A 57,671-nucleotide genomic window follows, 5' to 3' on the forward strand; every position below is an offset into this window, starting at 1 on the left:
GACCGGAAAAACCGGGTCCGCCGAGCCGATGGAAGAGGATATGCTCGACTTCGCTTATGACGTGAAGCCGTCGTCGCGCCTGTCCTGCCAGATCAAGGTGACCTCGGAACTGGACGGCCTCGTCGTGCACGTACCGGAGCGCCAAGCATAACGCACCGCAATTCACGGAACAAAAAAAGCCCGCCGGAAACCGGCGGGCTTTTTCTTTTCCACCTGTGCTACTCGGCGGCCTGTGCCGCCGGTTTGCGGAACCAGAAATCGACCTCCCGGCCATCCTCGGGGTTGCTCGGAATGAGCGAGGCGAGCACAAGGCTGACGGCGGCCATGGCCGCGCCCGCCAGGAAGACGGCTGCCGGCGATATCAGCCAGACGAAGCCGAACAGGACGGGAATGAAAACGGCTGCGATGTGATTGATCGTGAAGGCGACACCCGCTGTCGGCGCGATGTCCTTCGGATCGGCGATTTTCTGGAAGTAGGTCTTCATGGCAATCGCCACTGCGAAGAAAGCGTGATCGATCACATAGAGACCGGCCGCGACCCAGGGACTGGAGACGAAGGCATAGGCGACGAAAACGCCGATCAGGCCGATATATTCCAGGATCAGGGCCTTGCGCTCGCCGAACCGGACGATCAGGTGGCCGATCTTCGGCGCCAGGATCATGCTGAAGACGCCGTTGATCAGAAACAGGCCCGCAATCTCGTGAACGTCGTAGCCGAAGCGTTCGACCATGAGAAACCCGGCAAAGACCATGAAGATCTGGCGGCGGGCGCCGCCCATGAAGGTGAGCGCGTAATAAAGCCAGTAGCGTTTGCGCAGGATCAGCTTCTTGTGTTGCGGCACGCCCTCCTTGAAATGCGGGTAGGCCATCATCAGGAAAGCCAGGACGACCAGTGTGAGACCGCCTGCGATCGCGAAGACAAAGGTGAAGGAGAGATCGAAGGTCTTCCACGCGACGAAGATGAGCCCGTAGGCAATCAGCTGGGCAAATGCGCCGACGGCGATGATCTTGCCCATGCTGGCGGCGGCCGTCGCCTTCGGTAGCCACTGGAGCGACAGCGACTGGGCCATGGTCTCATAATAATGAAAGCCGATCGACATGATCAGCGTGGTGACATAGAAGCCCAACGCCGTCGGAAAGTAGCCGGTGACCGCGACGCCGACCCCCAGAAGCAGAAGCGAGACATAGGCCAGGGTCTGTTCGCGCATGAGAAGCAGCAGGTAAACGGCCAGAAAACTCAGAAAGCCCGGGATTTCGCGGATAGACTGCTGGATGCCGATCTCGCGACCCGAGAAGTCGAGCTCCTGAACCGCGAAGTTGTTCATGAGGTTCCACCAGGCAGCGAAAGACAGCTGCATGGCGCCGGCCATGATCATCAGCAGGACCGCCGGAGACCGCCAACCGGTCAGCTCGTTCGTATTCACGCTTTGGGTAAAGTAGCTCATTCGGGTTCCGTAAAATCAGGACGTTTCTGAACTGCGCCGTCAGATAGCTTCTAGTCCCGATTTGAACTTGCGTGTTAGCGCTGTTTTGTCATGATATATCTCCGAGTTGCCAGAATTTGCCTGTCCGGTCGGATTTCGACCGCCTTTTCAGAGGCCGACACATGTCCATTCATCCCGAACTGTCCGAGTTTCCGACACATGAGGTCGCAGCGCCCCTGATCGGCTATGCAAAAGCGCAGCCGCGCGGCGCCCTCAACGAGTGGCATGCCCACGATGCCGCGCAGCTTTTTCACGTGGTGAAAGGCTCGCTGGCGATCGACACCGAGCACGGGACGTTCTTTGCGCCACCCGAGAGAGCTGTCTGGCTGCCGCCGAGGGTGGCTCACCAGACGCGCTATCTGACCGACACCGACCTCAGATATGTCTATGTCCAGATGGAGCACACGCACGATCTGCCGCAGACCCCGCAGGTGATCCAGGTGACCGACCTGTTGCGCTCGCTGATCCTGGAATTCATGTCCTACCCGCGTGCGGAGACGGAAGAGGGACCTGCGGCACGGATCGCTGCCGTCATTCTCGACCAGCTCAAGATGCTGCCGGCGGCACCGCTGCAGCTGCCGATGCCGCAGGACAGCAGGCTGAGAACCCTTTGCGAGGCCATTGTCAGATGTCCCGCCCACATACCTTCGCTCGAAGAGGCGGCGCGGCACTGCACGGTCTCCGTGCGTTCGTTCGAACGGCGCATGAAGGCAGAAACGGGCCTGAGCTTCCGGACGTGGTGCCGGCAGGTGAAGCTGTTCCGGGCGCTGGAGCTTCTGGCCTCCGGGCGCACGGTTTCAGACGTCTCGCACAAGCTTGGCTACGAGGGGCCGAGCGCCTTCGTGGCCACGTTCAAGAAGGCATTCGGCGTCACGCCCGGACGATATTTCGCCAGCGTCGAGACCGATTGATCTGCCTCATGGCGCCGGACCCCGGATGGTCCGAGACTCGCTTGAAAACAGTCTTGGAGAAACGCCATGTTTGAGAAGATTCTCGTTCCCGTCGACCCCGCAGAACCGGGTTTTGCAAAAGACGCGCTCGCGAAGGCGGGCCAGATGGCACGCGACTACGGAGCCAAGATCCACCTGATGGCCGTCTGTCCGGAGGTTCAGAGTTTTGTTGCCAGCCAGTTGCCGGAGGGCTGGCAGAAGCGCGCGACAAGTGAAACAGCGGTCATCCTGGACAAGATCGGTGCGGATCTCAAACTGCCGGAGGGAACCGTCGACAGTGTCGTGCGCATGGGCAGCGTCTATCACGAGGTGATCGACGAGGCGGAACAGGCCGGTTGCGACCTGGTACTCATGAGTTCGCACAAGCCGGGTCTGAGCACCTACTTCATCGGATCGAACGCGGCCCATATCGTGCGCCACGCACCGTGTTCCGTCATGGTTCTGCGCGGCTGAGGGCCACTTGTCTCAGGCTCTCCGGGTCAGGCGCATTGCGACCGCAAGATAGCGAAACGGGTAGAGATCCGGGTCAGCCTTCAGGATCTCTTCCGCCCGTGCGTAAATGCGGTCGACAAGACCGTTTCTGCCGGGCGTGCCGGGCAGGGCGTTCGTCAAGACGGCTTCGGTGAATGCCCGGAAGAAATGGACATAGGCCGCGGCGTAAGTGTCGAGATCTCCGTCTAGCCTGTATTGCTCGACGAAGGGGACAGCGATCTCGTAGTCCCTTGCCTCGTTCAGATCATAAAGACCCGCCGTCTCGTGGCCCGGTTCCAGCACCGGACAGGTAAGTTCCCCCAGCCGGCGCATGTAGACCGGCTGGTAGTAACGGGCGTAGTTTTCCGTGTCGATCTCGCCGGTCTCGACAAAGCCGAGAACGGCATCGTTCAAGAGATCGTAAATGCCGTCGCAGGTCCGGGCCTCTGCCGTTGCGCCGAATACCTGCACAAGCAGTTGACCGCCCGGCACCAGTTCACGTGCCCTGACCTTCAGGAACGCCTCAACGTCGCGTCTGGCCTGTTCGCCGAAGGCAGCCGTTTCTTCATCCGTGACACGCCCGTTTCCGCGGACCGCGCTCGGGCCGTTCGGCTGAATGTAGCCCGGCAGGGCCGCCACCGGACGTCTGGACAGAAACCCGATGGCGTTGAAGGTCGTTGCCAGGTGCACGCTCCGGTCCGGCCGCAACTGGTCGTACATGGACCCGCCGACGGCTGAGGAAAATACCCGGTCGCTGCCGAAAACCGACTGACCGTGCGGACGCAGGTTCTGGAACAGGGTGCCGAAATCATTTGTCGGGAGGTCCGAGTGGACCGTCTGCAACGGCAGAGCCGTGCGGGGAAGGGCGGTCTCCAGTGCTCTCGCCATCACCGCGACCGAATTGCGGCCTTCCGAACAGCCATAGTCGGCGAAGGTGATCACGCCTTCGTCCTGTAGCGGAAACCGTGCCGCCGCATTATCCAGCATGGGCAGGACCGCCTCGATGGCATTCCACTGGGTTCGGGAATTGGCATCGTAGTAGCCGTGCCCGGTCATGCCGGTGGTCGTTGCATGGCTGTCCGGATCTATTTGTGCGGTGTTCCGAGGTTTACCACCGGTGTCTTCGCCGGTCATCCGGCGTGCCCTTTAAAGACCGTCATCGCGCAAGTTCCTTCATTGCCTCGGTGAGGCCCTCGACCGTCATGGGGAACATGCGGCCTTCCATCAGTTCGTTCAGCATCTTTATGGAATGGGTGTAGTGCCAGTGCTCCTCGCGCACGGGATTGAGCCAGACAGCGCTCCGGTAAAGGCCCGTCATGCGCTGCATCCAGACGGATCCGGCTTCCTCGTTCCAGTGCTCCACCGAGCCGCCCGCATAGGCGATCTCGTAAGGGCTCATGGACGCGTCGCCCACGAAGATGATCTTGTAGTCGGACGGGTACTTGTGCAGCACATCTATCGTATCGATGCGTTCGGTGTGGCGCCGGTGATTATCCTTCCAGACATATTCGTAAAGACAGTTGTGGAAGTAGAAATGCTCCATCACCTTGAATTCGGACCTGGCTGCGGAAAACAGTTCCTCGCAGACCCGGATGTGGTCGTCCATAGACCCACCGATATCGAAGAACAGCAGCACTTTCACCGCGTTGTGCCGCTCGGGCCGCATCTTGATGTCGAGCAGGCCCTTGTGCGCGGTTGACCGGATCGTGTCGTCGAGGTCCAGCTCCTCCGCCGCGCCCGTTCGGGCGAAGTTCCTGAGCCGCTTGAGCGCGACCTGGATGTTCCGCGTTCCCAGAAGCTGGGTGTCGTCAAGATCCTTGAAATCCCGCTTGTCCCAGACCTTGACGGCGCGCCGGTGGCGGCTTTCCTTCTGGCCGATGCGCACGCCTTCCGGGTTGTAGCCGTAAGCCCCGAAGGGCGACGTGCCGGCGGTTCCGATCCACTTGTTGCCGCCCTGGTGGCGTTTTTCCTGTTCCTTCAGGCGTTCGCGCAGCGTTTCCATGAGCTTTTCAAAGCCGCCAAGCGCCTCGATCCGGGCTTTTTCCTCTTCGCTCAGGTGCTTTTCGGCGAGTTTTCGCAGCCACTCCTCGGGAATGTCGGTGACGGGCACGTCGCTCATCAGGTCGAGGCCCTTGAACACGTGGCCGAACACCCGGTCGAACTTGTCCAGATTGCTCTCGTCCTTCACCAGCGTGAGCCGGGCCAGATAGTAGAAATCCTCGACACTGCGCTCGGCGAGATCCTTGTCCAGCGCGTCCATGAGCGTCAGGTATTCGCGGAGCGAGACAGGGATGCCGGCGGATTTCAGTTCGGAGAAGAAGCTGATGAACATGGCAAGAAACTAATCAGCCGTGCCGGGGCTGTCGAGACGGGATTTGCGAAGATGCGGGGTTGTGCAGTTCAAAGACGGCCCGGTCACTTCTCCTCCCTGGCTTCCTTCTCGGCCTTTTCCGAGGACGCGATCAGTTCGCCCATGAAGTCTTTCACGTTCGGCCCGCTGCTGTCGACAAACGGGGCCGGACGGCAAACGGAAATCGCGGCGATGCCGATCCGCGCCGTCAGGAGACCGTTGATCACGCCTTCGCCGAGCCGGGCCGACAGGCGGGCGGCCAGGCCGTGCCCGAGGAGTTCGGAGGCGAGACTGTCGCCGGCCGCCATCCCGCCGGTCACCGCCAGGTGCGCCAGCACGTGCTTGGCCAGGCGCAGAAAGCCGAGCGTTCCGGGCCTGCCGCCATAAAGGGCCGACAGCCGGCGGATGATCCTCAGGTTCTCGAACAGGACGACGAGAAGATCGACCAGGGCGCGCGGGCTGACGGCGGTGATCACCGAGACCCGCTTGGCGCTGTTCATGACGATCTTGCGGGCTTCCTGATCGAGTGGCGACAGGAGATCGCGTTCGGCCAGCTTGACGAGATCGCGTCCGTCGATCACCTCGCGCATGTGTCCGGCAAGCGCCTTGCGGCCCTGGGCGGTTGCCGGGCGGTCCCTGTAGAGGTCGAGCAGGTCTTTCAGTCCGGCGCTCGCACGCCTGGCATCGTCTTCTTCTGCTGCGATCTGCAGACTTTCACGCACGTCATCGATTTTGCCGAGCCTCATCAGGCCAGCCAGTTCGCGCAGCACCAATCCGAGCAATCCGAGCGCGGCGATTGCCGCAAGGCCGACACCCAGCCAGCCGAGCCAGTCCGTCCGCGCGAAAAGATCCCGGATCAGGCTGTCGACCGCGAGGCCGATGGCCAGCGAGACCAGGCCGGCGAGCCCGGCCATGAGCCACTTGCCGAAGCCGAAACCGGGCTTCGGATCGCTGGCGTCGCGCGGCAGCCGGATCTCGTCGTCCTCGATCGCCGACCGGGCGACAATGGCCTCGTCCGCGGCGGGCTCCCTGAGGTCGTCGTCCGACAGGTGCACCTTGCTGTCATCAAGGCGGAAGGCGGCGGGCTTGCGGGTTCTTGTCGGTTCAGATCCGCTCATGCGAGACGATCTCCAATCAGGAATTCAAGGGCGCGGTCCAGACGGATATGGGGCAGGGACAGGGTCAGGCCTTCCGCGGTCGTGTCCAGTTTCGGCGGCCGGAACCTCAGGAACTGAAGGTTCGACTTTCCTTTCCGGATCTTGGGGCCGGTAGCTTCAGAAACAGAATCATCTTTGCGAAAAAGTGATTCAGGGTTCTGCGGCAAGTCTCCGGGAAACATGGCGATTTCGGTGTTGCCGTCGTAGCTGTCGCCATTCAGCCGCTCGCCGGGAAGAGGGGTTCCGAGGATCGCGGGCAGCTCTTCGCCCCGGTGCTTCACGGTGGCTTCGCGGGTCGCGCGCACGGCGGCCATCGCCAGGACATCGACCTCGGCACCCTTGAACCGCGCGCGCTCCTCCGCGCGGGTGACCAGCCGTTTCAGGATCGCCTCAAGCCGGTCGTGATCGGCGCTGTGCAGATGATCCGCCTTGGTTGCCGCGAACAGGATCCTGTCGATGCGCCGTGCAAGAATGGAGGAGAGCCAGCTGCGTCTTCCGGGCCTGAAGGCGCCGAGCACCTCGCTCAGGGCGATTTCGAGATCGGCAATCGCGTGGGGGCCGGCATTCAGGGCATGCAGCACGTCGACCAGCACGATCTGCCGGTCGAGCCTTGCAAAATGTTCGCGGAAGAACGGGCGGACGACGTGGTTCTTGTAGGATTCGTACCGGCGTTCCATCATCGCGCGCAGCGTGCCGGAGCGCGCCGGACCGGCATCGGCGGCAAGATCCAGCGGCGCGAAGGTCAGGGCGGGGGAGCCGTCCAGGTCGCCCGGCATCAGGAACCGGCCGGGCGGCAGCATCGACAGGGCATGCGCATCCGCGCGGCATTCGGCAAGATAGGTCTTGAAATGCGCGGCGAGTTCCTGCGCTCTCTGTTCGTTTTCGCTGTCTTCTGGATCGGTCCCGGCCAGCGCGCCGAGGAACGGGTCGGCGATCTGTGTCCGGTTCTGGGCGCGGGCACGCTGGAGGGCTTCGGCGGAGAAGGCGGCAAAATCCTTTCCGAGCAGCGGCAGGTCGAGAAGCCATTCCCCGGGATAGTCGATCAGGTCCACGTGCAGGCGGCCCGGGCCGAGTTTCCGGTAGAGGAAGGAGGCGCTCTCATAATCGATGGTCAGGCGCAGTTCGGAGACCTGCCGGGTCGAGTCCGGCCAGATCCGTTCGTTGACGAGCGCATTGACATGGGCCTCGTAGTCGAAGCGGGGCACCGCGTCGTCCGGCTGCGGCTGCAGGCGCGCCGAGGTCATCCTGCGCCCGGCAGAGGCGCTGAAAAGCGGCAGGCGTCCGCCGTGAACGAGATTGTGCACAAGCGCGGTCAGAAAGACGGTCTTCCCCGAGCGGGCGAGACCGGTTACCCCCAGCCGAAGGCTCGGCACTGTCAGGCCGGTCGCGGCATCTGCCAGGTTTGCCAGCGTCAGCCGGGTTTCTTCCGTCAGCGAAGTCAATGTGTTCACAAGCACCTCCAGCGCGTTCATGTAGGCGAGCGGCAGGAAGAGTGCAATTGGGGAAGGGAGGAGCAGGACAAATCGGGCGATCGGCATCGCCAAAAAAACAGGCCGCCTGACAGAGCCCTTGTGTTCCGTCAGGCGGCTTGATGCCGAAACCTGAGACCCGAAACCTGCCTAGAAGATCTCGTCGGTGAAGCTGAACGTGTCGCCGAGCGGGGACAGGTCAAGCGAGACCCGCTGGGTCACTTCGAGGCTGCCGAGACGGGCATTCTTGGCGAAATCCGCGATCCCGAGCGTTGTTTCACCGCCGTAGACCACGTAGCTGGAGCCCTTGAGCGCCTCGGAGCCATAATAGCCGTAGTAGCCGGCCACCGAGAAATCGGCGAAGCCGTCTCCATTGGTGTCCCCGAGGGCCTTGATATCGCCGAAGGCATCGTCCGAAAGGCCGAATTCCTTCAGGTTCAGGGTCTGAAGGGCCGTGTCGCGGCCGCCGAAGACCAGGAGCGTTTCGCCCGGCACTCCAGCTCCGTAGAAACCGCCGCAGGCAACAGCGAAATCTCCGATGCCGTCGCCGTTGACGTCACCAAGCGAGGTCGCCCCGTGCAGGGCTTCGTTCGTGCCGATGAAAGCTGAGAGCGCCGAGACTTCGGTCTCGCCGTCGGGGTTGCCGAAGATCACGAGCACGTCTTCGGCCTGCTGGCCGTAATAATTGCCGTAGTAGTTGCCGTAATAATTGCCGTAGTAACCCGCGATACCGATGCCGATATCGGCAAAGCCGTCCCCGTTTATGTCTCCCAGCTCGTAAACGTCGATTGCCGTTTTTTCCGGTCCGGCCAGTTCGCCGAGGCTGACCGGCGGGTTGTCGTCGCCCAGGAACAGGAACACGTCCCTGATGTCGGACCCGTAATAGCCGTAATAACCGTAGTAGTTGGCAGCCACTCCGGCAAAATCGGAGACCCCGTCACCGTTGATGTCGCCGATGGCCTCCACGCTCACGAACTGGCCGTCGGTATCCGCAAGACGGTTCAGGCTCTGCCTCTCATCGAAGCCGCCCTGACCGTTGCCGAACAGGATGACCACGTCTTCCGTCACCTGGCCGTAGTAGGAAACCTCGTCCGGATCCTGACCGTAATACCCGTAGTAACCGTAGTAGAAGCCGACGGTTGCCGCCACGTCCGCGAAGCCGTCTCCATTGACATCACCAAGCGCGCTCACATCCAGGACGTTGCCTGAGAACCCGAGCGCTCCGACGCTGACCGGGTCCAGCGACTTGCCGCCGAAGATGATGTAGGTGTCGTCGATGGCTTTGCCGTAATAGGTCGCGTTGGCGCCGCGGCCATAGTAGAAGCCGACATTCGCGGCAAGGTCGTCAATCCCGTCGCCGTTGACGTCGCCGATGGATTTCAGGCCGATCACGCTGCCGTCGATCCCGTCCAGGCTGCTCAGGCTTGTTGCCTTCTTCCGGGCACCGCCGAAGGTGATGTAAACGTCGTCGACGAGGTCGCCGTAGTATCCGACAACACCGGCATCCGGGCCTCCGAGACCGTAAAAGCCACCGCCGCCGGCAAGCGTGGCGAAATCGTCGATGCCGTCCCCGTTGATGTCGCCGAGGGCCACGGTTTCAATGACCGGCCCCTTGATCCCGGTTGTCCGCCCGAGATCGCGCACCTTCGGACCGTCATCGCCGCTCAGGATGACAAGGTTCTTCTCGATTTCCCGGTTCCAGCTGTAGGTCCGTCCGAAAAACCCCTTGAAGCTGTATTCAATGTTTCTTGTCAGCGCCAGGGAGTAGTCGGTGATCCCGTCGCCGTTGATGTCACCAAGCGCGATCAGTTCGACGTCGGCATCGGTCAGCTCTTTCTCCAGTCGGCGGTAGAACCATTTCCAGAAGAAGCCGCACCCATCAAAATCCTGATAATTATGAGCTTTCCTAAATCCTCGTCCCATCAATAAATCCCCCTTGAAATCAATGCGGGAAGAAAACATGGTTAATGAATGACGTTACGTTAGCATGCTTTGTCAATTTCACCAATCATGAGGCCCGTCAGCCCTGTCCGGCTGCGTTTCAGCCGAGCGACGCGATCTGTTCGGCCGCGCGCTCGCCGGTGCGCCAGGCGTCTTGCGGGGGCCACCTTCTGGAGAAGTCGGCCGTCGCCTCCGCGACCTGCCGCGAAGCGCGGACCAGATCGATGGCATGAAGGAGCTGTTCGGGTTTGGAGTTACCGATCAGTCCCAGTCCGAGTTGATGGCCGGAGAAGGCGTGGGCCATCATGGTCTGCTCCGTGTGGTTCGGCAGGCCGATCTGGGGGACGCCGTGCAGGGCGAAGTTCGTGGCGATGTTCGCGGAGGCGTGGCTGATGCCGAGGTTGCAGTCGCCAAGCAGGGGTTCAAGATTGACCGGCCCCGTGAACAGCCGCACGGATGTGGTCTTCAGGCGCTCAGGCAGGGCCCGGGGTGCGTTCGGCGCGGCGAGGATGATATCCGTCGTCGCCGGAAGCGATGCGAGCGCCCTGATCGCGGTTTCAAATCTCGGGTTGTCTGGGCGCAGATAGGCGAAGATCCGGCAGTCGGCCTCAGGCCGCCAGGAGGTGGTCTCGCCGAACGGAATGCCGGCGATCGGGCCGAGATAGGGCGTATGGTCCGGCTCGATGGCCGAACGGTCACCATAGTGATCGAGTTCGGGCACGGTCACGAGCAGATACCTGTCCGTCTCCAGCAGGTCGCGAAACGAAGCGAGCCGGTTGTGGCCTCGTCTGCCAAGCGCAACGTTGGCCGTGTCGACGACGCGCGCCTCGCGCTTTTCTAGTTCGTTCCTGTCGCATTCCTGCCAATGCAGGAAGCCGGGCATTGGCACCGCCCTTGGAGGCAGGTCATAGCCGCCGCCGATCATGGCGCGTGGAATGCCGAGTGCCCGCGCCGCCAGGAGGGCGGTTGGCGCAGCCTGCGCAATCAGGATATCGGCGCGCAATTCCCGGATCAGAACCTCCCAGCATTCCAGGTAGGCCGCCAGGATATCGGCATCGTGCCAACCCACGAAGCGCATCACATCCGGGTAGCTCATGCCGAAGGCCTCGCTTTTGGGAACCTTGATGTCGGGGGCAAAAGGGGCGGACGTCACCTTGATGCGCGGGTCGGGGATCAGCGTCCGGAACGCGGCAGGGTCGCGCACGGCGGCGATGATATCCCAATCCGGGGGCAACCAGGGCAGAAGCTGAGATATCTTCGCGGCGTGGCCGTAATTCGCACCGGCCTCCCAGCACATCAGGATCCGCTTGCGCGCCGTCATCGGTTGAGCCCGTTATGCGCTTCGATATCGAACGGCGCCGGTCGGATGACGAAGCGCAGGTCCGGCTGCACGAAGCCGTGGATCATGGGCCTGCGCACACCGCGCAGAACCGCGATGTCGTATAGCTCGCTGACCACACCCTCGAAGACAAGCCGATGCTCGATGTTTCCCGACGTCAGGTTCACGATGGCGACATGGCAAAGCGGTTCGAGGTGCGCGTCCGCCAGCCGGTCCGACAGCGCCAGCCCGCCGAAATGGCGTTCGTCCCTCGGTTTCGACACGCCGATGATTGCGTAGTCGCCGATAAAACTGAGCCCGCGGGCAAAACCCTGCAGCGCGCAGATCGGCGTGAAGGTGCCGTCGTCGAGATCGAGCGTGCCGAATTCTCCTGTTCCGGACTGGATAAGGTAGCAGCGGCCCTCCCGAAGGCGGGGGGAGTGCGGCATGGAAAATCCACCGGCAACGGATTCTCCGCTCTCCACGTCGATGACAATGCCGCCGCTGCGTCTGTGTTCCCTCCATTCGCCGCCGGAATTGGTAGCAGCGACGCAGGTCACGAGCCGCGGCTTGTCATCCGTCACGGCCATGCCGTTCAGATGGCAGCGGTCTTCGGCGACCACCGCATCGATGAATTTGGGCATCCAGACCGGCGCAAAGCTGTTTTCCGCGTCCAGCGTGGCGATGCAGTTGAACCGGGACACGACAAAAAGGGGAGGTTGCCCGGGCCTCGGGTGAATGTCGTGAATATCGACCTCGCCAACCGTGCGGCCTTCAATCGGCACGTAGACGGCGTCGTAGGGCTGCCTGACCGGTTCGCGGGACAGAAAGTCCTCGAAACGCCACAACTGAAACTGGGACGCCAGCCATAGCTGGTCTGCGCCCGGCGTGGCGGCAAGGCCCATGGCTCGCGCGAATGTTCGCTCGAACACGGAAATGCGCCCGGTTTCGGAATTGTTGCCGATCAGAAAGATCTTGGCCGCCTGGTAGGTGGAAACGGCGAGAGACACGTCCTGGCTTTCGAGCCAGGCTGACAAGCCGGGCGAGGCTTCCAGTTTCAGCTGTCCGGTTTCGCTCTGCATGACACGCACCCTGTTGCAATACTTGGGCCGGTGCAGGCAGGTTGCCTGACTGCGGGACAATCCGTTCCGGTATCAAAAATGCCAATACGTTCCTTCAATCAGTTCCAAGGTGTCGGAAACCCCGTTGCTTGACAAGACCTCCAAGCTTGAACGGGTGGTGCGGATCGGCGCATGTTTACCTGTTGTTAAGCCTGCAGCGGTTGACTGTTAACTTGTGTTTGACCTTGGGAGAGGTGAACATCAAACGCGAAGCGGTGCCAACAAGCCGCACGCCGAACCGGCAGGGAAACGACATGGCAGTTTCAGGAATTTGCACTTTCTTAAAGGGCGTGTTTCCCGCGCATCTGGTGCCCGTGCTGTCGGCAGCGGCGATCGTTGCCTCATGCAGTTTTGCGGGCATTCCCGAAAACGTCCGGGTGACAGCGGACAGCTCTGCACGCACGGTATCTGCGCCGGACGCTTCGGCCATCCGGAAAAAATCCGCCTTCTTGCCGATCACTCTCGCAACGGCAACGACCCCGGCAGACAAGGTGAAGTCCGCCATGTCGGCCGATCATGGCGATGCGGCCTGGATTTGCACCGCAAGCGGTTTCGGACAGAAATCCAGGTGCCGCGCACGTGCCGGTAAGGGCTGAGTCCGCAGAAACAATTCATCTTTTCCAGAATTATTTGAATTTATGACCTTTTTCTTACGATTACTTCAATCTTGCTGCGGGATTAAGAATATTTAATGTCCCGCCATCCTTGTTGAACTTGATCCCCGTCAGATCCACTTCTTGCAGTGTCAGGATGTGAAGCCTGACGGATACAATCATTCGCTGCATGCGGATGTCCTGTTTCCGTCTGGCGGCACCTGAGCCCAAAAGGCAGAGGGCGGATCACACCTGCGAAAACCGGAAGCTCAAGGGCACCTCCGAAGCGGAGTGCCGCTTTGACAAACTCATCCCGGACCGTTGCCAAGAAGGCGCACCGGGAAACCCCCGTGGCTTGCCGAATGGCCGGCTGCTGCCGATTTCGGAGGAATGCAATGAAAACGGACGGTTCGACACTCGGAAAAGACCTGCGGTCCGACATTAGTGCCGCCCGGTACCGGCCGGTGAAAACCGCCCTGGTAACCGGCGGCGCCGGGTTCCTGGGGTCGCATCTGTGCAGGCGTTTGCTCGGCGAGGGCTACAGGGTCATCTGCCTGGACAACTTCTCGACCGGACGGTTCGAGAATGTCTCGGATCTGACCGACTACCAGAATTTCAGCCTGATCGTCCAGGACATCGAAACGCCACTTTCAAGGATCAATGAGAGTCTCGACGAGATCTACAATCTCGCCTGTCCGGCGTCGCCGCCGCATTACCAGCGCGACCCCATCCGGACGATGAAAACCAACGTGATCGGCGCAATCAACGTTCTGGATCTTGCAGAGCGGACGGGCGCAACGGCCTTCCAGGCATCCACGTCGGAAGTCTATGGCGATCCGCTGGTGCATCCGCAGCCGGAGAGCTATTGCGGCAATGTCAACCCGACAGGACCGCGGGCCTGCTACGACGAAGGCAAGCGCGCGGCGGAAACGCTGTTTTTCGACTATGCCAGGACCCGTTCGGTGCCGATCAAGGTCGTTCGTATCTTCAACACCTATGGCCCGAACATGCGGCCTGACGACGGCCGGGTCGTTTCCAACTTCATCATCCAGGCGCTGCGCGGCGAAGACATCACGATCTACGGCAGCGGCCGGCAGACCCGCTCGTTCTGCTATGTCGACGACCTGATCGAAGGTTTCCGCCGGTTCATGCAGACGCCGGAAAACGCACTTGGCCCGATCAATCTGGGAAATCCCGGCGAATTCACGGTCCTTGAACTGGCCGAGAAAGTCATCGACAGGACCGGTTCACGGTCGAAGCTTGTCTTCCTTGATAAGCCGGTCGACGATCCGCAGCAGAGGAAACCCGACATCACCGAGGCCAGGCAATGCCTGGGCTGGACGCCGGAAGTCACGCTGGACCGGGGACTGGATCTGACCATTTCCCATTTCGACGATCTGCTGCGAAGCCGGGCGGCAAGTGCTTTTGCAGAGGCGGCAGAGTGATGCGCAGGCGTATTCTGGTCACCGGCGGTGCCGGCTATATCGGCAGCCATACCTGCAAGCTGCTCGCATCGAGCGGCTGGGAGCCCGTCACCTATGACAACCTGAGCACGGGAAACCTGACTTCCGTGCGCTGGGGACCGTTCGTGGAAGGCGACATCCGGGACACGGCTCTGCTTGAGAAGACGCTCGGCATGTTCGATGCCGAAGCGGTGATCCATTTCGCGGCCTCGGCCTATGTCGGCGAGTCCGTTGCCGACCCGGCGAGCTATTACGACAACAATGTCCGCGGGACACTCTCCGTTCTGGATGCCTGTGCGTCGGCCGGCGTGGAAAGGCTGATCTTTTCCAGCAGCTGCGCGACATACGGGATCCCGCGCCAGTTGCCGATCTGCGAGGACAGCGAACAGCAGCCGATCAATCCCTACGGCAAGACCAAGCTGATGGCCGAGCACATGATCCGGGACTACGCACATGCCTATGGACTGAAATTCGTCATTCTGCGCTACTTCAATGCCTGCGGCGCGGATCCGGAAGGCGAGCTTGGAGAATGGCACGATCCGGAAACGCACCTGATCCCGCGGGCAATGATGGCGGCAGCCGGCCGGCTGTCGCATCTCGATGTCTACGGCGACAGCTACGAGACCGAGGATGGTACGTGTCTGCGCGATTATGTCCATGTTCAGGACCTCGCCGAAGCGCACGTGCTTGCCTATCGCCACCTGGATACGGGCGGGCAGAGCGCGGCCTACAATATCGGCTCGGGCAACTGCCTTTCGGTGCGCGACATCATCAACAGCGTCGAGCGCATCACGGCGAAGCCCGTCCCGGTCAACCTGCAGGATAAACGTCCCGGCGATCCCCCGGTCCTTTATGCCAACCCTCAAAGGGCGCAGTCGGAAATCGGTTTCAAGGCGCGTTATTCGGACATCGACACGATCGTGCGGACGGCAGCTCCCTTCTTCGGCCTGGAGACACGGTGACATGCGGAACGGCCCTGCACATACACCGGCCAAGGCATCGGCACCCTACCTAGTGCCGATGCTGTCGCGTGGCCAAAAGCTGCGCTATCTCGCCGGTGTCGGGCTCTGGATTGCAGCCATCTTCTATTTCTGGAACTGGTGGCTGGATCCGAGCCACAATGCCGGCACGCTCCGTTATCTGGCGGTTTCGGTGATACTGGCGTGGATCACGTTCCTGCCGCTTTACTTCCTGGCCATGTTCATTCCGGCAAAGGTGCCGAACCCGGCGTTGCGCCTTCCGAAGGGCGCGCGCGTGGCAATGGTCGTCACGAAAGCCCCTTCCGAACCGTTTCCGGTGGTGAAAAAGACCTTGCAGGCCATGCGGGCCCAGACCATGGACCATGACACCTGGCTCGCGGACGAAGATCCGAGCGCTGAAACGATCGCCTGGTGTGCCGAAAACGGGGTGAAGATCTCGACGCGCAAGGACAGGCCCGATTATCACCTGCAGACCTGGCCGCGCCGCACCCGCTGCAAGGAAGGCAACCTGGCGTTCTTCTACGATCACCATGGCTATGATGCTTATGATTTCGTCAGCCAACTGGACGCCGATCACGTTCCGGAGCCGGACTACCTTGAGAAGGTGATGGCGCCGTTCGCGGACCCGGAGGTCGGCTATGTGTCAGCGCCGAGCATCTGCGACAGCAACGCGGACAGGAGCTGGGCAGCGCGAGGACGCCTTTATGCGGAAGGGACGCTGCACGGCGCTCTGCAGGCCGGGTACACCAACGGCTGGGCGCCGCTTTGCATCGGATCGCACTACGCCGTGCGCACGGCGGCGCTCAAGGATATCGGCGGTCTCGGTCCAGAGCTGGCTGAAGACCACTCGACGACACTCCTGATGAATGCAGGTGGCTGGCGCGGGGTGCACGCTATCGATGCGATCGCGCATGGCGACGGCCCCAACAGCTTCGCGGATCTCGTGACGCAGGAATTCCAATGGTCGAGAAGCCTGGTCACGATCCTTCTTCAATACATGCCGCGCACCATCGGCAAGCTGCCGCCAAGGCTGAAATTCCAGTTCCTGTTTGCGCAGATCTGGTATCCGCTGTTCGCGATCTTCATGACGGCGATGTTCGCCCTGCCGGTTGTCGCCCTTGTTGCGGGCGTGCCGTTTGCCAACGTCACCTATCCCCAGTTCCTGCTGCATTTCCTGCCGATCTCCGCCGTCCTGGTGGCGATGGCCTTCTGGTGGAAGCGTGACGGCTGGTGCCGTCCGTACAATGCAAAGGTGCTCAGCTGGGAGGCCCTGTTCTTCCAGGCAGCACGCTGGCCCTGGGCGATGCTGGGATGCCTGGCGGCGTTCCGGGACTGGCTGACCGGTTCGTTCGTCGATTTCCGGGTTACACCCAAGGGCGCGGATGCCGCCGCACAGCTGCCGATCCGCGTTCTCGTGCCCTACGCGGTGCTTGCGCTCTTGTCCGTTCTGCCTGTTCTGGCGTTTTCCGAGGTCGGCGAGGCGCGGGGGTTCTATCTCTTCGCGACCCTCACTGCGGTGATCTACGTCTCCCTTCTGGCCGTCATCATTGTCCAGCATGCGCGGGAAAACGGCCGACCCGGTGCTGCGTTGAACTGGCGCCCCTGCTTGCAGGGCGCTGCCGTCGCGCTGCTGGCGGTGCTGCCGGCGACCGCGCTCGGACTGAGGGGGCCTGCCGGCCTGGAAGCGCTGGAGATCGGAGCCGAGCCGGTCAAGCTGACGCGGTCCACTTATGCGGTTGCCGGTGCGGGCATGGGCAGCGCGGGTGTCCGGACCGTCCGCATACGGCCGCATCTCGTGGCACCGCCCCAACCTTCCTTCAATCAGCAGGCCGAGGCGGCGGGTCAAACCGCACGCCCGACCTAGTGCGTTGCACGAAGCGACATAACGATCTGGAGCTTGAAATGAAACAGACAGCAAACCTGCCGAAGATATCGATCCGGACCGGCATTCTCGCGACGGTCGTGGGTGCCGCCTCGATGGTGGCCGTGGCGCAAGTTGCCAACGGCAACACGGATGCCGGTGTCATCGTTCCTCAGCCGAGCGCGGATATTGCCTTCGGCGCCTATGATCCGCCCGGCTTTTTCACCGACAGAAGCGGTGTCTCGATCGAGCATCTGTTTCTGCCCTGGGAAGACGTCGAGCTGGAGAGCCTTCTGCTTGCCGACCAATACGCGAAAGAACGGGGACGGTCTGTGCTTCTCACCATCGAACCCTGGACCTGGGGCGAGAACTGGGACGTTTCTCCAGCCGAGTTGCGCCAGGGGATCGCGGCGGGCGACTATGACCCGAACATCTCCGCCATCTGCACGGTCGCCGGGGCCATGGAAAGCCCGGTCATGATCCGCTGGGCGCAGGAGATGGAGAGCACCTCCGGACGCTTCACATGGTCGGGATGGGAGCCGGAGGCCTATATCGACGCCTACCGTCATGTCGTCGACGTTTGCCGCGGCAGCGCTCCCGATGCCCGTTTCATGTGGTCGCCCAAGGGGGAAGAAGGGCTGCAGGCCTACTACCCGGGAGATGACTATGCCGACGTCGTCGGCCTGTCGATCTTCGGCCTGCAGCAATGGGACAAGGACAAGTTCGGCGGCGACCGGTCCTTTTCCGAGACCCTGCGCCCGGCCTATGACCGTGTCGTCGGCTTCGGCAAACCGGTCTACGTGGCCGAACTCGGCTATGTCGGCGACCGCGCCTATGTCTCCGAATGGGCCGGGGACGTCACCGCCGTCGGTAATGAATTCCCGGAGCTCACCACCGTTATCTACTTCAACGACAAGGAAGTCTGGCCCTGGCCGGATGGCTACGGTCTGCCCGACTGGCGGATCACGGAACAGATCCTGCCCGCGAATTCATGAGCGCGGGCCCAACCGGCAAGCTGACAAAGAGGAGCCTTTAAATGAAACAGAAAGTCACAGCATTGGCGATCGCAGCCACGATCGCAGGAGCCGGCCTTGTGATCGGAACGTCCGACAGCGCCGAGGCGGCGACACAGCAACAGCTGAATGCAGCTGCGCAGGACGCAAGCCCCATGTCGGTCGACGAGGTGTTCGGGCTTTTTGCCAACAGGTCCTGGATCTGGAGCGATGGCGCAGGCTATTTCGCCAACAGCAAGCGCGCCTTCTCGGCCTATTCGGGACGCGGCAGGAATGCGTCCTACGGCGAGGGAAACTGGTTCATCAAGGCGGATGGAACGCTTTGTTTCAATGCGACCTGGGTCGCGGCGGACGGGTCTGCGCCCGCAGTCACCTGCTTTGCCCACCGCAAAGACGGCAACACGATCTACCAGCGCAAAGTCGGGGAGGGTGACTGGTACGCGTTCCAGTCGACGCCGGCGTTGCGCAGCAACGAGATCCGCAAGTTGAAGAAAGGCGACTATGTCAGCCGGAGAATGAACCGGATTAAGTCGCAACTGGACAAGGCTGCCTGAGGGGGTCCGTACCCTAGTCTCGGCTGTTGCCAAAGTTCAGGATTCGCCGGCCATCAGTTTCTCGGCATAGTCGTCCATCGTGATGGTTCCGCCCTCGGCGGCTGTGCGGGCTCTGGCATCTTCGGGCAGGGAATCCTGCACCATGTCGATCCGTTTCCAGGACGGATGCGGCTGCGCACCCTTGTCGTCCGGCACATATGGGCTGGCCGAAATGCGCTTGTGCTTGTGAATGTAGCGGGCGCAATTCAGGAAGCACGAGGTCACGTCCACGCGAACCAGCATGTTCGCGCCGGGATAACGGGCGAGCTCCGGGTCGTCCTCGCTCAGGCTGGCAGTGCCCTGCACCCGGATGCGGTTGGGCGTTTCCATGTCGATGAACAGAAGACCGACCTTCGCGGCGGCCTTGATGTTGCCCATCGACTTGAACATGCCATTGCCGTCATAGCTCGGGAACACCAGGGTGCGCGGGTCCAGGACCTTCACGATCCCGACGGGGCCGCCCTTGTAGCTGACCGTCGGTTCGCCATCCGCGCTGACCGTCGACAGGAAGAAGAAATCGCGGCTTTCGATGAACGGCACATGGGGGTCTTCGATCTCGTCGCGGACGATGGCGGCGACAACGGTATCCGCCAGTTTGGCGGTCCCGAACCGGGCCTGAAGGTCCCGCTGCGCGCTTGTGTAGAATTCATCGGCTGTTGGCATGTCGGCCTCCGGGTTGGCCGGGGCGCAGCGCGTCGATTGCGCCCCGGAAGATGTCTCATTCGGCGGCGTTCGCCACGACGGCTGCAGCATCCGCCTCGTCCTGCTCGACATAGCGGGCAGCCTCGTTGTCGAAGCTCATCACCGGCGGGCTGGGTTTCCTGTTGAACATCAGCCGGAAGACATCGGGCCGGGAGTAGTGACCGCACGGGTCGGCGGCGGCCTTGCCGATGGCGATCATGTTGAGATCGATATCGGCGATCACCAGGCCTTCCTCATCCGGTGCGAGATTGTTTCCGAGCGGTGCGCCGTCGGGGCCGAAAATGCGGGCATGGCCGCCGCCGGTCTTGAGCAACTGCTGCTTCACCGGCGTGTCGCACAGGAATTGGGACATCTCTTCGGACACCGTGGCACAGGCGGCCAGGACGAAGCACTGCCCCTCGACCGCGTAGATGCGGCTGGCCGCCTCGTTCACTTCCGGCCCGAGCGCGTAGGCGCCGCCTTCGTAGAGAGAAAAGCTGGGCCAGGCGGCGACGTGGATCTGTTCGTTCTGCGAGAACATGGCGTACTTGTTCAGCGGCTGGATATGCTCCCAGCAACACAGGGCACCGATCCGGCCGAGTTCGGTCTCGTGAACGGACATGTCGCTGCCGTCGCCTTCCCCGAAGACGGTGCGTTCCACGTGCGTGGGCTTCAGCTTGCGGCGCCGGGAAATGACTTCGCCGTCCGGTCCGTAGTGCCACTGGCCCATGTAGAGGGTTCCATTGACGTTCCAGGATAGCCCCATGACGACATGCATGTCGTTGTCCTTGGCTGCCTGCGCCAGACGCTTGTCCTGTTCGCTGCCTTCCCTGATGGAATTCGCGGCATAGCGGGGAACAAGCGGCATGTACATGGCCGTTGCATCCAGCCAGATGTACCAGGGGTAGCCCGGCAGATAGGTCTCGGGAAAGGCGATCAGCTTGACGCCCTGGGATGCAGCCTCCTTGATCAGTCCGATGGCCTTGTCGACGCTGGCATCCAGGTCCAGAAACACGGGTGACGCCTGAACGGCGGCCGCCTTGAAGGGAGCGGTCATGAATTGTCCTCCACGATGTGACGCTTGCAACAACAGTGTCATACCGGCGGGACACCGACTTCTCATTCCGGGCGGAAAAAACGCTCATTCCGGGCACAAGGGCGCGGAAACTTCGCAAAACGGGCGCGCTGTGCTAATTCTGTCGGGATAGGAGGTGGCGGTGAATGGCGATTTTGCTGAGCACGGAAAGCGTCCGGCAGACCGAGGGCTTTGCCTATTGGCGTGAAGCCGTCTGCGATGCCTATGTTCACCTCGATTGCCAATGCGAACGTCCGGACGATTTTCACGGCGAGATCCTGCTCAACCGGTTGTCCCGGCTTTCCGCCTCTTTTGTCTCGGGTAGCCAGCAATCGGTGCGGCGCCGGCGCCGGGATATCGCGCGGGCCGGTGAAGACAGCTTCCTGATCAGCCTGCAGATGCAGAAGGAAGGCGGCGTCCTGCAGGACGGACGCCAGGCGCGGCTGAAACCGGGTGATTTCGCGCTCTACAGCAGCGTTGACCGTTACAATCTCGAACTGCCGGACGGGTTCCGACAGCTTGTCGTGCAGATCCCGCGAGACATGCTCCTGAGCCGCCTGCCGGATGCCGATCTCCTGACCGGCATATCCGTCTCCGGCAGCAGCGTGATGGGGCGCATCATTCACGACAGTGCCGTGCGCCTTGTCAGCGCGATCGACCAGTCACCGGCGCAGGTTCAGCACTCCCTTCAGGATACCGTTGTCGATCTTTTCGTGACCGGCCTCGCGTCGCTCAGGGAAACGCGGTTCGAACTCAGCAGGCCGGAGCAGCAGATCCTGCTGCGTGCCGATGCAGAGATACGCGCCAACCTGGCGGATCCCGATTTCGATCGCCATGCGCTTGCGGCCGCCATGGGCCTGTCGTTGCGGCGTCTTTCCGAGCTTTATCGAAGCGACGGCCGGGCGATCTCGTCGGAGATCAGAACATTGCGTCTCGACCGGATTGCGGCGGATCTGAAGGACAGCCGCTATGCCCGCCATTCGATCGCGGACATAGCCTATCGTTGGGGCATTGCGAGCCAGCAGAGCCTGGCACGCATGTTCAAGGACCGTTTCGGCAGGTCACCGCGGGACTACCGCGCCAACGGCTGATGCCGGACGCGGCAGCCTTGCCGGACAAGCGTCTCAGCCCGGCCAGAGTTCGGTTCCCGGGTGGAACTGGGACCAGGCAAACCAGAAGGCCTGGTGGCTGCCGAGGTCGGAGCCGTCCGCATCGACGGCGCGGATCCCGCCGGCATCCAGCTCAAGCCTGACGTTTTCGAACGTGATCTCGTCGCCTTTCTGCAGGGCGGCCATTGCCTTGCTCCGCTGGAAGGCCACGGGCTTTCCGGATGCCGTGACAATGCCGATGACGTCCTCGTGTACGGGCAGGCGCGGATCAACGTCGCCGACGGGGAAGATCGGACCATTGGCGTCACGGCCGTTGCGGAAGTCGAAGTCCCGGCCGAGCGCCAGTCTTTCCACCAGCACGGTCGTTTCCGGATGGGCCTTCTTCCAGGTTCCCCAATCCGTTGTCACGACGCCTGCCTGTTCGAGCTGGACGCCCTTGTCGCGGAGAGGGCCGGTAACGGCTTTGCCGAGAAAGGTGTCGAAGACCGAATAGGTGTTGACGTCATACATGACCTTGTTGGAGCGGATCAGCAGTCCGGAGGTTCGCAGGATCGGGCGCTCAACACCACCCGGCAACTGGTCGGTGAAATAGGCCTGCGCCGCGCCGCACAGGGTACAATATGGAATTCCGAGGTCGCGTCCGCCGAGGGTATCGTTGACCATTTCGCGAACTTCCATGATGCGCCGCGGATAGGCGCGGTACTCGCCGTTCACGCCAACGCCGAAGACGATGTCATCGTCTTTCAGCCAGGTCGCATCCTCGGCACTGCTGACCTCGGGATTGTCGGCGGCAGGAATGCAGTTGCAGACCTCGTCGGTCGTGTCGTAGGCGCGATTGTCGATCAGGACACCGCCCCAGGACACGTGGCGCCAGTCGATGTCGCCTTCGACGAAAATCCGGTCCCAGCCGGGAACGATCGTGGTGAAGATGCCGCGCTTGACCGCAAGGTAGTCGGGCGGTGCGGGAATGTCCCAGGCGATGAGGTGATCGGTGATGACACCCCAGTTGTTGTCGACCGGGATCTGTTTCTGCAGAAGTTTCGAGGCCGCATCGGTGAGCGCGGTGCTCAGTTGCGAACCGGCGGTGAAGCGCATCAGGTCGCTGATGATCCAGACGAGCCGGGGGTCTTTTGATTCCGCGACCTCGGTGAGCGCCAGCGTCTGGTCTCGTCCCCATGCCGACTGCTTGATGCTGTCGACAAAGGCTGCGTCGACGGCGGCCTTCAGGCTGTCGGACAACGGCCCGTCCGGGATTTCGGGCGGCGCGCCGTATTGTTCGATCACGTAGCCGGGAAGGGCAGACGCCTGTTCCGCCTGCGACACGCCTGACCAGGAGACGCACAGCGCCATGATCGACGCCACGAAAGCGATGCGGGACTGAGTTGCAATTGCCAGAGCCATGAAAGCACCTTTCACCTGACGAACATTGGGTGCGCAGCCCTTGCGCGTTCATAGTTTCAACCGGGCGGCACACTGGTCGCCCAATAAAGAGCGTCCGGCGCGTTTGAAGGCCAATCACGATGCATCAGCATTCGGTGAGAAGTTGCGAGAAGCCGTGTGCAGCCGTCCTGCAAAAGCTCGATGCATGCCGATTGGGGGATTGACCCCATAACGATCGAACAGGGCCGAACCTAGCTTTCTGACAACACAAACGCTGTCAGGAGCTGCAAGATGACCGGCATTCAGATCGACAAACAGACCACCTTCGCAATGCTCGGAGAGGCCCATGTGCTCATGGCAGAAAGCCCGCTGCACAGGGACCGGAGCATCTCCGAAATCGGAGCGCTGATCCTGCCGCCGTTGATGCTCGGTCAGCTGCGCATCTGGCGGCGCGGCGGACTGCCGGTCGCCCTTGCGACATGGGCCTGGCTCGACGCGGCAACGGAAGACGCCGTTCTTCATCAGGATCATCTTCCGGAACCGGACCAGTGGAACAACGGGTCCAATCCGGTCGTCATCGATTTCATCGCCCCTTTCGGAGACGGTTTCCAGACCGCCCGGGATCTCAAGCGGACCGTCTTCCCAGACCGCGCCCTGCGGTCGGTCCGCCGCGATGGAAATGGACATGTCCTGCGCATCGTCCAGCACCCGGGCCGTGACCAGAACGGTCGTCCCGTAAAAGCACGCGCCTACGCGGCGTAATTCCCCTTTTCCGATTTAACAAAGGACCTTTCATTATGGGCTCTTCATCCAAAAGCATTCACCAGACCTACAAACTCTATGGCCTTTATGGCAACAAGGACGGCGGGTCGGGCAACGACAAGCTCTACGGCTACTCCGCAATCAAGAACGATCTGCGCGGCGGATCGGGTAATGATTTCGTCGGCGGCTGGGCGCCGCTCAACTACCTGCGCGGCGGTTCCGGAAACGATACCGTCAAGGCCTATGGTGCCAAGAACTACCTCTGGGGCGACAGCGGCTCCGACAAGCTGTACGGATACGGCGCCTACAACGAGATGCGCGGCGGTACCGGCAACGACACGATCTACGGTTATGGCGCGAAAAACGTCATGCGGGGCGACAGCGGCTACGACACGCTCAAGGGATACGGCGCCTACAACGACATGGATGGCGGCAGCTACAGCGACAAGCTTTACGGCTACGGCGTCACCAACAAGATGAAGGGCGGCTCCGGCAACGACAGCCTCTACGGATATGGCGCCTCCAACACCATGTATGGCGGCACCGGCAGCGACACGCTGAAGGGTTATGGCGCTTCCAACGTCATGCGCGGCGAGGACGGCAATGACACGCTGGAAGGCCGCGGCGCTTCGAATGTCATGTATGGCGGCGATGATCACGACACGCTCAAAGGCTACGGTGCGTCGAACGTCATGAACGGCGACAGCGGCAATGACAAATTGTACGGCTATGGAGCCTCCAATGTCATGCGGGGCGGAACCGGCAACGACCACATGGAAGGCCGCGGCCTTTCCAACGTGATGTACGGCGACAGCGGCGACGACACGATGGAGGGCCACGGAGCCTCCAATGTCATGCATGGCGGAACCGGCAACGATGATATGACCGGTTATGGTGCCTCGAACGTCATGAACGGCAATGACGGTGCGGACCGCATGGAAGGTCACGGCGCGTCCAACGTCATGCGCGGCGGTGACGGCAACGACGCGATGTACGGCTACGGCGTGAACAACGTCATTCACGGCGACAACGGCGACGATTTCATCGAGGCGAAAGCCGGAGCCACGACGGCGTTTGGCGGCAACGGCAACGACACGATCAAGGCCGCCGGTGGCGTCAACGTCCTGAATGGCGGAGCCGGTGACGACACAATCGAGGCGATCGGCGGTGTCAACGTTGTCCATGGCGATGCCGGCAATGACGAAATGCTGGCGCTTGGCGGCGTGAACACCATGTTCGGCGGAACGGGCGACGACAAGATGAAGGCGCTCGGCGTTGCCAATATCCAGTTCGGCGGCGACGGCGAAGACCTGCTGGCGGCGGCCGGCAACGGCAACCTTCAATTCGGCGACGCCGGCAACGATCAGCTTTATGGTCTCGGCGTGAATGTCGGCCAGTTCGGCGGCGACGGTGAGGATGTGCTGGTTGGTGTCGCGGGGCTCAACCTGCAGCATGGCGGCAGCGGCAAGGACAAGCTCTTCGCGGTCGGCGGAGCGAACATCCAGATCGGCGGGTCCGACGATGACTTCCTGATGGCCGGCGGCGCGAACAATATCCAGTTTGGCGATCACCTGTGGAGTGCCATTCCGTCGGACCTCGGCTTCGATGACGGCAAGTTCGCCGAGGTGATCGAGAACTTCGATGAACACTTCGAAACCGAGGGTGGCGGCACAAACGTGCTCGTCGGTGGTGGCACCAACAACCTCCAGTTTGGCGGGTCCGGCAAGGATTATGCGTTCGGTGCCGGCGGCATGACCACCCAGGTCATGGGCCAGGGCAACGATGTCATGGTAGGCGGCGGTATCGGCGTCGTGCAATATGCCGATGCAGGAAACGACATCCTGATCGGCGGCGGCCAGGGCGTCGCGCAGTTCGGCGGCGAGGGTTCCGACGTGATGGTCGCCGCGGCGAAAGTGGTCGCGCCCCAGTACAAGGCCGCAGCCTCGTTCCAGTATGGCGGCGCGGGCACGGACGTGATGCTTGGCCTCTCCCTCGGTGAGGATGCGGCTGCGTCCGTTTCGCTCAACACCGACACGGACAGCGACGGCAACCGCAAGGGTGGCATCGTGACCGGCGCCTTGCCGTCCGAGATCGTCGTCACGGCGCAGCTCGGCGGCGACGGGGCCGACCTGATGGTCGCCGAAGGCCCCGGCGCCATTGCGCATGGCGGCGCGGACAACGACGTTCTGCTGAGCCTTGCAGATGCCAACTCGCTCGTCATGGGCGGAGCCGGTGACGATCTCGTGCTGACCGCAAACGGTCTTGGTGAAATGGCGGATGTTCTTGCCATGGACCGTGAAGACGCAAGCATCGAAGACCTTGCCGAGATTTCCTTCAGCTTCGGCAATTTCTTCGCCGGCGGCTCCGGCTCGGACATCATCATGGATGTTATGGATTTCACCAAGATCGTCATCCATGACGCCCTGACAGATGTACCCTGGGTTCAGGATTTCCGCTCGGCGCTGACGGCGACGGTCAACGCCATCGAAGGCATCACAGAGCCGATCGGCAAGCTGATCGACGCAGTGACCGACTTCAGCCCCGACTTCGATCTGGCGACCAGTCTGGGAGCCTACGAAGTCAAGGCGAACGTGGTCATGGGTGGTGTCGGTGCCGATGTGCTCGCAGGTGAGGGCTTCCTCTCCGGCGAGGCGGGCGACGATACCTACACCATCTGGGCGGACGGCGAGGCGACCATTGCCGAGCGTGCGACCGACGGTGTGAAGTCGTTCCTGGAGAGCTTCGGTGTAGACCTGCCGGTTCTCGACGATATCTCGCAAACACCGGACGGTAATGATGTCATCGAGCTACGCAGCTTTTCGCTTCAGGCAATGGACGAGGACGCCTTCCACTTCGTCAAGGCGGATGATGCGCTTCAGATCCAGTTCGACGACAAGACCGTGGCGACCGTTCACGGCATGGACGAGGACGCGACCGCGGTCGAATGGCTCAAGGTTGTTCAGGGTGCGGACAGCTTCCAGTTCGATCTGAAAGCGATCTACAACGAGACAGATCCCATGGACGACTTCAGCTTTGCCGTGGAAGATGTCACGGTCGGAACGGACTCTCTTGCTTCCGGCGACATCCTCGATCTCCTGGCTGGTGCGGCCGAAACGCTTGGTGCGTTCGGGTCTGCCGAAGGCGATGCGGCTGCAGCCGATCTCGCCGCAGCCCAGGGCCATGGCACCAGCGCCGTCGGCATGGCGATCCCGGAGACGGATTTCATCTAAGGCAAGTGAAAGCTGCTTTGAACTGCGCTCCGTGCACAGGTCAGAACGGGTGGAAAGGGGCGGCCAAGTGGCTGCCCCCGAACTCTTTGGAGAATGGGCCGTGCGAACGGTCTACCTCACTAGAGATCGCGCGGCTTGACGAACCGTTCCAGGTGTCCGGTGCCCGACCCCAGCTCAGACCAGTCCGTGATGTCGAAATCGATGACGGCGAGTGCGGCGGTCGGATACTTTTCCTGGAGATCGGCAAGGGTATCGGGTGCGCTTGTGCCGACCAGATCCAGCGCGGTGTCCTCCGTTGCCGGATTGTGGCCGATCACCATAAGGGTCTGCGCCCTGTGACCGTGTTTGCGAATGATCGCACCATATCCGTCCTCGCTCTTCCAGTAGAGATCGGAGATGAGTTCGATATGGGCTTCCTGCGGCATATAGGGAAGCAGGCGGGCGAGCGTCTCGCGGGTTCTTTGAGCCGTGGAACACAGGATCACGCTCGGCTGCAGTTTCTGGTCGCGCAGGTAGCGCGCCATCGTGACGGCCGCGGCCTTGCCCCGCGCGTTCAGCGGCCGATCAATATCGGGGAGCTCTGTGTCTCCCCAGTCGGACTTGGCGTGTCGAAGCAAAAGCAGGCGCATAACAGAGTTCCAGTTGGTTCTCTGTCTCAATAAATGACTTGAGGGCGGTTGTGCAAATGCCGCGTTCAGTTTTGCTGTGCAAGCACCTCGGTAAAGGCCGTCACCGCGGGTCCGACCTCATCCTGCTGTGTGGGAAGCGTGTAGGACAGCCAGAGCGTGAAATCGGCTTCCGCGCCGGCAAAGTGCCACAACGTTTCGCACAGGCTGGTGGGTGTCCAGCTTCTCGTCCTGAAGGAAATCCCGGTGGATGCGGCACCGCTCAGCTGCACTTCCTCGAACCCGGCGGCCTTGTAGTTTCTCGAAAAACTGATCGCTTCCCGGCGTCCCGTGTCCTGGACATGCTGGCGCAGGACTGCAGTCATGCCATCTTTGCCGGTGTAAATGCATCCGGCCAGACTGGTCGCGCCGCCTTCCAGAACCTTGATCCGGAAAAACGGGCCGATCTGGTCGGGACAGCGCAATCCCATGAAGTGGCGCAAGCCGCCGACGTCGCTCTGCCAGCCCGCTTCCTTCTCGGGTGGCACCTGGCCGTGTGCCGGGGCAACCACGGCACTTGCCGCGGATTGCAGTGCGATGCAGCTCCACAGGAGCAGTCTGGCAATGCGCTGTCTCAACGAGCCCTCCGGGCTTCAGGTGCGCTCCCGGCGGGACATGAAGGCAAGCCGCTCAAACAGATGGACATCCTGCTCGTTCTTCAAAAGGGCACCATGCAAAGGAGGTATCAGTTTGCTGCCATCTTGTTGACGAAGGGTTTCCGGATCGACGTCTTCGTTCAGGAGAAGCTTGATCCAGTCGATCAGTTCCGAGGTCGACGGCTTTTTCTTCAGGCCGGGAACGTCCCTGACATCGAAAAACAGCCGCAAGGCCTCCGACAGGAGCCGTTTCTTGATACCGGGGAAGTGAACCTCGACGATTTCCGCCATCGTTTCGGCGTCCGGAAACTTGATGAAGTGGAAGAAGCAGCGGCGCAGGAAGGCGTCCGGCAGATCCTTTTCGTTGTTCGATGTGATGATCACGACCGGCCGCTGTCTTGCCTGCACGGACTGACCCGTTTCGTAGACGTGAAACTCCATGCGGTCGAGTTCGAGCAGAAGGTCGTTCGGAAATTCGATGTCCGCCTTGTCGATCTCGTCGATCAGGAGCACCGGCCTTTCAGCAGCTTCGAAGGCCTCCCAGAGCTTGCCCTTGCGGATGTAATTGTTGATGTCCTTGACCCGTTCATCGCCGAGTTGGCTGTCGCGCAGACGCGACACGGCATCATATTCGTAGAGCCCCTGCTGTGCCTTGGTGGTGGATTTCACGTGCCACTCGATCAGCCGCGCTCCGAGGGCCGCTGCCACCTGTTCGGCAAGCACGGTCTTGCCCGTGCCGGGCTCTCCCTTCACCAGGAGGGGCCGCTCAAGAGCCACGGCCGCGTTGACCGCGACACGAAGGTCCTCCGTTGCAATGTAGTCGTCTGTTCCTTCAAAGCGCATTTTGCCGTCCGTTGTTCAACTCCTGGCCGGAAACTGGCAGGCCCGGCGGCAGGAAGCAAGCCCGCAAAAAGGGCACAGTCGGCAGCGTCCGGGCGGGACAGTCTTGCCCAGCTGGCCGGAAGTTTTTGCCCGGCAAGAGTGGTCCAGGCAAAAGGTTCGAGTGAGAAAATGATTCCGAAAATCTACGTAAGTATCTGAATTTGATAAATTAATAAGAATTTCAACTGAACTGGCACGAGCTTTGCGGACATAGTCTGATCATGGGCGTGAGCCCATTCGCGCAATGCCCGATCTATAAAGAGGACGCATCATGGGTATTTATGGGGCTATCAACTCAGCTGTCTCCGGTTTGACGGCGCAGGCGATCGCGCTGGAGAATATCTCCGGTAACGTCGCCAATTCGCAGACCACCGGCTACAAACGACTCGATACAACTTTCTCCGATCTGGTCTCTGGAGGCGGGGCGACCCAGGGCTCTCAGGTCGCAGGCACGACGTATGCAACGTCGCGTGCGACGAACACGATCCAGGGCGATATCACCCAGGTGGATGTCGACACCTATATGGCGATCAACGGCGAAGGCTATTTCGTCGTGACGCAGGCAGCCGATGTCGTAGACGGATCAACGACGTTTGCCGACGAGACCTTCTACACCCGCGCAGGTGACTTCGAGCGCGATCAGGACGGTTACCTGGTCAACAGTGCCGGTTACTACCTGCAGGGCTTCCCGCTTGATGCGGTGACCGGCAACCCGGTGGGTGACGATCCCACCGTGATCCAGATCGACAATCAGCCGCTCGCCGCATCCGCGACGACGCAGGTCGACTACCAGGCAAACCTGCCGCGCATTCCGAACACGAACGACTATGACGGTTCCACGGCGTCCACGGCACTGCTCGCTTCGTCCGTGGGTGCCGGTAACGTGGCAGTGGCCAACGAGACCGATTTCCTGAACAGCTCCATTTCCGGCGGCTCGATCACGATCTACAACCAGAATGGCACTGCGATGAATGTCGAGGTCCGCTACGCCAAGACGGCAAATGCCGCGGCCGGACCTCCTGCGGTGAATGACACCTGGACGATGTATATCGGCTCCGGTGGAGATGCGACCAATGCCTATTACGATGTCGGCGACGTCGAATTCGACAGCACCGGCACGCTGACCAACATGACCGCGGGTACGATCGGCACGGTCAACGGGACGAGCGACGGTTTTGACATCGCGACGCTGACCATCGCCGGGACGGATGCGACGGGTGTCGGCATTTCCTTTGCCAATGCCGGGCTGACCCAGTTCTCGCTGACGCAGTATTCCGACCCGGATGGGGCCGCAAGCTCCGTTTCGCTTGATCAGGATGGCTATCCGGCCGGCGAATTGACGGGTGTTGCCGTCGATGAATCGGGCCGGGTGATTGCAAGTTACTCGAACAGCCAGCAACGTGCCGTCTTCGAAATCCCGCTTGCGACATTCGAGGCCGAACAGAACCTGAAGCGGGTCGACGGGGCCGCCTTTGCCGCGACTACCTCTTCCGGTGAAGCGGATCTGACAGGCGGCGGGCAGATCCTTGCCAACAACCTGGAACTTTCCAATGCGGATATTGCAGACGAGTTTTCGAAGCTGATCATCACCCAGCAGGCCTACTCGGCAAATTCGCGGATCGTGACTTCCGCGGACGAGATGCTGGACGATGCCCTGAACATGGTCCGGTAATGAGTTCACCGCCAGCAGGTTCTAGCCTGCTGGCGGTTCCGGCGCAGTAGCGTCCGTCAAAGGAGAACCCGCCATGGGTCTTTCAAGCGCCCTGAACACCGCGGTCTTCGGCATCACCTACAATCAGCGCCAGCTGGATGTGACCGCAAACAACATCGCAAATGCGGACACCGTCGGTTATTCGAAGAAGACCATCTCGGCGAAAGCGTATTTCGACGGGCAGGGTAATGTTGCCGGGCTTACCGCGACCGAGATCACCAGGATCATCGATGAGAAGATCCAGGCGGACTATTTCGGTTCGCTTGCCGATACCAACTACGCAAAGCAGATTTCCAGCTTTACCGGCCGCCTTGACGAAATTTTCGGAACGATCGGTGACAATGCCGGGCTTTCAACGCTGGTCGGGAACCTTTCCTCCGCGTTGTCGTCGCTGATGAACGACCCGAGCAACTACACTGCACAGCAAGAGGTGATCGCCGCTTCGGAGGCTTTTGCGCGCGAGTTGAACAGCGCCTACGAGCGGATAGCCGATCTGCGGCAGGAAGCCGATGATTCCCTGTCGCTCCAGACCCAGACCGTCAACAACCTGCTGACAAGCATCGAAGACATCGACTCTGCGATCCGCGACGCGACCCAGTCCAACGTGTCGACGGCGGACATGGAAGACGAACGGGACCGGCTGATCGAGCAATTGTCCGGGTATCTCGACGTCGAGGTTGCGGACGGTGCCAACAATACACTGTTTATCCAGACCGCGGACGGTCAGCAACTCTATTCCGACGGCCAGGCGTCCACACTGAGCTTCGTTACGACACATTCACTGCAGCCCGGAGTCGCCGGTCAGACTGTTCTGGCAACCACGCCGGGCGGTTCAACCTACGACGTGATCGCCGCGTCGAACTCGGGCGCAATGATCGCGACCGCCGAACTGCGGGACGAAATCCTGGTCGAAGCCCAGAGACAGCTCGATACGATCGCAGCCGAGATTTCGCTGGCGTTTTCGAATGTGCCAGTTGAAAGCACTGCCGTCACGGTCGGGCCCGACGACGGGTTCGATCTCGATGTTTCGGGTCTGCAGCCGGGAAACACGATCACCCTGGAATACACCGACACCGGCGGTGTCGCGCAGACCATTACCCTTCTGGCTGTTTCGGATCCGAGCCTTTTGCCGCTCGACGACACGGCGACGGCAAATCCGAACGACACCGTGTTCGGGATCGATATCTCGAGCGGGACGCCGGCGACCTACATCACGAACATCACCGCGGCGCTCGCGGCAACAGGCCTCCAGGTCAGCAACGACGGGTCGGACAATCTGCGCGTTCTCGGCAACACGGGTGCGCCCACAAGCGTGCAGAGCCTTTCAGCAAGTGTCACGGTGTCCGCGGACAGCGACCAGGGGCTCGGCCTTGCAATCTTTGTCGATCAGCGCGCCGGCACCGAATTGTTCACCGACGCGCTGGAATCCGGCGGGCAGCGGGTCGGATATGCGGCGGGCATTAGCGTCAATCCCGCTCTCATCGCCGACGGTTCGCTGCTGATCGACTACCAGACGACACCGACGGCCAACACTTCCAACGATCCGGCGCGGCCCGAGTTCCTGCTCAACGCCCTGAACTCCGGTGTCGTGTATTTCGATCCCGAGGCAGGTATCGGCAGCCCGGACTCCCCGTTTCAGGGAACCGTGATCAGCTACGTCAACAACACCATCGCTTTCCAGGGGAACCAGGCGGAAGACGCCAAGACCTTTGCCACGGCCAAGGAGACGCTGACGATCAATCTCGCTGTCCGCTACGAAGAAAGCTATGCCGTTGATCTGGATACCGAACTTGCCTTCATGGTGCAGCTCGAAAATGCCTATGCGGCCAATGCCAGGGTCATGCAGACCGTCAAGGATCTCTTCGATGAGCTCCTGAATATCGTTTAAGGTGCGAAATGACTTTCTCGACGATCACAACGTCACGATCCTATCTCACACAGCAACTCGGTGATCTGAGCAGCCTGCTGTCGGAAAAGACCACGCAGCTGGCCACCGGAAAGGTCGGGACCACCTACGGCGAGATCGGCGACAACCGGCTTCTGGACATTCAGCTGACACAGAAGGTCAGTCTGATCGAGAGCTACCAGGAGACGATAACCGTATCCAATCTGCACCTGGAGACCCTGTCCATGTCTCTGGAAAGGCTGGAATCGCTGCGGCAGGATTCCAAGTCGGCTCTGGATTCCAATGACTTCATCCTTCAGGACGACGGCCAGACACAGACACAGACACGCGCCGAACTGCTGTTGACGGAAGCGCTCAACATCCTGAATACCGAGATTGCCGGCTATTACATTTTCGGTGGAACCGACGCGATCAGCGATCCCGTCGCTGCCCTGGATGCGATCATGAAGGGAGAGGGCGGGCTTGATGGTCTGGAGACCTATCTCAGCGAATACCAGCAGGCCAATCTCGGCGCGTCCGACAACGGCCGGCTGACAATTTCCCCACTGACGACGAACTACGCAGGCATCGTGCCGACGGATTCGACGTTCACGATTGCGGAAGACGGTGCGCATGATTTCGGGTTCGATATCTCCAGCGTGACGTCGACGCTGACAAACGCAACGCTCACGGGGCCGCTCGGAGCGGATCCGGACAGTTTCGACGTCCAGTTCACGGGTCAGCCGAACCTCGGAGACAGCATCACGGTCCAACTCAGCCTTCCGCCGACACACAGCGAAACGATCACGATTGAACTCACCGCCGCCTCGACAAGCGAAGTGGAAGGAACGTTCGCGATCGGTGTTGATCTGGAAGAAACTGCACAGAACCTTCTGACGGCGCTCACGGATGAAATCGAGAACCACGCCCAGACGACGCTGCGCGCCGTATCCGACGAATGGGCATCGGACGAGTTCTTTGCCACGTTCTCCGGTGAGGATCCTTTGCGGGTCAATGGCCCTCCGTTCGACACCGCGACAGCGCAGATATCGGGCGCATCGACGACCGTCGAATGGTACACCGGACGCAATACCGCGACGACGGATGCGCGCGGCGACAAGAATGCGGTCATCGATTCCAATCTCACGGTGAGCTACGGCGTCAGGGCGAACGAAACGCCCCTGAAGGAACTCGTGCAGTCTCTCGCGACCTTCGTAGCGGCCGACTTTTCCGGCGGTACGCAGACCGATGAAGAATACTACAACGAGCTGTCGGCCAATCTGCGCGGCATCCTGCAGCCGGTCGGTGTCGATCAGTCGGGCATTGTCGACATTGCAACCGACATTGCGATCACGCACAGGACAGTCTCGCTGACGAGCGATAGACATGTGCAGATGAAGAGCACCTACGAGGGGACGATCGCCGAGATCGAGGGCATCGACCAGAACCAGGTCGCCGCCGAGATCCTTCAGCTCCAGAACAACATCGAAGTCTCCTACAGAGCCTCTTCCATCGTCTTCAACCTAAGTCTGTCCGATTATCTCTAGGGTACGCACCCGTAAATGAAGCCGATTTGGCGGCAGAAATGGCGAAATCTCGCGAGGAAGCGTGCGCAGAGCGGGCTTTTTGCCCGGTCAAGCGCGGTGACGCTGCTAGGTGAAGCCATTTTGCCGTCCTTCGGATTTGCCCGTTTTGGCCATCTTCATCGTCGCGAAAGGCTTGAAAATGCACCGCATTTCCTGCGCTTTCGCTCCTCGCAGCTGGTCAAAACGATTCAAACCAAATTGACTTCATTTACGGGTCCGTACCCTGGAGCCTTTTTGAGTGAGACGGCGGTGCCGCGCGTTCAGCCACGCAACGAGACACAAAAAAAGCCGGGCAAATCGCTCCGGCTTTTTTGCGTTCGGATCTCGTTTCAGACCGTCATTCGGCGTTCTCGGCGCGCGCGCGCAAACCCTCCGCGATCGCCCGATTGATGCTGATGAGCGTGTTGATTTTCTGGGGGTCGTCCGTCGTGATGACCGTGATGGTCTGCTTGAAGACGAAGACGGCAAGGGACGCGATATTGTTCTTGATATCCTGCGGCAACTGGCTTTCGTCGCTGGTTGCCGAGGTTACAAGTATGCTCCAGAGCTTGCGATTATAGACCAGTGCATCGTCTTTCTCGGCAAGCGAGGACTCTTCCCATTCATCCTTGATCAGCTGCAGCCGGGCTGCGGCTTTCATCAGCAGATTCGCTTCCAGCTCCCTCGGTGACACCGCCACCTGGCTCGTTTTCTGGTAAGCTTGCGCTGCCTGTTTGTACATGACCGATCAGCGTCCCTTCATACTCGATAAGCTTGCGTGCTTCTTTAAGTGCTTTATAGAAGGCGCCGGTTAGGATGGCGTTACTAATTCTAGTAACGTAGGGAATCGTACTCGGCGCCGCCTTCACAATGTCGTTTACGAGAGTGAAGTAATTCTCCTGAATTCGCTCCAGATCCGTGGACAAATACATGAGCTGAACGGCCAGGTAGACGCGTTTCGCGGGCGTGTCCGCCGTGGCGGGCGTGAGAATGTCCTTTTCTCGCAGAATGGGGGCCTGGCCTTCGATAAACAGACGGGTCCGCTGATTGTCATTTGTGATGACACTGTCACCAATGATAATCCTTTCGCCCGGTTTTAGCTCGACCTTGAGCGCCATTCCGTGACCTCCACGCTTGAGTATCGCCGTCAAACACTAACAAATTGGTTAACGTGCCTTGCCGATACCTTAATGCTTTTCATCCCGGCTGTTAACCGAACAGGCTCAAGACGCTCTGGTCCGCCTGGTTTGCAAGCGACAAAGCGGTCGACGACAGCTGCTGGCGCGTCTGCAGCGCAAGCATGTTCGCCCCTTCCTCGTTCATGTCCGCGATTGTCAGCTCGCCCGCGCCCACTTCAAGCGTGTTGATGAGCTGCTGTGTGAAATCGGTTCTGATTTCCACCGTGGAGAGCGAGGTACCCATCGACCTTGCCGCCGTCCTGAGTTCGTCGAGGGCCGCGTTGATCGCCTGAAGCGTTCGGTCGATATCCGTATCGGACTTGAACTCGGATGCGGCTGCCGACAAGCCGACAGTGCCTGATGTGCTGCCGAGGGTCGTCCGGTTAAAATCCGAGTTACTGCTTGTTATATCGAAGGAAACTTCGCCGATCAGGCTGATGCTGCCGCCCGAGAACGAAGCATCGAGACCCTTCACGTTGTCGATGAAACTGACCAGGTCGCTCACGGTCGTCTCGTCGTCGATTTCGATCGAAGCCGGTTCGAACCCGTTGCCATCGGTGATGGTGATGGTGTCGCCGGCCTGGAAGCCGCCCGACGTGATCAGTGTCGCGGTCGAACTCAGGGAGGAGACCGTCAATGACGTTGTCGTTCCGCCGGTTGCACCACCGTCGGTCGCCGTGCCGCCACCCGCAGCGTTCTTTGAAATGTAGATCGGACCGGACGTACCGCTCGTGATGTCGATCGAGTCGGTCGATTCGTCGAAGCTGGTGTGGACACCGTCCAGGCCGTTCAGGGCGTCCACATAGTCCTGAACGGTCGTGATGTCCGTTCCAACCGTCAGGGTCGTTGTTCCGGAGCTGTCGGTTATCGTCACCTGGTCACCGGCCGCCCAGTCGCCGAGGTCGGTCAGGTTCGAGGATGCCTGCAGCCCGGTGAGCGTCAGTGATCCCGTGCCGCCGAAGAGGTTGAACGAGGCCGTTCCCGTACCGCCGGTGTCCAGATCGTCGAGGTTCAGGCCGTCGTCAAGCGTGGTGTCCGTGAAGTCGACCGGTTCAACGGTAAGATTGGACGTGCTGTCCTCGTTGAAGATGACTTCCAGTTCGTTGCCGGCCCCGGCGAGAAGGTTCTTGCCCTTGTAGCTGGAGTCCCGCGCCATGTCCTCGATCTGCTCGAGAATGTCGTTGTACTGGCTGGCAAACTGCTTCCGCTCAAACTCGCTTGAGGTCTGAAGGGCCTGGTTGGCAATGGCTTTTGCCGATTCGACGAGTTTCGTGATCGACGTGATGCCCTTGTCCGCGGCCTTGATGGTCTGAACCGCCTGTCCCATGTTGTCGAGCAGGTTCGCAAGATCGCTCGCCCTGTCGTTGAGAGACTGCGCCGTAAAGAAAGAGTTCGGGTTGTCGAGCGCCGTGTTGACCTTGAGGCCCGTTGCAAGACGTGTCTGGGTGATCGATTGCAGATCTGCCGTTTGCTTGAGCGACAGAAGGTTGTCCCGGACCGCGCTTGATAGAACAATATCAGACATCAGACTTCACCGCTTTCCTAATTCGCTACCCGTCGCAAGTGCTTCTCAGAGACTGCTGAAGTTGAGCGAGCACGCGCGACGTAAATCTGAATGGAAAGTTAATCGGTCATGCACTGATTAACGCGCTGTAAATAATAGTTACCAAAAGCTTTCTTTTAAGTGGCTGAAAGATATAAGAAAAATCCGCAGAATTTAGACTGTGTCAGGAGCGCAAAACGATAACGGCGAGCTTTGAGCCCGCCGTTTCTGTTTGTCAGCTTGTGAGTCGTGCGTCTGACTGATTCTTCTAGACTTAGAAGAGGGATAGCACTGTCTGGTCTGCCTGTGAGGCGAAGGACAATGACGTGGACGCCAGCTGCTGTCTTGTCTGAAGAGCCAGCAGGTTTGCACCTTCCTCGTTGGTATCGGCCAGGGTCAGAAGACCTGCACCTTCCTGCAATGTATTGATCATCGTCTTTGTGTAGTCTTGACGAATTTCAACAACAGAGAGGTTGGTACCGAATTCGGACGCTTGCGATCGGAGGTTCGAGAGAGCCGTGTTTAATCGATCGACAATCCTGTTGATGTCACTGTCTGTCGCAAATCCCGAGTCTGAGATCGCATCCAGCACAATCCCGTCCGTGTCCTGGGTAAAGCCGGTGGCATTGAAATCAGCGTTGTCACTTGTCAGCGTCAGGTCGGTTTCCGACGTGATCGTGATACGTCCGGAGGATGTGCTGAAGCTTGCATCGACGCCATTGAAATCGCTGATGAAGTTTTCAAGATCATCGACCGTCGTATCAGCCTCGATTTCCAGGGAGCCAAGCTCGAAGTCGTTGCCGTCCGTCAGTGTCAGCGTGTCGCCGACGGCGTAGGAGCCGGAGTCGACGAGGAGGGCGGATGTGGTGGCGAACGCCGTCGCGGCCACGGTCAAACCGGACAGACCGGCACCGATGGTGCCGTCGGCAACGTAGAAGTCTTCGTTGCTGTAGATGGTCAGCTCGCCGGTGCCGTTGTCAAACTCGGCACGCACACCTGACAGGGCGTTCAAACCATCCACCAGATCCTGAACGCTGGAAGCGCCGGTTACAGCACCCAAAGAGGCCGGGGCAGTTCCTTCGTTGTTCACGAATGTGAGTGTCGTGGTTGTCGACGCGACAGCCGTCGAATCTCCAAGGACCGAGCTGCTGTTCAGAGCAGCGCCGCTGCCATCTGTAAGTGCCAGCGTCACCTTGCCACCCTGAAGCTGCAACGTGCTGGTGGAGCCCTGGCCTTCGGCAAGATCGGACAGGTTCAGGCCGGTCGACAGAGCCGTGTCGGTGTAGTCGACGGACTCGATGGTCTGTTTCGATGTAGCGTCTTCGTTGAAGATCGTCGTCAGATCGTTGCCGACGCCGCCGAGCAGGTTCTTGCCCTTGTAGGAGCTGTCTTTCGCAACGTCTTCAATCTGTTCAAGAAGGTCGTTGTACTGAGCTGCAAAGGTCTTGCGCTCGTACTGGCTCTGGGTCTGCAGCGCCTGGTTGGCTTTCGCCTTGGCGGATTCGACCAGGTCAGTGATGGTCTGAATACCCTTGTCGGCTGCCTTGATCGTCTGCAGGGACTGTCCCATGTCGTCGAGCAGGTTGCTCAGATCACTTGCGCGGGAGTTGAGGCCCGATGCGGTGAAGAACGAGTTCGGATTGTCGAGAGCCGAATTGACCTTGAGGCCAGTCGCCAGTTTGTTCTGGACGCCGGACATCAGGTCTGCGGTGGATTGAAGTGTGAGAAGGTTCTGCCGCACGGCAGCTGACAGGGTGATGTCCTGCATCTTAGATATCCCTTTCCTGGGTCAACTAACTACTTCCGCTCTTCCTGAGCCGGTTGATTAGGATCATCTCCTGTTAACCCTAATCATTGGTTAATTGGATGGCATTATAGGGTTAACGAGAGCTTAACGCCCTGATTTGGAAAGAGAAATCGGCAGGAATCCGCTGTTGCGGAGCGTGTTGCGAAAGGGCAGAGAGGCTTGCGCGGAAGAGACTTCGGCGCTGGTCGGGGCAGGAATCAAAAAAGGCGGGCCGCGGCCCGCCTTCCTGAGTCTTTGAAAACGCTTGCTGGTTTAGAAGAGACGCAGCACGTTCTGGTCGGCCTGCGCTGCCAGGGACAGCGACGTGGATGCCAGGGACTGCTGGGTCTGCAACGCCAGCAGGTTTGCGCCTTCCTCGTTGGTGTCCGCCAGGGTCAACTGGCCGGCGCCTTCCTCAAGCGTGTTGATCAGGGCGTTGGTGAAGTCCTGACGGTTTTCCACGATGGAAAGGTTGGTACCGAACGTGGACGCCTGGGCACGCAGCGTGTCCTGAGCGCTTTTCAGGTTGCTGAGTGTGGATTCAATCGCCGTGTCCGTGGCAAAGCCCGAATCCGTGCCGTTGGTTGTCTCGTCCGGCAGAGTGCCGCTCGAGCTGGTTGTCAGCACAAATTCGGACGTGATCGTCAGCGCGTTTGAAGCGAACGAGGCGCTTACGCCGTCGATTCCGTCATAAAACGATTCCAGGTCGGCAACGGTCGTCGTGTCGTCAATCGTGAGCGAACCGACCTCCGTACCGTTGGCATCCGTCAGCGTGAGCGTGTCGCCCGAAGCGAACTGCGTGGACGTCGTCAGGGTGGTCGTCGTGCTTGCGGCGGTGAACGACAGCGTTCCGGTTCCGTCCACGGCTGTTGCCAGGTCGGACAGGTTCAGGCCGGTCGACAAGGATGTGTCGGTGTAATCAACAGCAGAGATCGACAGCGAAGACGTGCCGTCTTCGTTGAAGGTCACGCTGAGATCGTTACCCGTGCCGCCAAGCAGGTTCTTGCCCTTATAGCCGGCGTCTTTCGCCAGATCCTCGATCTGGGTCAGCAGCTCATTATATTCAAGCGCGAACTGAGCGCGCTCAGTCTGGCTTGAGGTCTGCTGCGCCTGGTTGGCTTTCGCTTTTGCCGCGTCGACCAGATCGGAAATCGCCGAGATACCTTCGTCAGCGGCTTTCAGGGTCTGGACCGACTGCCCCATGTCGTCGAGCAGGGTGCTGAGATCGTTCGCACGATTCTCGAGGCCCTTTGCAGTGAAGAACGAGTTCGGATTGTCGAGCGCCGAATTCACCTTCTTGCCCGTTGCAAGCTTTTCTTGAACGGAAGACATGAGCGCGGAGGTTGCCTGAAGTGCATTCAGGTTCGAGCGCACGGCGCTCGAAAGAGTAATGTCAGCCATTTTGTTTCCCTTCTAGGAATACGAGATACAGAACCCTTCCTGGGTTCGGAGCTCATCAAACGGCCGAATTTGAAAACAAGCTCTAAAGAAAACTGGTTAGCGCGGTTTAACCTTAACGCTTTGTAACTAAAGGTAAGTTGTCTTTCGTGCCTCAGAAACGGGATGCGGCGGGACTTTGCCCGCCGCATCTATGGTTGAAGCCGGACCCGAGGTCCGAGATTTCGCCCTTCTTAGAAGAGACGCAGCACGTTCTGGTCGGCCTGGGCTGCCAGGGACAGCGAGGTCGATGCGAGAGTCTGCTGGGTCTGCAGAGCCAGCAGGTTTGCGCCTTCCTCGTTGGTGTCCGCCAGTGTCAGTTTGCCAGCGCCTTCCTCAAGCGTGTTGATCAGGGCCTTGGTGAAGTCCTGACGGTTTTCCACGATGGAAAGGTTGGTACCGAAGGTGGACGCCTGGGCACGAAGCGTATCCTGCGCACTCTTCAGCGAGCTGAGTGTGGACTCGATTGCCGTGTCCGTGGCAAAGCCCGAATCCGTGCCGTTGGTCGTCTCGTCCGGCAGTGTACCGCTCGAGCTGGTTGTCAGCACATATTCGGACGTGATCGTCAGCGCGTTTGAAGCGAACGAGGCGCTCACGCCGTCAAGACCGTCATAAACGGCTTCCAGATCAGCGACAGTGGTGGTGTCGTCGATGGTGATCGACGCAACTTCCGAGCCGTTGGCATCCGTCAGCGTGAGCGTGTCGCCCGAAGCGAACTGCGTGGACGTCGTCAGGGTGGTCGTCGTGCTCGCTGCGGTGAACGACAGCGTTCCGGTCCCGTCAACGGCTGTTGCCAGATCGGACAGGTTCAGGCCGGTCGACAAGGATGTGTCGGTGTAATCGACCGCGGAGATCGACAGCGAAGACGTGCCGTCTTCGTTGAAGACAACGCTGAGATCGTTACCCGTTCCGCCGAGCAGGTTCTTGCCACCGTAGCCCGCATCCTTGGCAAGATCTTCAATCTGGCCGAGGAGTTCGTTGTATTCCGTCGCGAACTGAGCGCGCTCGGTCTGGCTTGAGGTCTGGAGCGCCTGATTGGCTTTCGCCTTTGCGGCATCGACAAGATCGGAGATCGAGGAGATGCCCTTGTCAGCGGCTTTCAGGCCCTGGATCGACTGACCCATGTCGTCGAGCAGGGTGCTGAGATCGCTTGCACGGTTTTCAAGACCCTGAGCCGTAAAGAAAGAATTCGGGTTGTCCAACGCCGAGTTCACTTTCTTGCCCGTGGAGAGTCTTTCCTGAACTGCGCTCATGAGGCTTGAAGTTGCCTGAAGAGAGTTCAGGTTCGTGCGCACTGCACTGGAGAGTGTAATTCCAGCCATTACAGAGTTCCTTCTGCTGTTGAATACCATTCTTCCTGAATGGCAGCTGAACTCTGACGTTCGATATTGTATTAAATGATAATTTATTTGGTTAGCGAGATTTAACCTAAATTATTCGTGAATGATTATCGTAAATTTATTTGGTTAAATGGTTAATAAGGCGATTTGTAATATTTTAACTTTGAATTTTAACCTTGAAATCAACGTGCGCGATCCGTCGCATCGCTTTGAAAACGATAACGGAATCAGGCCGTCGCGCTGAAGAGGAGAGGGCGGAGTGCTGCCGCCGCATGCCAAGCGGGCAAGTTGACGGTCAGGCTTTCGAATGAAGGTCGCGTAGGGTGCGCCGGATCAAACGGTCCGCTGCAGACTGGATGCTGCTGCCGAGGCGGTCTGGGTCTCGATCGTTTCGGCGTATGCGCGCAGCCGGCGGAGCGTTTCACTCGGCACCTGGCGAACCACTTCACCAGTATCGGTGTTGGTGGCCTGATAGATGACGCTGTTGCTTTCCGGATCGACGACGTTGCGGCGGTCCAGTTGCGGGGTCACGCTTTCAAACAGAGATTTGCCGTCGCGGCTGTTCTGAGCAGAGCGCTGGCTTTCGCTTGAATCGGTGGCAGGTCCGACGGTTTCCCGCGCGGGCAACTCCGTCCTGGCGGCCGGCTCGTTCTTTTCCGGAGCCCGTGTTACCGGCGTGATCGCCGTATAGGTCGGCGATGGCGGCCGGGCAATTCCCGTGTCCAACATCTTTCCCTCCGGGGTACTCAAAACAAACACCCGTACAAATTCCAACTTAACGTAAGGAAATGAATCTTCTGTTAACGAAATGATTAGGAATTGCCGGATTGCCGGTTTTCGAATCGCGGTTTTGATTCGTGTGACCGGTCTCCGCTTGCGGTGCGGAAACAAAAAAGCCTCCCGGGCTGGGAGGCCTTTCGATGCAAGGCTTGCTGGATCTCTTGATCAAAGTGCCTGATTGACCGCGATCCCGCGGGCCGATTGCGGCCCGGACGGGGCCGCGCCGTCGCGCCCATAAGTGGTTGGCGCAGAAGCATTTTTTGCACCAGCCGCCTTCGCAACGGTGGAAACCAGGTTGTTGGCGACATCGCGAGCGGTTGACAGGACAGCAAGGTTTATCCGCAGGACAGGCTGGAACTCGCTGTGCTGGCGACGCAGGGCCTGTGTTGCAGCCGACGACAGATTGCCGAGCGCGACCGCATGTTCCTTCGCAGCCATCATGCCGCGGGTATATTCGTGAATGAGCCGTGCCTTGTCAGGCTGAAGTTCACCGGCTTCCTTGAGCTTGCCGGCCCGGACGAGGTCCGTTTCCATTTCGATCACGGACAGCAGAGCCTCCATGGTCCCGGAAAGGGCCGAGCAGAAATTGTCCGCCTCCTGCTTGCTCGCGGGTCTGTCCAGGGAAAACGGAAACGTGTTGGCATTCGGCTGTGCAGTCATAGTGCCCCCTCCTGCAGATTCAGCAATTCGCGTTCGACGCTGTCGGCCAGACCGATCCCGCCGGACTTGGAAATCGAGCGCGCATATTCGTCTATCAGGAGATCCTGCCAGGCGTCGGAACCGGTTCCGCCGCCCCAGGTGCCCCCTTCGTTGAGTCCCGTGAACATGTTCTGCAGCATCGTGTTCAGGAAAACCGCTTCGAACTCCTCGGCTGCTTCGCGAACGGCGGTCTTGTTCTTCGTATCGACGCCCTGGATTGCCGCCAGCGGATCGGGCCGATTGGTGTAGGCTGCCGTTGTTTCCAGCATCACAGTACCTCGATTTCGGCCTGGAGCGCACCCGCGGCCTTGATCGCCTGAAGGATGGAAATCATGTCGCGCGGACCGATGCCGAGAGCATTCAGGCCATCGACGAGCTGCTTCAGCGTGATGGTTTCCGGAACGATCGCCAGTTTGGTACCTTCCTCGTCCACGCCAACTTCGGAGCGGGGGACGACCACCGTCTGGCCGTTTTCGGCGAAGGGCAGGGGCTGTGAGACCTGCGGCGATTCCGCGATCGTTACCGTGAGATTGCCCTGCGCGACGGCAACCATCGATACCTTCACATCCTGACCCATGACGATGATGCCGGAGTTTTCGTCAATGACGATCCTGGCGGCAAGATCCGGCTCGACGATGAGCTGCTCGATATCCGTGAGCAGGTCGACGATGTTGCCGTCATAGTTCATGGGCAGATCAAGGCGGACCGTTCCCGGATCGAGCGGTTCAGCTGTCGGCATGCCGATCAGTTCGTTGATGGACAGCGCGACACGGCGTGCCGTCGTCAGATCAGGGTTGCGCAGCGCGAGGCGCAGGGACGTGAGGGAGGCAAGCTTGAACTCCAGTTCCCGCTCGACGAGACCGCCATTGGCAATCCTTCCGGCGGTCGGTACGCCGCGCACGACGGAAGCCGCGTCCGCCTGCGCCGAGAACCCGCCGATCGCCACGGAGCCCTGCGCGATGGAGTAGACCTCGCCATCGGCGCCGACGAGGGGCGTGACGAGCAGCGTACCGCCCTGAAGCGAGTCCGCATCGCCGAGTGCGCTGACATTGACGTCGATCCGCGTGCCTTGTGTTGCAAACGGGGGCAGGTTCGCCGTGACCATCACCGCGGCGACGGTGTTCGTGTTCAGTGCGATGTTGCGCGTGTTGACGCCCAGACGCTCCAACATGGCCTGCAGACTTTGCTGGGTGAATGGCGTGTTGTTGAGGGAATCGCCGGTTCCGTTCAATCCGACAACGAGGCCGTAGCCGATCAGCTGGTTCTCGCGAATGCCTTCGAAGTCCGCGATGTCCTTGATCCGTGACGCTGCCTGCGCGGAGGTCAGGCCTACGGCGGCCATGACCGTCAAAAGACCCGCAAGCTGCAGCATCTTCGCCATCCGTGCTGAAATTTCCCTGCGCAAGTGTCGCATTACTGTTCCCGGTCCAGTTTTTCCGGTCTCATTGCCGGCCTGCCTATGTTGCGCTCTCTCATGCGAAAGGTGTGCCATCTTTGCCCGGACACGGGCAGTCTGGCGCAAGTCCCGGTTTTCTGTAGGAAAATCGCATGCGAGCCCGCTGTTTCGCGCAACTCGTGATGAAACTGGTTAATGAAACCTTTTTCCGGGTCGGCAAATATTGCCTCCTGTGCAAGGACTCATTTACCCTTCAGCAAAGTTTCGACAGGCGACACGAGAGATCCGGAGCATTTTCGGCCGAGACGAGATCCAACCAGGCTGAACGATCGTCATGCGCATCACAGGCAACAAACCCGTCACAGGCGTCCAGGGCAAGGGGGCACGAAAGAAGTCTCCGTCCGGGGCTCACGAATTCAAGCCCGACGCGGGCAGTGAAGTCACCCAGTCAACGCAGATTGCGGGCGGCAACGCGATCCAGGGCATGGACGCTTTGCTGGCGCTCCAGGAAGTCGATGAACGCGCGGAACGCCGCTCAAAAGCGGCCAGACACGGGCATTCCATGCTCGATTCGCTCGAGGCCGTGCGTGCCGACCTGCTCGCCGGGGTTGTCTCAGAGGCGCGTCTGGAGGTCCTTGCGGCGCAGGTTGCAGATCGCAAATCCAGCGGGGACGAGCGGATCGATTCCGTGCTTGAAGAGATCGAATTGCGCGTGAAAGTCGAGCTCGCAAAGCTTGGCCGTTTCACGGACAGGTGATGGAAAAACTTGGCATTAATTTACTGTCAAACTCGCGGTTTTGCGCACAACAAATTGAAAGTTATGACATTTTTTTAATGATATTTTTCAGAAATGAACCGTTGTCGCCTGATGGAACCGGCTATATATTGCGCGCGGCCTAACGGTAATCCGGAGCTATCGATGACGGTTGAAATTGAGTCTGACTATCGTCCCTCTGAACACGAGCCGTTTATGAACGACAGGCAGCGCGAGTATTTTCGAGACAAGCTGCTTGCATGGAAAGATGAGATTCTGAAGGAAAGCAAGGAAACGCTTACGAACCTTCAGGAAGAAAGCCAGAACCATCCCGACTTTGCCGACAGGGCATCCTCTGAAACAGATCGCTCGATCGAGCTGCGTGCTCGGGACCGGCAGCGCAAACTGATTTCAAAGATCGATGACGCCCTGGAACGCATCGCGGACGGGAGTTACGGTTACTGCGAGGAAACCGGCGAGCCGATTTCCCTGCGGCGCCTCGAAGCCAGACCGATCGCAACCTTGTCGATCGAAGCGCAAGAGGCGCACGAGCGACGCGAGAAAGTCTATCGCGACGACTGATTTCCAGAAACGGCGGGTCAGCCCGACGCGGTTGGCTTGAACACCTTCGAGGCCTTCCCGGAAACGGGGAGGCCTTTTTCCTGTGCTGCGATCAGTTGGCGATCTTGTCCGCCATGACCGAAATGGTCTGGACGTAGACGCTTGCCTTGTTCCATTCCCTGATGACGCGGTAGTTCGCCGTGCCGGGCCCCCAGGGCTGGCCGCGCCGCCATCCCTTTTTCTGCAGATAGTTTGCTGTCGAGGCGAGGACATCGGGCACCGAACGGATCAGGTCCCTGCGGCCGTCGCGGTCATAGTCGACGGCGTATTTCATGTAGGAAGAGGCGAGAAACTGTGTTTGTCCGATCTCGCCCGCCCATGCACCGCGCATTTCTCCGGGTGTCATGTCGCGCCTCTGGACGATCTTGAGGGCGTTGACCAGTTCGTTGGTGAAGAACTTCGAGCGCCGGCAATCATAGGCAAGCGTTGCCAGGGACTGCAGGACAGGCATGTTGCCGAGATAGCCGCCATAGTTGGTTTCCAGGCCCCAGATGGCCAGGATCACCGGGGCAGGGACGCCGTATTTCTTTTCGATCCGGTTGAACAGGCGGGCGTAGGTCTTGCCGAGTTTCTGTCCGCGGCGGATCATCGCGTTGTTGACACGCTTTGCGTAAAACTGCTGGAAGCTGAGCTTGAATGACTTCTGGTTCCGGTCCAGACGGATGACCTTGGAATTGTATTTCACGTTCTGCAAGGCGGAATTGACGGTTCTTTGCTTCAATCCGTAGCGCTTGGAATTGGCAATGAAGTCCTGTTTCCAGGCCTCGAACCCGTTCGGCCCGTTGCCGCATGTCGCGGCGAGGGCAGGTGCGGTCGACAAAAACAAAAAGCAAACGACAGTCAAGAAAAGCGGGCGCATGGTGCCTCCGGTTACCTGAATCGATCTGGGGTACGGGCTCATAAATGAGGCCGAAATGGTTTGAGGCGGATTGCGTCTCCTCAAGGAGCGGAAGCGCAGGAAATGTGGTTCATTTTCAAGCCTTCCGCGACACCGGGGAGGCGCAATCCGGTCAAATCCGAAGGACATGGAAATGGCTTTACCCCGTGGCGTCAGAGTGCTTGACCGGGCATGAAGCCCGCTCCGCACACCCTTCCTGACGGGATCTTGCCATTTCGCATGCCATTTCAGTCTCATTTATGGGTCCGTACCCGAATTTATTCTATTGAAAAATGACGCTGCGTCATATCAGAAATGCGGATTTGAACGAAAAACGAGAACGGGCACGGCACTCGGGGAGCGAGATGCCGTGCCCGTCGTCAGCCGCCCTGGTCGAAGTTTCTAGAACACTTTGTCCAGGGCTGGCCGGGGGACTGATACCGGTCGGGGATTGCCTAGAACGGCAACAGGATATCCAGGACCTGGTTGCCGACGCGCGGCTGCTGGACGGTCGTGATCTGGCCTCGGCCACCGTAGCCGATCCGCGCTTCGGCGATCTGTTCGCTGGCGATGCGGTTGTTGGCGGTGATGTCTTCCGGTCTCACGATGCCGGCGACGATGAGTTCGCGAACCTCGAAATTCACGCGGACCTCCTGTCTGCCCTCGATCACGAGATTGCCGTTGGGCAGCACCTGGGTGACGACCGCGGCGATCTGCGTCTGCAGCGTTTCCTCGCGATCGACGCTGCCGGCGCCCTGGAAGCTGGAATTGCTGCCGACATTGGCAAGATCGCTCGCGGCAGTGCCGGCAGGCAGGAAGATCGTGTCGATTGCCGTACCGAGCGCACCGCCCACACCGGCGCCGCTCGATTCGGTGCGGTTGCGTTCCGTGGTGTTTTCGATCTCGGCTTCATCGTCGATGGTGACCACGACGGTCAGAATGTCGCCGACCTGGCTTGCGCGCTGGTCCTTGAAGAAGGCGCGGCTGCCTGACTGCCAGAGCGAATTGGGATTGTAGTGCACCTGCTGGGGTTCCGGCATCGGCATCTGAACCGGGCGATAGCCGGGGGTGGTGGTCGGGTCCTGGATCGCGTTGAGGGTTGGTTGCTGGCCGACCTGCGCAAGCTGGTCCGCCGTGCCGCAACCTGCAAGAAGCGCAGCCAGAGCGATGCTTGCCATCAGGTGTCTGTGTCGTGAAGTCAGCATCAGTTGGTCTCGCTGTTCAGGCTTGCAACAACAGGATTGGCGGTTTGAACGCGCACCTGGCCGCGTGAGGTTACGATCGCCGGCACGATGCGGCGGGACTGGAGGTTCATCACGTCGATGACGTCACCCTTGGCACCGTCGTCGAGCGCCTTTGCCCGAGACGTCAGCTTCAGGCCCGGCATGTTGAAGGTGACGGTTACCTTGTCGCCGCGGCCGACAAGGACCGGGTGTTGAAAGGTTCTGCGGGAAAGAGGGGTGTTCGCCCTGATGTTCGTTCTGGCTTCCTTGCCGACAATTTCTTCCGGCGACAGGACGGCACCGGCGGGAACGCTGGAGCGCACCATCCTGATGTTGGTCAGGTCTTCTTCCTTGAGAAGATCCCCCCGGCGCAAGGGCTGGGCAAGAACCATCACATCGACCATTTCCTGCGCGATCCCGGAAAGGGTAAGCTGCTCCGTGCCGTGCTCGACGGACACGCTTGCCTGGATGATGAACCTGCCGCTGGTTTCCGCCCATTCAATGCTTTCGAAGCGGACGGGATCGGCGACTTTCGGGTCGGCGAGGATCCGGGACGGCGCATGCAACAGTTTCACCTCGAGGCTGGCTTGATCAATTGCAGCATTGCGCTGAGCCAGGGCGTTCTTCACGAGACCGGCCAGTTGCTCCTTGTTGATCTTGGTTGCTCCCCGGTGGACCGTGACCGTGCGCAATCCGTCCGTTCCGGCGGTAGCCAGACCTGCCGCACGCGCGCGTTCGGCAACCAGGTTCGCCGCGACGTCACCGGACGTGCCCATATCGGGGGATCTGAAGAGCGGTTTACCGGCATGCGCACCCGCGTTGGAGTAGAAGTCGCCGACCGTGACGATTTCCGAAAGCGTCATGACCTGTGACCGCAGGACCGGCGGGTCGCCGGCGAACGCCGAACTGCAGGCGAAACCCGTCAGCAGGAAGGCCCATGCGGCTTTGCGAAGCTGTTTCATCATCTTAGCCATCCCGGGTTAGCGAAGGTTCGTGGTGGTCGAGTACATTTCGTCCGCAGCCTGGATGATCTGGGAGTTCATCTCGTAGGCGCGCTGGGCAGCGATCAGGTCGGAGATTTCCGTCACCGCGTCCACGTTGGACATCTCCAGGAAGTACTGCTGCAGGCTGCCGAAGCCGTTGTCGCTCGGGTTGCCGGTTTCGGCGGCACCACTGGCGTCCGTTTCCAGGAATAGGTTGTCTCCGATTGCCTCAAGTCCGGCCTTGTTGACAAAGCGTGCAAGCTGGATCTGGCCGAGTTGCTGCGTCGTGCCCGTGTTGTCGACACCCTGGACGGAGCCGTCATTCGATATGGTCAGGTCCTGAATGTTCTCGGGAATGGAAATGCCGGGATTGACTGTATAACCATCGACGGTCACCAGCTGTCCGTCCGCATCCCGTTCGAAGGAACCGTCCCGTGTGTAACCGGTCGTCCCGTCGGGCAGGTCGATCTGGAAAAAACCTTCTCCCCTGATCGCGATGTCGAGCGAGTCATCCGTCTGCTCGAGTGACCCCTGCGACATGATACGGGCCGTGGATGCAAGCTTGACGCCCGAACCGATCTGGACGCCGGTCGGTACGATCGTGCCGGCGTCCGAGGTCTCCGTGCCCATCCTGCGTAGGTTCTGATAGAGCAGATCCTGAAAATCCGCTCTTTGCTTCTTGAAGCCCGTGGTGCGCATGTTGGCCACGTTGTTCGAGATGACCTCGACGTTCTGTTCCTGTGCCTTCATGCCGGTTGCGGCTATCTGGAGTGCTTTCATCTTCTGTGCTCCCTAGTGCCGTCAGGCCTGAATTTTGCCGAGTGTCGAGATTGCCTGCTGACGCAGTTCGTCGGCGTCCTTCAGCATTTTCGACACGGATTCGTAGGATCTGGTGATCTCGATGAGGCGCGTGACCTCAAAGACGCCATCGACATTCGACTGTTCCAGCGCCCCTTGCACAATCCGGGTCTCTTCGGGGATCAGCGGGTCTTCACCCAAGAATGTCGTCTCGCCCCGCTTCTCCAGATCCTGTGGTCTTTCGAAGTAGACGACACGGATCTGGCCGCGTGTACCGAGTTCGGTTGCGATCGTGCCGTCCTGGGAAATCTCGACAATGCCGTCCTCTGCGGTGAAGTTGATCGGACCTGCGGATGTCAGCACCGGCCAACCCTCGGAGGACATGAGCTGGCCGTCCGTGTTCAGATGAAAGGCGCCGTTGCGCGTATAGGCCTCTGTGCCGTCGGCAAGCTGTACGACAAAGAACCCGTCACCCTCGAGTGCCAGGTCATATTCGTTGCCGGTTGCCCGGAAGCTGCCGTTGGTAAAGTCCGTGTGTGTCTCGTAGTCGAGAACGTAGGACAGTGTTTCGTCCGGTGTCTGAAACTCGGTCGCCTCGGCAACCGGCATCATGTATTCCTCAAACAGCAGGTTTTGCGCCTTGAAGCCCGACGTATTGATGTTCGCCATGTTGTTGGCGACCACATCAAGCTGATTCCGCAGCGCGGTCTGGCGCGACAGGCCAATGAGTAGTGCGTTCTCCATGTGAACGGCTCCTTTTGCTCCCCGAAGAGCCAGCTTGTCTCCCCAGACCGGCGGGCTCGTTAACGTTAATGCATGCCGCGTGCCAGTTTTTAAATCCTTGGGAAATCTGGGTAAAAGCGAAACGGCGAGGGTGCGCACGGCAAGAGATTCCGGCAGAAGTTAACCACCTGGCAATATTTGCCCGGTGACTCGCGTTAATGGCTGGTAACCATTCGTTAACCATTAACTCTTTAGTAATAAATACCGCGCGCGAGCGCTGAATTATGCGGAGTGCGAAATGGCTGACGAAACCGCGGCCGCCGACGACGTCGAAGAAGAAGGCGGTGCCGGCGCAGCAGGTGGGAAGAAGAAAAAGCTGCTCTTGTTCGGCGGTGCCGGGCTTGTGGTCCTGCTCGCCGCAGGCGGCGGTGCCTACTACTTCCTGATGGGGTCCGAGGCTCCCATGGTGGTGCCGGGCGAAATGGACGAACCGGTCGAGGTTCAAAAGCCGGTGGTATTCTTCGATCTGCCGGAAATGACCGTGAACCTGGCGACGGAAGGCCGGACAACCTACCTGAAGGTGCGTATCGCCCTGGAAGTCGAAAACCGCGCCATGATCGATCAGATCCAGCCGTTCCTTCCGCGTATTCTGGATGCATTTCAAATTTATCTGCGTGAGTTGCGCCCCGCGGACCTGGAAGGGTCTGCCGGTCTGTTCCGTTTGAAGGAAGAATTGCTCAGACGGATCAATCTGTCGGTCTATCCGGCAAGAGTAGAAGGGGTTCTGTTCAAGGAAATCCTTGTTCAGTGACACATTGAATGGCTGACAGCGACGATGACGATCTGTCCGAAGAGGACATGGCCGATGCGTGGGGTGCGGCTCTGGCAGAGCAGGGCGCCGGCGGCGATGATGATGATGACCTGGCCGCAGCCTGGGGGGCGGCGCTAGAAGAACAGGGTGCAGGCAGCTCGGACGACATGGCCGCCCAGTGGGCGGCGATGATCGATGACAGCGAGCCGGATCTGGAAAATGCCACGCGCGGGGCAGACCGTGTTCTCAACCAGGAAGAAATCGACAACCTCCTCGGCTTCAACATCGAGGACACGATTGCCGGTGACCAGAGCGGGATCCGGGCACTCATCAACTCGGCAATGGTCTCCTACGAGCGATTGCCGATGCTTGAGATCGTGTTCGACCGGCTTGTCCGGCTTACCACGACGTCCTTACGCAATTTTACCTCCGACAACGTTGAAGTCTCGCTGGACTCCATCAGTTCGGTGCGTTTCGGCGACTACCTGAATTCGATTCCATTGCCGGCCATTCTCGGCGTCTTCAAGGCGGAAGAATGGGATGGGTTCGGCCTGATCACTGTCGAGTCCAGCCTGATCTACTCGATCATCGACGTGCTGCTCGGCGGCGGCCGCGGCACATCCGCGGTGCGCGTGGAAGGCCGTCCCTACACCACGATCGAAACCGGACTTGTGCAGCAGATGGTCGCGCTGATCCTGCAAGACGCCGAACAGGCCTTTGCGCCGCTGTCACCGGTTCACTTCAACCTGGAACGCCTGGAAACCAATCCGCGGTTTGCCGCGATTTCACGGCCGGCGAACGCGGCGATCCTCGTTGAACTGCGCATCGACATGGAAGACCGCGGCGGTTCGGTCGAGATCATGATGCCCTACGCGACGCTGGAGCCGATCCGCGATCTGCTGCTTCAGATGTTCATGGGGGAAAAGTTCGGCCGTGATCCGATCTGGGAAGGGCACCTGGCCAGCGAGATTCACGCCGCCGAGGTCGAAGTCGATGCGGTTCTCTACGAGACCCACCTGCCGCTCAGCCGCGTACTCAGCCTGGACATCGGTCAGACGCTGGTTTTCGACGTGGACCCGGCCGATCCGGTCACGATCAAGTGCGGCAATGTCCCGCTGACGGAGGGCACGCTCGGCAAGGTGGAGGATTCCATCGCCATCCGGGTCGCAAAGAACTTGCGCAAGCCGAAGATGACCCTGGCCGCTTTCGAGCGCGCCATGCAAAACGAAATGGAGCAGCCATGAGCACTTTGCCAATCGGAATGATCATTGAAGGCTTGGTCGCGGTGCTGCTGCTGATCACGATCGGCTACTGCTGGATGCTGAACCGGCGCCTGCAGCGCCTCAGAGCCGATGAAGAAGTCCTCAGGGCTACCATTTCCGAACTCATGACCGCGACCGAAATAGCCGAACGCGCGATCCTCGGCCTGAAAACCACCGCGGCAGAAGCGGACAAGGTTCTCGGAACCCGTCTTAAGCAAGCGGAAACCATGTCCGGCAGCCTGGCGGAACAGATCGGCGAGGGTGAGAAAATCTTTACCAGAATTTCGCAGATTGCGGAGGCTGCGCGCGCTGCCTCTTCCCATGTGGAGCCGGCACCGCGCGCCGAAGCATATGCTGTCAGGTCGCCTGTGGAGCCTGTCGAGCATGTGCCGCAGCCGGCTTATGCCGCGCCGCCTGCGCAGACCGCGCCGCCGCCCCAGGTCGCACAGCCTGCACAGGCCGCCGCAACGGCGGCGCCCGTCTTCGAGCCAGAGCGCCCGCGCACGAGCCGAGCGGCGGACATTCGCAGCGCGGCGGCGGAAGCGACTGCAAGACTTGAACAATTCCGCAGACGGAATGGTGCTGCTGCATGAATTTGAGACTGTTGCCATTGTTGGGTGTATCGGCAAGTGCCTTGCTTGCCTTGAAGCTGCTCGGGTTCACGTTTGGCCCGGAGAGCGGCAATCTGCCCATCAACGGCGCAGTTGCGCAGGAAACGCCGACGGAAGATGCCTCCGGCGGGGAGGCGATGACCGCCGACGTGGAAACCATGGCGGCGCCACCAGCCCCTCCTGCGGAGCCCGGCCTGCCCGATCAGCCCGTGTTGCCCGACAATCTCGAGATCGGCGGTTCGGCCGCCGAACGGGCGGTTCTGGAAAGTCTCGGCAGGCGCCGCGAGTCGCTGCAGGAACAGGAAGGTCAACTCGATCTGCGCGAGAAACTGCTGCAGGCCACCGAGGAACGGATCCAGAAACGCGTCGACGAGTTGAAGGTCCTTGAGCAACGCATTGAAGCAGCTGTTGAAAAGAAGCGGCAACAGGAAATGAACGAGGTCGCGGGCCTGGTTACCATGTACGAGACGATGAAACCGAAGGACGCCGCGAGGATCTTCGATCGTCTGAGCCTTCCCATTCTGTTGAAAGTGGTTCGTCAGATGAAGCCACGCAAGATGGCGGATGTGTTGGCGAAAATGTCGCCGGATGCTGCGGAACGTCTCACGGTCGCAATCGCAAGCAGCGGTTCGGCCACCACCCCGGTGGCCACTGCTGCTCCGCAGGCGCAGGCGCAGGCACCTGCGCAAGAGACACTTCCGAAGATACCGTCAAACTAGGTTTCTGCCGGAGTTTGCAAGGTGGCCAGGGGGATCCTCAAAACAAGGTGGTGCGAACCGGGAATTGAGACATCACCGCCCGCAGATACCTCTGACGGGATGCGGATGGTCTTTCACGAAAAATCTGCCGGGAATGCGGGATTTGAGGAGTAGGCGTAAGGGCGCGTTAAGAACACTTAACTAATACTAGGGACCTGACCTAGAGCGTTGGCGTTTTCCGAGGAATGAAAAGTTTGCAGGGATCCATCCTGACATACCGACAGTGGCGCGAGACCGGGGGCAAAATTTGTCCACGTGCGGTCATGGCGTCTGTCGTGCTGTTGCTTGGATGTTTCGCCCTGCTGCTCTTGTCGTCCCAGCAGCCTGCCAGGGCGCAGCAGCCGCTCGAACCGGTCGATCTTCAGGTCATCCCGGAAGAGGGCTACGGGCGCATGGTGCTGACCTTCAAGGACCGCACGCTTCTGCCCATTTATGACGCGTTGATCACGGGCGGTGTCCTGCGGATTTCGTTCGAGGAGCCTGTCGACATCAAGGTCGATGACGTTCCGCTGGATCTCGGCGAGTATGTCACGATCGCGCGGCGCGATCCGGACGGGAGCGCGATCCGGTTCGCGCTGAAGGACCAGTACCAGATCAACACGCTGGAGGCCGGCGAGAAACTCTTCGTCGACATTCTTCCGATGAGCTGGCAGGGGCTGCCGCCGGGATTGCCCGATGATGTCGTGCGCGATCTTGCAAAACGTGCCGAAGCGGCGATGCGCAAGGTGAGGGCGCTCGAGCAGGCGCGCCTCAAGGCGCAGGAGGGGCCCGAGGTCGAGCTGCATGTCGGTGAACATCCGACCTTCACGCGCCTCGTTTTCGATTGGTCGATCAAGTTCGACACCGCATTCGTGCGGGAAAACGACATCATCAAGCTCACGTTCAATCACCCGGCACAGCTGGATATCTCACACTTGCGCGCCCACCTGCCGCAAGGTGTCATCGACGCCACGTCGTTTCTCGACAAGGGAAAGCTGAAATTCCTGATGCGCGTGGAGCCGTCGGTTGACATCAGGGCCTTCCGCGAGGAACAGACCTACGTAATCGACGTGACGCCGGAGAACATGGAAGTCAACGACCCGGCGAACGCGTTGATCAACAAGGAGCTGTCGGTCGCGGACAACGAGAACCGCAAGAACATGATCACGGCGCCGGGGCTTCGCGATACCCGTGAAGTCGACAATCCGCGCGGATTGCCGCCTGTTGCCGTCGGACGGAGTTCCGGCGGCACATTGAAGGAATCGCGTGCGGACGAATCTCCCGCTTATCTTGCGGTGCCGTTTGCGAACATGCCGAAGGGGGACGAGGAAGCGCGTGCACCCGGTCTCGCACCCTTACCCGGCAACGAGCCCGCGACCGGCGTGCAGGTTGCGGGTGCCGATCCCGGCGCGGGCGGCCTGTCCGTTCCCAGACTGAAGCCGCAAACCCAGGCTGCCGGTCCACCTGCCGGACCCGGGGCACAGAGCGCCTCCGTTCCGCGGCCGGATGATCCGGCAGTTGCAGCCTCGTTGCAGACGAACGTGGCATCGACCGCTTCGGCGGTCGAAACGCTTCCTGCGCCGGAGCCTACGGTCGCGCTCGCAGACGGTGCCAGTGTTTCGGCAAATGCGGACGACGACTTGGTGACCTCGGCGATCCTCCCCGGTGTTTCCGCCAGCGCGCGTCTTCTGAACAACAGGCAGCCCGATATCGTGCGCGTGCAGGCATCGCCCGGAGCCTTGCCCCTGGCGGATGTCGAGCTGGAAGAAGCCGATGTGATCCGGCCGGCCCCGATGCTTGATCTCTCCAAGCAGGTCCCCACGCCGCAATCCGCCGATGCGCGGGCGCCGGCGAATAATGGCATCCCGACTCTCAAGCCCGCCGGCGAGGTGGATGCAGCCATGGAGGTGGTGCCCGGGACGGACCAGACAGACACGGTCGAGATACAGAACGGGCAGACATTCGGCCGCAGCGGCGTGCCGGCGGCGATCCAGTTGCCGAACCGTCCGGGTTCGGCACCTGAAGTCTGGCGCGCGAACGGCGGCAGCGACTATGTGCCCGAGCGGCCTTCCCCGGAACGGCCGCCGGAAAGCGCGGCACAGGAGATCCGCGAATTTGTCTCCGCCGAGGCGCGCCGCATCGGCAACACCGTCCGGGTTGTCTTCCCGTTTTCAGAGCCTGTTTCAAGCTCGGTCTTCCGCCGGAACGACAGCATCTGGCTGGTCTTCGATACCAACGCGACGATCGACACGCGCGGTATGGCGTCCGCATTGGCGGAAATCGCCGATACGATCGAAGTCAAACAGTTCGATGACTACCAGATCATCCGGCTGGACATGAACGATCCCGTTCTGGCAACCGTCGGTGTCGACGGCAATGCCTGGTCCCTGGTCATCGGTGACATGATCCTGGAGCCGTCGATACCCTTGCAGCTTGAGCGCAATGTCCGCGGGGATGGGGGCTCGGTGCTTCGGGTCCTTTACCGCAATCCGCAACATATCAGGAAGATCGTCGATCCCTTCGTCGGCGACACGATTTCACTTGTTACCGGGTTCGGTCCTCCGCGCGGTCTGTTGAAGCCCCAGAGATTCGTGGATCTGGAAGCGCTGAGTTCCGCCCAGGGTATCGCGATCGTCACCAGGTCCGATGGCATCAACATGCAGGTGCTCGGGGACGATGTGATCATCGAGCGCGAGGGCGGACTTGCCCTTTCAAACCGGCACTTGCGCGGAGGTACGGGCGCGCTGAACTCGATTGTCGACCCGGACAACACGAATGTCGAATTCGTGTCGCTGAGTACGGAGGGACCGGGCGCCTACCGTTCGAGACTGATTGAGTTGCAGAGGAAACTTTCCCGTGCGCCTGCAGGCAAGCGACGCAAGGAACTGATCGAGCTCTCCAGGTTTTATCTGGCGCACCAGTTTGCCCAGGAAGCCCTCGGCCTGATGAAGCTCGCGCTCGAGGAAGAGCCGGCGTTGGCCGAGGACACGTCCTTCAATCTCATGATGGGAGCCGCCGAGACGATGGCGAACCGGCCGTTGGAGGCCTACACCCATCTCAACAGGCCGGACCTGAAGAACAGTCCCGACGCTGCCGTCTGGCAGACAATCGTGGATGTCAGGCTCGGCAACTGGACGTCTGCGCGCATCGCCATGCCGCGCGGACGCGCCGTGATCGGCAATTACCCGAGCGCGATCCAGACGGAATTCAAACTCGCCGCCGCGCAGGCGCTCGTCGAGGTCAATGATTTCGGGCTCGCGAACGGGGTCCTGGCGGAAATCGAGCCGAGCGAAGTCACGTCGGGACAGGCTGCCAGATACGACATTCTCCGCGGCCGCGTCGCCGATGCGTCCGGACGGTCCCAGGAAGCGCTTACCGTGTTCGATCTGGTGACCCGTTCCAGCGACCGGCCGCGTGCGGCGGAGGCCGAATACAGGGCACTGCGTATCCGCTACCGGGACGGTGAAGCGGACATGAACGAGACCATCGACCGGCTTGCAGGCCTTGCGACGTCCTGGCGCGGCGACGAGGTCGAGCTGAAGACGTTGCGGTTCCTGGCCCAGCTCTTTGCCGAGCGCGGCCAGTACCGCGAAGCTTTCGAGGCCATGAAATCGGCGGTTCAGGCAGATCCGGATTCGGATACGACGCGTCTGCTGCAGGAAGAGATGAACGGTCTCTTCAATGCCCTGTTCCTGGATGGCAAGGCCGATGAGATGTCGCCGGTCAAGGCCTTGGCGCTCTATTACGACTTTCGCGAGCTGACACCCATTGGGCGCCAGGGTGACGAAATGGTTCGCCAACTTGCCA

At 60.4% G+C, this 57,671-nt stretch carries 51 protein-coding genes (2 of these 51 cut by a window edge); 22 read left to right on the top strand and 29 right to left on the bottom strand.

Annotated features, from left to right (window positions below; genetic code table 11):
- Positions 1-151: the 3' portion of a 2Fe-2S iron-sulfur cluster-binding protein gene (locus ACO08A_RS21195; RefSeq protein ID WP_422037901.1), read on the top strand. Its footprint begins 170 nt before the window's first position; the window shows 151 of its 321 coding nt (coding positions 171-321); its start codon lies off the left edge, out of view; it ends in the stop codon at positions 149-151.
- A 67-nt stretch (positions 152-218) separates the two neighbouring features.
- On the opposite strand, the gene ACO08A_RS21200 is transcribed toward ACO08A_RS21195, so the two are convergent.
- Positions 219-1,445, bottom strand: a complete 1,227-nt coding sequence (locus tag ACO08A_RS21200) for an MFS transporter (protein ID WP_422037902.1) — start codon at positions 1,443-1,445, stop codon at positions 219-221.
- Positions 1,446-1,606: 161 nt separating this feature from the next.
- On the opposite strand from ACO08A_RS21200, the gene ACO08A_RS21205 reads away from it, so the two are divergent.
- Both ACO08A_RS21205 and ACO08A_RS21210 read left to right on the top strand, forming a co-directional pair.
- A complete protein-coding gene (locus tag ACO08A_RS21205; protein WP_422037903.1) occupies positions 1,607-2,395 on the top strand; it encodes an AraC family transcriptional regulator in 789 nt (262 codons plus the stop codon).
- A 66-nt stretch (positions 2,396-2,461) separates the two neighbouring features.
- On the top strand, positions 2,462-2,887 hold the full coding sequence (locus tag ACO08A_RS21210; RefSeq protein ID WP_422037904.1) for a universal stress protein: 426 nt from the start codon (positions 2,462-2,464) through the stop codon (positions 2,885-2,887).
- Between the two features lie 12 nt (positions 2,888-2,899).
- Here the strand turns inward: ACO08A_RS21210 and ACO08A_RS21215 are convergent, their stop codons facing one another.
- The 7 genes from ACO08A_RS21215 to ACO08A_RS21245 form a co-directional block, all read right to left on the bottom strand.
- Entirely contained in the window at positions 2,900-4,039 is a 1,140-nt protein-coding gene (locus ACO08A_RS21215; RefSeq protein ID WP_422037905.1) for a hypothetical protein, read from the bottom strand.
- Positions 4,040-4,061: 22 nt separating this feature from the next.
- Positions 4,062-5,237, bottom strand: a complete 1,176-nt coding sequence (locus ACO08A_RS21220) for a vWA domain-containing protein (protein WP_422037906.1) — start codon at positions 5,235-5,237, stop codon at positions 4,062-4,064.
- A gap of 83 nt (positions 5,238-5,320) precedes the next feature.
- Positions 5,321-6,373, bottom strand: a complete 1,053-nt coding sequence (locus ACO08A_RS21225; protein WP_422037907.1) for a YcjF family protein — start codon at positions 6,371-6,373, stop codon at positions 5,321-5,323.
- Positions 6,370-7,863 (bottom strand): YcjX family protein, encoded by a 1,494-nt coding sequence (locus ACO08A_RS21230; protein ID WP_422037908.1) that lies wholly within the window; start codon positions 7,861-7,863, stop codon positions 6,370-6,372. The genes ACO08A_RS21225 and ACO08A_RS21230 overlap by 4 nt, the downstream gene beginning before the upstream one ends.
- Before the next feature lie 168 nt (positions 7,864-8,031).
- A complete protein-coding gene (locus tag ACO08A_RS21235) occupies positions 8,032-9,804 on the bottom strand; it encodes a hypothetical protein (RefSeq protein WP_422037909.1) in 1,773 nt (590 codons plus the stop codon).
- Between the two features lie 118 nt (positions 9,805-9,922).
- Entirely contained in the window at positions 9,923-11,143 is a 1,221-nt protein-coding gene (locus ACO08A_RS21240) for a glycosyltransferase (protein WP_422037910.1), read from the bottom strand.
- The gene (locus tag ACO08A_RS21245; protein WP_422037911.1) at positions 11,140-12,222 is read right to left on the bottom strand and encodes a TIGR03032 family protein; all 1,083 of its coding nucleotides are present in this window, start codon (positions 12,220-12,222) and stop codon (positions 11,140-11,142) included. Before ACO08A_RS21245 ends, ACO08A_RS21240 begins: the two co-directional genes overlap by 4 nt.
- 293 nt (positions 12,223-12,515) lie before the next feature.
- Between ACO08A_RS21245 and ACO08A_RS21250 the strand changes: the two genes are divergently transcribed.
- The 6 genes from ACO08A_RS21250 (at position 12,516) to ACO08A_RS21275 (ending at position 18,725) form a co-directional block, all read left to right on the top strand.
- Complete coding sequence (locus tag ACO08A_RS21250) at positions 12,516-12,857, top strand: hypothetical protein (protein ID WP_422037912.1); 342 nt, start codon at positions 12,516-12,518, stop codon at positions 12,855-12,857.
- 392 nt (positions 12,858-13,249) lie between these two features.
- The gene (locus tag ACO08A_RS21255) at positions 13,250-14,299 is read left to right on the top strand and encodes a UDP-glucuronic acid decarboxylase family protein (RefSeq protein ID WP_422037913.1); all 1,050 of its coding nucleotides are present in this window, start codon (positions 13,250-13,252) and stop codon (positions 14,297-14,299) included.
- Complete coding sequence (gene galE / locus ACO08A_RS21260; RefSeq protein ID WP_422037914.1) at positions 14,299-15,279, top strand: UDP-glucose 4-epimerase GalE; 981 nt, start codon at positions 14,299-14,301, stop codon at positions 15,277-15,279. The genes ACO08A_RS21255 and galE overlap by 1 nt, the downstream gene beginning before the upstream one ends.
- Position 15,280: 1 nt before the next feature.
- Positions 15,281-17,161, top strand: a complete 1,881-nt coding sequence (locus ACO08A_RS21265; RefSeq protein WP_422037915.1) for a glycosyltransferase family 2 protein — start codon at positions 15,281-15,283, stop codon at positions 17,159-17,161.
- A 38-nt stretch (positions 17,162-17,199) separates the two neighbouring features.
- Positions 17,200-18,153, top strand: a complete 954-nt coding sequence (locus ACO08A_RS21270) for a glycoside hydrolase family 26 protein (RefSeq protein WP_422037916.1) — start codon at positions 17,200-17,202, stop codon at positions 18,151-18,153.
- A 41-nt stretch (positions 18,154-18,194) separates the two neighbouring features.
- Positions 18,195-18,725, top strand: a complete 531-nt coding sequence (locus ACO08A_RS21275; RefSeq protein WP_422037917.1) for a DUF995 domain-containing protein — start codon at positions 18,195-18,197, stop codon at positions 18,723-18,725.
- Positions 18,726-18,761: 36 nt separating this feature from the next.
- On the opposite strand, the gene ACO08A_RS21280 is transcribed toward ACO08A_RS21275, so the two are convergent.
- Both ACO08A_RS21280 and ACO08A_RS21285 read right to left on the bottom strand, forming a co-directional pair.
- Positions 18,762-19,427: a pyridoxamine 5'-phosphate oxidase family protein gene (locus ACO08A_RS21280; RefSeq protein ID WP_422037918.1), complete on the bottom strand. Its 666-nt coding sequence runs from the start codon at positions 19,425-19,427 to the stop codon at positions 18,762-18,764.
- 55 nt (positions 19,428-19,482) lie between these two features.
- Positions 19,483-20,502: a carbon-nitrogen hydrolase family protein gene (locus ACO08A_RS21285; protein ID WP_422037919.1), complete on the bottom strand. Its 1,020-nt coding sequence runs from the start codon at positions 20,500-20,502 to the stop codon at positions 19,483-19,485.
- Positions 20,503-20,666: 164 nt separating this feature from the next.
- Here ACO08A_RS21285 and ACO08A_RS21290 point away from each other — a divergent pair, with 164 nt between their 5' ends.
- Positions 20,667-21,611, top strand: coding sequence for a helix-turn-helix domain-containing protein (locus tag ACO08A_RS21290; RefSeq protein ID WP_422037920.1), 945 nt, complete (start codon positions 20,667-20,669; stop codon positions 21,609-21,611).
- A 33-nt stretch (positions 21,612-21,644) separates the two neighbouring features.
- On the opposite strand, the gene ACO08A_RS21295 is transcribed toward ACO08A_RS21290, so the two are convergent.
- On the bottom strand, positions 21,645-23,030 hold the full coding sequence (locus ACO08A_RS21295; RefSeq protein ID WP_422037921.1) for a DUF3179 domain-containing (seleno)protein: 1,386 nt from the start codon (positions 23,028-23,030) through the stop codon (positions 21,645-21,647).
- Positions 23,031-23,300: 270 nt separating this feature from the next.
- On the opposite strand from ACO08A_RS21295, the gene ACO08A_RS21300 reads away from it, so the two are divergent.
- A complete protein-coding gene (locus ACO08A_RS21300) occupies positions 23,301-23,771 on the top strand; it encodes a toxin-activating lysine-acyltransferase (protein WP_422037922.1) in 471 nt (156 codons plus the stop codon).
- Positions 23,772-23,806: 35 nt separating this feature from the next.
- Entirely contained in the window at positions 23,807-27,001 is a 3,195-nt protein-coding gene (locus tag ACO08A_RS21305) for a calcium-binding protein (protein WP_422037923.1), read from the top strand.
- A 119-nt stretch (positions 27,002-27,120) separates the two neighbouring features.
- Here the strand turns inward: ACO08A_RS21305 and ACO08A_RS21310 are convergent, their stop codons facing one another.
- The 3 genes from ACO08A_RS21310 to ACO08A_RS21320 form a co-directional block, all read right to left on the bottom strand.
- The gene (locus ACO08A_RS21310) at positions 27,121-27,630 is read right to left on the bottom strand and encodes a SixA phosphatase family protein (RefSeq protein ID WP_422037924.1); all 510 of its coding nucleotides are present in this window, start codon (positions 27,628-27,630) and stop codon (positions 27,121-27,123) included.
- Between the two features lie 65 nt (positions 27,631-27,695).
- Positions 27,696-28,244 (bottom strand): hypothetical protein, encoded by a 549-nt coding sequence (locus tag ACO08A_RS21315; RefSeq protein WP_422037925.1) that lies wholly within the window; start codon positions 28,242-28,244, stop codon positions 27,696-27,698.
- Positions 28,245-28,259: 15 nt separating this feature from the next.
- A complete protein-coding gene (locus tag ACO08A_RS21320; protein ID WP_422037926.1) occupies positions 28,260-29,105 on the bottom strand; it encodes an AAA family ATPase in 846 nt (281 codons plus the stop codon).
- A gap of 310 nt (positions 29,106-29,415) precedes the next feature.
- Between ACO08A_RS21320 and ACO08A_RS21325 the strand changes: the two genes are divergently transcribed.
- The 3 genes from ACO08A_RS21325 (at position 29,416) to ACO08A_RS21335 (ending at position 34,287) form a co-directional block, all read left to right on the top strand.
- Complete coding sequence (locus tag ACO08A_RS21325) at positions 29,416-30,816, top strand: flagellar hook protein FlgE (protein WP_422037927.1); 1,401 nt, start codon at positions 29,416-29,418, stop codon at positions 30,814-30,816.
- Between the two features lie 73 nt (positions 30,817-30,889).
- Positions 30,890-32,743 carry a flagellar hook-associated protein FlgK gene (gene flgK / locus ACO08A_RS21330; protein ID WP_422037928.1) on the top strand — a complete coding sequence of 618 codons (1,854 nt, stop codon included), beginning with the start codon at positions 30,890-30,892 and terminating at the stop codon, positions 32,741-32,743.
- An 8-nt stretch (positions 32,744-32,751) separates the two neighbouring features.
- A complete protein-coding gene (locus tag ACO08A_RS21335; RefSeq protein ID WP_422037929.1) occupies positions 32,752-34,287 on the top strand; it encodes a flagellar protein in 1,536 nt (511 codons plus the stop codon).
- Between the two features lie 376 nt (positions 34,288-34,663).
- Here the strand turns inward: ACO08A_RS21335 and flaF are convergent, their stop codons facing one another.
- The 10 genes from flaF to ACO08A_RS21385 form a co-directional block, all read right to left on the bottom strand.
- Positions 34,664-35,047, bottom strand: a complete 384-nt coding sequence (flaF, locus tag ACO08A_RS21340; RefSeq protein WP_422037930.1) for a flagellar biosynthesis regulator FlaF — start codon at positions 35,045-35,047, stop codon at positions 34,664-34,666.
- On the bottom strand, positions 34,929-35,423 hold the full coding sequence (gene flbT, locus ACO08A_RS21345; protein WP_319382867.1) for a flagellar biosynthesis repressor FlbT: 495 nt from the start codon (positions 35,421-35,423) through the stop codon (positions 34,929-34,931). The genes flaF and flbT overlap by 119 nt, the downstream gene beginning before the upstream one ends.
- Positions 35,424-35,514: 91 nt before the next feature.
- Positions 35,515-37,008: a flagellin gene (locus tag ACO08A_RS21350; protein ID WP_422037931.1), complete on the bottom strand. Its 1,494-nt coding sequence runs from the start codon at positions 37,006-37,008 to the stop codon at positions 35,515-35,517.
- A 292-nt stretch (positions 37,009-37,300) separates the two neighbouring features.
- Entirely contained in the window at positions 37,301-38,794 is a 1,494-nt protein-coding gene (locus ACO08A_RS21355) for a flagellin (protein WP_421983798.1), read from the bottom strand.
- A gap of 291 nt (positions 38,795-39,085) precedes the next feature.
- A complete protein-coding gene (locus ACO08A_RS21360) occupies positions 39,086-40,213 on the bottom strand; it encodes a flagellin (protein WP_421983797.1) in 1,128 nt (375 codons plus the stop codon).
- A gap of 230 nt (positions 40,214-40,443) precedes the next feature.
- Complete coding sequence (locus ACO08A_RS21365) at positions 40,444-41,571, bottom strand: flagellin (protein ID WP_422037932.1); 1,128 nt, start codon at positions 41,569-41,571, stop codon at positions 40,444-40,446.
- Positions 41,572-41,922: 351 nt separating this feature from the next.
- Complete coding sequence (locus tag ACO08A_RS21370; RefSeq protein ID WP_422037933.1) at positions 41,923-42,318, bottom strand: hypothetical protein; 396 nt, start codon at positions 42,316-42,318, stop codon at positions 41,923-41,925.
- Between the two features lie 216 nt (positions 42,319-42,534).
- Positions 42,535-43,029: a flagellar protein FlgN gene (locus ACO08A_RS21375; protein ID WP_421983794.1), complete on the bottom strand. Its 495-nt coding sequence runs from the start codon at positions 43,027-43,029 to the stop codon at positions 42,535-42,537.
- Positions 43,026-43,337: a rod-binding protein gene (locus ACO08A_RS21380; RefSeq protein WP_421983793.1), complete on the bottom strand. Its 312-nt coding sequence runs from the start codon at positions 43,335-43,337 to the stop codon at positions 43,026-43,028. Before ACO08A_RS21380 ends, ACO08A_RS21375 begins: the two co-directional genes overlap by 4 nt.
- Positions 43,337-44,440, bottom strand: a complete 1,104-nt coding sequence (locus tag ACO08A_RS21385; protein ID WP_422041791.1) for a flagellar basal body P-ring protein FlgI — start codon at positions 44,438-44,440, stop codon at positions 43,337-43,339. The genes ACO08A_RS21380 and ACO08A_RS21385 overlap by 1 nt, the downstream gene beginning before the upstream one ends.
- 358 nt (positions 44,441-44,798) lie before the next feature.
- On the opposite strand from ACO08A_RS21385, the gene ACO08A_RS21390 reads away from it, so the two are divergent.
- Positions 44,799-45,221: a flagellar assembly protein FliX gene (locus ACO08A_RS21390; protein ID WP_421983792.1), complete on the top strand. Its 423-nt coding sequence runs from the start codon at positions 44,799-44,801 to the stop codon at positions 45,219-45,221.
- 162 nt (positions 45,222-45,383) lie between these two features.
- Entirely contained in the window at positions 45,384-45,800 is a 417-nt protein-coding gene (gene dksA / locus ACO08A_RS21395) for an RNA polymerase-binding protein DksA (RefSeq protein ID WP_306146208.1), read from the top strand.
- A 91-nt stretch (positions 45,801-45,891) separates the two neighbouring features.
- On the opposite strand, the gene ACO08A_RS21400 is transcribed toward dksA, so the two are convergent.
- The 5 genes from ACO08A_RS21400 to flgF all read right to left on the bottom strand — a co-directional run bounded on the left by ACO08A_RS21400 (position 45,892) and on the right by flgF (position 50,464).
- Complete coding sequence (locus tag ACO08A_RS21400) at positions 45,892-46,698, bottom strand: lytic murein transglycosylase (protein WP_422037934.1); 807 nt, start codon at positions 46,696-46,698, stop codon at positions 45,892-45,894.
- Positions 46,699-47,171: 473 nt separating this feature from the next.
- Positions 47,172-47,921: a flagellar basal body L-ring protein FlgH gene (gene flgH, locus ACO08A_RS21405; RefSeq protein WP_319382857.1), complete on the bottom strand. Its 750-nt coding sequence runs from the start codon at positions 47,919-47,921 to the stop codon at positions 47,172-47,174.
- Complete coding sequence (flgA, locus tag ACO08A_RS21410) at positions 47,921-48,904, bottom strand: flagellar basal body P-ring formation chaperone FlgA (protein WP_422037935.1); 984 nt, start codon at positions 48,902-48,904, stop codon at positions 47,921-47,923. The genes flgH and flgA overlap by 1 nt, the downstream gene beginning before the upstream one ends.
- A 15-nt stretch (positions 48,905-48,919) precedes the next feature.
- Entirely contained in the window at positions 48,920-49,702 is a 783-nt protein-coding gene (flgG, locus tag ACO08A_RS21415) for a flagellar basal-body rod protein FlgG (RefSeq protein ID WP_422037936.1), read from the bottom strand.
- 21 nt (positions 49,703-49,723) lie between these two features.
- Complete coding sequence (flgF, locus tag ACO08A_RS21420) at positions 49,724-50,464, bottom strand: flagellar basal-body rod protein FlgF (RefSeq protein ID WP_422037937.1); 741 nt, start codon at positions 50,462-50,464, stop codon at positions 49,724-49,726.
- Between the two features lie 277 nt (positions 50,465-50,741).
- Between flgF and ACO08A_RS21425 the strand changes: the two genes are divergently transcribed.
- From ACO08A_RS21425 to ACO08A_RS21445, 5 genes are all read left to right on the top strand, one after another.
- On the top strand, positions 50,742-51,254 hold the full coding sequence (locus ACO08A_RS21425; protein ID WP_421983787.1) for a flagellar basal body-associated FliL family protein: 513 nt from the start codon (positions 50,742-50,744) through the stop codon (positions 51,252-51,254).
- A 47-nt stretch (positions 51,255-51,301) separates the two neighbouring features.
- Positions 51,302-52,498 carry a flagellar motor switch protein FliM gene (fliM, locus tag ACO08A_RS21430; protein WP_319387686.1) on the top strand — a complete coding sequence of 399 codons (1,197 nt, stop codon included), beginning with the start codon at positions 51,302-51,304 and terminating at the stop codon, positions 52,496-52,498.
- Positions 52,495-53,109: a DUF6468 domain-containing protein gene (locus ACO08A_RS21435; RefSeq protein WP_422037938.1), complete on the top strand. Its 615-nt coding sequence runs from the start codon at positions 52,495-52,497 to the stop codon at positions 53,107-53,109. The genes fliM and ACO08A_RS21435 overlap by 4 nt, the downstream gene beginning before the upstream one ends.
- Positions 53,106-53,846: a MotE family protein gene (locus ACO08A_RS21440; protein ID WP_422037939.1), complete on the top strand. Its 741-nt coding sequence runs from the start codon at positions 53,106-53,108 to the stop codon at positions 53,844-53,846. The genes ACO08A_RS21435 and ACO08A_RS21440 overlap by 4 nt, the downstream gene beginning before the upstream one ends.
- 302 nt (positions 53,847-54,148) lie before the next feature.
- Positions 54,149-57,671 carry the 5' portion of a hypothetical protein gene (locus ACO08A_RS21445; RefSeq protein ID WP_422037940.1) on the top strand. 713 nt of this gene lie beyond the right edge of the window, so the window shows 3,523 of its 4,236 coding nt (coding positions 1-3,523); it begins with the start codon at positions 54,149-54,151; its stop codon lies off the right edge, out of view.

The sequence above is a fragment of the Roseibium sp. genome (assembly GCF_965232425.1).
In the GTDB taxonomy this organism is placed as follows: Bacteria; Pseudomonadota; Alphaproteobacteria; order Rhizobiales; family Stappiaceae; genus Roseibium.

Coding starts and splice junctions, on each gene's coding strand:
- ACO08A_RS21365 (WP_422037932.1), bottom strand. CDS start 41,571: ATGGCTGGAATTACACTCTCCAGTGCAGTGCGCACGAACCTGAACTCT.
- ACO08A_RS21255 (WP_422037913.1), top strand. CDS start 13,250: ATGAAAACGGACGGTTCGACACTCGGAAAAGACCTGCGGTCCGACATT.
- dksA (WP_306146208.1), top strand. CDS start 45,384: ATGACGGTTGAAATTGAGTCTGACTATCGTCCCTCTGAACACGAGCCG.
- ACO08A_RS21360 (WP_421983797.1), bottom strand. CDS start 40,213: ATGGCTGACATTACTCTTTCGAGCGCCGTGCGCTCGAACCTGAATGCA.
- ACO08A_RS21380 (WP_421983793.1), bottom strand. CDS start 43,337: ATGCTGGAAACAACGGCAGCCTACACCAATCGGCCCGATCCGCTGGCG.
- ACO08A_RS21250 (WP_422037912.1), top strand. CDS start 12,516: ATGGCAGTTTCAGGAATTTGCACTTTCTTAAAGGGCGTGTTTCCCGCG.
- ACO08A_RS21270 (WP_422037916.1), top strand. CDS start 17,200: ATGAAACAGACAGCAAACCTGCCGAAGATATCGATCCGGACCGGCATT.
- flbT (WP_319382867.1), bottom strand. CDS start 35,423: ATGGCGCTCAAGGTCGAGCTAAAACCGGGCGAAAGGATTATCATTGGT.
- ACO08A_RS21385 (WP_422041791.1), bottom strand. CDS start 44,440: ATGCTGCAGCTTGCGGGTCTTTTGACGGTCATGGCCGCCGTAGGCCTG.
- ACO08A_RS21390 (WP_421983792.1), top strand. CDS start 44,799: ATGCGCATCACAGGCAACAAACCCGTCACAGGCGTCCAGGGCAAGGGG.
- ACO08A_RS21265 (WP_422037915.1), top strand. CDS start 15,281: ATGCGGAACGGCCCTGCACATACACCGGCCAAGGCATCGGCACCCTAC.
- ACO08A_RS21285 (WP_422037919.1), bottom strand. CDS start 20,502: ATGACCGCTCCCTTCAAGGCGGCCGCCGTTCAGGCGTCACCCGTGTTT.
- ACO08A_RS21235 (WP_422037909.1), bottom strand. CDS start 9,804: ATGGGACGAGGATTTAGGAAAGCTCATAATTATCAGGATTTTGATGGG.
- ACO08A_RS21375 (WP_421983794.1), bottom strand. CDS start 43,029: ATGACTGCACAGCCGAATGCCAACACGTTTCCGTTTTCCCTGGACAGA.
- ACO08A_RS21295 (WP_422037921.1), bottom strand. CDS start 23,030: ATGGCTCTGGCAATTGCAACTCAGTCCCGCATCGCTTTCGTGGCGTCG.
- ACO08A_RS21210 (WP_422037904.1), top strand. CDS start 2,462: ATGTTTGAGAAGATTCTCGTTCCCGTCGACCCCGCAGAACCGGGTTTT.
- ACO08A_RS21280 (WP_422037918.1), bottom strand. CDS start 19,427: ATGCCAACAGCCGATGAATTCTACACAAGCGCGCAGCGGGACCTTCAG.
- flgK (WP_422037928.1), top strand. CDS start 30,890: ATGGGTCTTTCAAGCGCCCTGAACACCGCGGTCTTCGGCATCACCTAC.
- galE (WP_422037914.1), top strand. CDS start 14,299: ATGCGCAGGCGTATTCTGGTCACCGGCGGTGCCGGCTATATCGGCAGC.
- ACO08A_RS21425 (WP_421983787.1), top strand. CDS start 50,742: ATGGCTGACGAAACCGCGGCCGCCGACGACGTCGAAGAAGAAGGCGGT.
- flgG (WP_422037936.1), bottom strand. CDS start 49,702: ATGAAAGCACTCCAGATAGCCGCAACCGGCATGAAGGCACAGGAACAG.
- ACO08A_RS21440 (WP_422037939.1), top strand. CDS start 53,106: ATGAATTTGAGACTGTTGCCATTGTTGGGTGTATCGGCAAGTGCCTTG.
- flgA (WP_422037935.1), bottom strand. CDS start 48,904: ATGATGAAACAGCTTCGCAAAGCCGCATGGGCCTTCCTGCTGACGGGT.
- ACO08A_RS21310 (WP_422037924.1), bottom strand. CDS start 27,630: ATGCGCCTGCTTTTGCTTCGACACGCCAAGTCCGACTGGGGAGACACA.
- ACO08A_RS21355 (WP_421983798.1), bottom strand. CDS start 38,794: ATGCAGGACATCACCCTGTCAGCTGCCGTGCGGCAGAACCTTCTCACA.
- flgH (WP_319382857.1), bottom strand. CDS start 47,921: ATGCTGACTTCACGACACAGACACCTGATGGCAAGCATCGCTCTGGCT.
- ACO08A_RS21220 (WP_422037906.1), bottom strand. CDS start 5,237: ATGTTCATCAGCTTCTTCTCCGAACTGAAATCCGCCGGCATCCCTGTC.
- ACO08A_RS21350 (WP_422037931.1), bottom strand. CDS start 37,008: ATGTCTGATATTGTTCTATCAAGCGCGGTCCGGGACAACCTTCTGTCG.
- ACO08A_RS21325 (WP_422037927.1), top strand. CDS start 29,416: ATGGGTATTTATGGGGCTATCAACTCAGCTGTCTCCGGTTTGACGGCG.
- ACO08A_RS21225 (WP_422037907.1), bottom strand. CDS start 6,373: ATGAGCGGATCTGAACCGACAAGAACCCGCAAGCCCGCCGCCTTCCGC.
- ACO08A_RS21320 (WP_422037926.1), bottom strand. CDS start 29,105: ATGCGCTTTGAAGGAACAGACGACTACATTGCAACGGAGGACCTTCGT.
- ACO08A_RS21400 (WP_422037934.1), bottom strand. CDS start 46,698: ATGCGCCCGCTTTTCTTGACTGTCGTTTGCTTTTTGTTTTTGTCGACC.
- fliM (WP_319387686.1), top strand. CDS start 51,302: ATGGCCGATGCGTGGGGTGCGGCTCTGGCAGAGCAGGGCGCCGGCGGC.
- ACO08A_RS21215 (WP_422037905.1), bottom strand. CDS start 4,039: ATGACCGGCGAAGACACCGGTGGTAAACCTCGGAACACCGCACAAATA.
- ACO08A_RS21200 (WP_422037902.1), bottom strand. CDS start 1,445: ATGAGCTACTTTACCCAAAGCGTGAATACGAACGAGCTGACCGGTTGG.
- ACO08A_RS21335 (WP_422037929.1), top strand. CDS start 32,752: ATGACTTTCTCGACGATCACAACGTCACGATCCTATCTCACACAGCAA.
- ACO08A_RS21275 (WP_422037917.1), top strand. CDS start 18,195: ATGAAACAGAAAGTCACAGCATTGGCGATCGCAGCCACGATCGCAGGA.
- ACO08A_RS21205 (WP_422037903.1), top strand. CDS start 1,607: ATGTCCATTCATCCCGAACTGTCCGAGTTTCCGACACATGAGGTCGCA.
- flgF (WP_422037937.1), bottom strand. CDS start 50,464: ATGGAGAACGCACTACTCATTGGCCTGTCGCGCCAGACCGCGCTGCGG.
- ACO08A_RS21370 (WP_422037933.1), bottom strand. CDS start 42,318: ATGTTGGACACGGGAATTGCCCGGCCGCCATCGCCGACCTATACGGCG.
- ACO08A_RS21435 (WP_422037938.1), top strand. CDS start 52,495: ATGAGCACTTTGCCAATCGGAATGATCATTGAAGGCTTGGTCGCGGTG.
- ACO08A_RS21245 (WP_422037911.1), bottom strand. CDS start 12,222: ATGCAGAGCGAAACCGGACAGCTGAAACTGGAAGCCTCGCCCGGCTTG.
- ACO08A_RS21240 (WP_422037910.1), bottom strand. CDS start 11,143: ATGACGGCGCGCAAGCGGATCCTGATGTGCTGGGAGGCCGGTGCGAAT.
- ACO08A_RS21305 (WP_422037923.1), top strand. CDS start 23,807: ATGGGCTCTTCATCCAAAAGCATTCACCAGACCTACAAACTCTATGGC.
- ACO08A_RS21300 (WP_422037922.1), top strand. CDS start 23,301: ATGACCGGCATTCAGATCGACAAACAGACCACCTTCGCAATGCTCGGA.
- flaF (WP_422037930.1), bottom strand. CDS start 35,047: ATGTACAAACAGGCAGCGCAAGCTTACCAGAAAACGAGCCAGGTGGCG.
- ACO08A_RS21290 (WP_422037920.1), top strand. CDS start 20,667: ATGGCGATTTTGCTGAGCACGGAAAGCGTCCGGCAGACCGAGGGCTTT.